The organism is Nitrosomonas communis, assembly GCF_900114745.1.
In the GTDB taxonomy this organism is placed as follows: domain Bacteria; phylum Pseudomonadota; class Gammaproteobacteria; order Burkholderiales; family Nitrosomonadaceae; genus Nitrosomonas; species Nitrosomonas communis_A.
In genome coordinates, this window is record NZ_FOUB01000027.1 from 1 (window position 1) to 50,486 (window position 50,486).

Consider the following 50,486-nt stretch of genomic DNA (forward strand, 5'->3'; position numbering starts at 1 on the left):
GCGTCAAACTCTGATAATCTCTCATTTGATTCTCCTAGCTCTTGATCAAGCTAAAAGAATCACGGTGACCGTATCACACGGTCAAACCTTTAATAGTCCCCCGGCATAGCCGGGGGATTACCTTATTTATTTATTAGTGCGGTTTAACAGGTGTTATAACTTTCTGTTTTTATTAACATAATACTCGTCAGTGCTCGCCAACACTCGCCCATAATCGTCAGATTTGTCACGTTCTATTCTTGGAGTTTTGTAAATAACTATACGTGAGAGGGATATTACTATTAGTTTGATCAACTGAAATATGCCAGAAGTAGTCAATTTATGTAACTCTCAAGAGAAAATATGATAATTGCAATAAATTTTGTAAACTTAAACTAACTTACATACTTTCTTTCTGAAGTCTTAAAATGGAAATTACCAGATCTAGTTTTACTATTAGCGAAATCAGGGATATGTGGCAACGACGTGAATTGATAGTAAATAAAAATTATCAACGATCATCGTCAGTTTGGCCAGATTCTGCTCGCACTTATTTTATTGATACGATTTTAAATCGGTATATTTTTCCAAAGGTATACTTTTATCAAGTATTCGACAAAACCCGTAAAAAAGTTATTCGAGAAATCGTAGACGGTCAGCAACGTTTGACCACTATTCTTTGTTTTTTGAATGATGATTTTCCTCTTACCAGTCGATCAGTTAAATATCAAGGCAAGCGTTTTAGCGATTTAGATGAAGATTTACAACAACAATTTTTAACATATAGCGTAGAAGTCGACATCATTTATTCTGCAGAACAGTCTGACTTGTTAGCCATGTTCACAAGAATGAATGCGTATACCGCACCTCTTAATCCTGCAGAAAAACGTCATGCAGAGTTTGAAGGACAGTTCAAGTGGTTCATCATCGAAGCCACGGGTGAGATAGGCCCCAGGCTTGTCAATTTTAATGTTTTAACATCAAAACAAGCAATTAGAATGCACGACGCAGAATTTTTAACTGAGCTGGCAATTGTGCTTGACCTTGGAATTATGAACAAGTCCGATACTTCTCTTACTCAAATATATAGAAAATATGACAAATCATTTCCTCGCGAGGCAGAATTTCGTGGCCGTATCTACGAATTTATGCAGTTGCTTGAGCAGGAATTTGCCCCATTAAAAAATACTTTTATTACAAAATCATACGTATGTCATTCATTGTTTTGCGCCTTAATGCAAAGAAAATATGGCATCCCCAACGGTAACGAATTTGGTACCCAGACGGATGGAGTGTTTTTCACAAATTTACAAAAAACTATTGACGCTTTAAGTGCTCTTGCCGGTGCACATGAATTGCAAGATATAAGTGGTCCTTATGGTCCTTATGTAGAAGCTTGTTTAAGCACAACTCATAGAGTAAAGCAGCGAAAAATTAGATCAATATGGTTATATAATGCGTTAATCTGAGATTTGCCATGACTCTTGCAAGATGCTATGTGCAGATAAATAGTCGACTGTCACGTAGACACAAACAAGCAACTTCAATTCTTGATGATCATGTGAATGGCAATCTCTCACCTTGGGAATTTAGGTTTCTTGCAGAGGCATTACTTTCGAATTTATGGATAGACTGGAATGTTTTCGTAAAACAAGTGCTATTGTTATCTTGTAGAGGAACTACAACTCGATCTGGCGTAATAGTGCCGGCAAGATTGGCTCCTAATAATACCGAAAGTCGTATAACGTATGAATTTATACAGTGTAGTAAAAATGCTACTGTTAACCCCACTAAAACTTATTCTGGATCAATAGAACCCACTTGGGCTCATCCTGATAGAATTATCGGTTGTATCAGCGGACTTGCAACTTCAAACACTACAGAACTTCAGAATGCATTTGGCTCTGCCGGATTGTTCGGCCCTAAAAGAATACATTTAGTGCGAAATGCATGTGCACATAAATCCAAGTTTAATCGTAACGAAGTAGCGCGTGCTTTGAGAGGCTTATACCTTACAAATCACTTTCTTGATCCAATAGATATTATCTGGGGAAATAATTCCTCAACCAATTCTATTGCAATTTTTGAATGGATTGCCGATCTCACTGATATTGCAGACCTTGCAACTCATTGAATTTATGCTTATTCAAGGATTCTTTAGGTGGCTTGCTGATCTCAACTACTAACTGCAATTAGCTGAAACCGGATTTCTGCCTCAATTTATTTAAATAAAATAGCGGTGACCTAACAAATTTTTTGATATTTTTATAACTTCTTGATTCCATGTCGCTGCTGAAAGAAATTGAACCTCCGACCTGCTGATTACGAAACGTAACCATGAGTATATAGTACATGTTAATCAATCACTTACAATGTTCACCAAGCATAAAAACAGTGTCACGCAACCACAAACAGTAGTACTTGCAGCGTACTTTGGCACAAATTTGCCACAATTTTATATTGTATTTTGTTTTGATTCCTCGGCACGAATTGTTTTATTGAAAATAAACTTGCAAGTACTCGCTAACAATCGTTAGATTTATCATGCTCTATTATTGAGCATTGGAATAGAAAATTAATTTAGGGAATGTGAATTTTTTAGTAGGAGTCGAATACTATGTGTGATTATCTACACGTTCTTGATAAAGAAGAGCTCTTTCATGAGCAATGGTAATACTTTTTTTAACATATTCTAAAAATTCATTTTCTGAATTACATCGTAATATTGTTGGTTTAAATGAACTTTCAGGATGATATATGAGCCCAAATTTCCCTGATTCGAAAAAAACAGGAAAAATCCCAAGACCAATACCTGTATATAATCCCACATGCTTAATGTCAGAGCCTTCAGCTGCTCCTCCAAAATATACTGGAGAATTAGGTTCATTTCTGATTGGAATTGGGTTTCCCCTAACTTGTAAATATTCTATATAGTAGAATTGGTTTTCTTCTGATATTACAACGGTGCGAATACCATCAATTGAAGAAATATTGGGATCATCTATAACTTGCATCATTGCATTCATTGATTTTGCTAAGTGAGCATGAAATTCTGGAATTTTATTTTTTCCTAATCTACTAATTTCAAAAGTAGGAACTGGGCTTTTATTTTCTTCAGAATGAAAAAAAGATTGAAATTTTGAATAGGCGTCTATATCACCGATGTGCGTTACCTGCTTTTCCCATTGCACTTTCCCATTTGCGATTTTGAATAGTTCTTTTTCAAAAAAAGCAGGGTTGTCGCGTTTTTCAACTATAACTCCCACAATAAAATCCGTTTGATGTTCGGCTCTGTTATGATGGTATAAGAAGTAGTCAATGACCTGGTTTTTATCGAACAGAAATAGCCCTTTATCGTAAATCCTCTCTATCGCTTGCCGGGCATATTCAATATTTCCCGCAAAAGCAACAAACAGTCCAGGTGCAAGAATAACTACTTTTAGACCTCCAATGTATTGTTCTGCTTGAGTTGTTGTGTCGGCTCCATTGACAGTAAATTTTGTATCTGCAATAACGAAAATTTCATCATTAATTTGTCGAGCAACAATTAAACTCAAAATTCAACCTCTCTAGTTATAAGAAGCAATTTATAAAATAACGATTTATTTTATAAAGCTTTTAAATAATGACTCGGTATTTACGAAAAGTAACTATAAATTCTAAATTAATATAAATCATTCACTTGTAATGCTTGCCAAGCATAAAATCAGTGTCAAACTGCTCCAACCAATGAAGTTTTTCGGGTAATTTGGTACAATTTTGACATAATTAATTTTGTAACCATTTGGCTCACCATGAAGTTAGGGGTGCCACAACTTCATTTTCATAAATTATCTGTAGATAAGAACTCATTTACTGATTCTTTCCATATATCCAGATTTGCAAATGGATGCCTAGATGGGTGATTTGGCCATAATACCAATCGTATGCGATGATTATTGCTATTGTACAAATCCCACAAGCTGAAACGATAGTTTATAAAAAATTTCTCTTTTTCTGGTTTATTCCAATCGATTTTCAGACCAGATTCATGATTCCACCATTGAGAAACCTCTTTATCCTTCATTATTTTCTTTAATCCAAATAAGACCACCAAGTCAGGATTATGAATATTGTTCAATAATCTAGATGCCCATTGAACGTATGGTTTCTCTACATCATATTTTGTTGCAGCTCCGGCAGAATCTGTACCTAAATTAATGTGAGTTGTTAATGATAATGCTTCGTCTATTGTTATGGTTGGACAGTTTTTCTGACAAAACGAATGAGATAAATATCTTAATTTCTCCCAGTAACCTCTTGCATCAGGGTAATAAAAGTAGCTATTCTTTGGTTTGATTACACATGGTTCACTATAAAAATCAAAACCATTCTTACGTGATTTCTCTGCTTCAGGATTAGGACTATTGCCATACGAAACTCCGATAAGCACAATTTTTGGATCAATGCTTGCTGGCATCCCATCAGGCCATAGTTTTTCTGGTGTTGTTTCTATAAGTTCATTTTTGCGCCTTTCTTTTTCTTCGAGTGGTAAAGAATCAAGTGAATACAGATGATTTAAGTAATTCATAGTAATAATAAAAATTAAGTACCTCTAAATAGAAAAGTATAAAGTCTAAAATTAGTGGTAATGCTGGCCTTTAATTATTATGCATAAGTCATTCTGCACCTAGAGTTTTACGTTTAAATTATTCAAATATAAATAAACAGGCTTCTACATTCTCTAAGAATGTTTTATCTAAATATTTTTGATTTTTTAAATTGTTTGGGATTGTAGAGAAAGGGCTTGTGAGAAGAATTAACAAGAATGCAGCTAATGATTGAGTGTAATCTAGCTGACTTCGCAGCTTCAGGGTGTATTCAAATTATTAAATATTAATTTTTATCTTGCTGCTGAAACAAGATTTTTGTGTGTGATAATAAGTCGAAAGATTTATTTTTTTATAGCATGCTTTTGTCAATTAATTTATAAAATTATCATAATATTTGACGTGATAGATAAAAATTAACCACTTAAGTTTCGCTTAAGTCTCAAGATTCTCTCAGAGTTATTTAACGATGCTCGTGCATATAAAATCTTTATCTTTGTGGGAAATTGCTCATTATTGGCATGACTATGATCCAAGAATGTCCAGCATTCACAATATACCGTTAAAAGTACGTGATACTCTTCTGGTACTCCTCAAGACTTCAGTCAATGCGAAATTTAATGTATACGTTGAAAAACACAGAGCTTATTTATTAAAGCTATTCCGTTATATTCAACAGATCACCACAGAATGCTTTTTGCAAAATTTACAGGAATCCATAGATAAGAAAGTATTTGATAAACGTCTATTTAACAGCATTATTGTGACTCGTAATGCATTAGCTCTCTGGTGTATTGAAAACAACGAACCATTACCTAAATTCTGGTTTCCGGATAATGATAAATATCCTTATGATTTGAACGATGAAAACCTAATAGAAGATGCTTATCGCTATGAATTCCTATTGTTGCATGATGGACCGGAAAAGACAGACCCCGGATCAGAAGTAAAGCAAGTGGTTTCCCCGTCGGTTAGTAGCAATGCTGCTAAAGCCGCAAATGCCAAGCATGCAGGAACAAATGCGATTAAAGATAGATTTATTAGCTTTTATCTTTCGGATGGTGGCAAACATCCTGATAAAACCGCTGCCGCAAAGCATTTCTTTGATTCTTTAGATAAGCGAGAGCAACTCCTTTTTAGTACCAGTAAAACAGCCACACGCGCTTTTTTAGAGGCTTTACGCAAGCACGAGAAATGAGTAAAGTCTTCTTAATACCAATATACGTTTGCATGCAAATGCATATTCAACCATAGATAATTTTTGTGGTTCTAAAATAGCGATTCTTGTGCAGACGTATTTACGTTTGCATGTAGCCGTAATTGTCAATAGAGCATAGAAGCTCGATAGTGCCTCCGTCATCAATAACTTATGGAGGTAGCAATGAAAGACTACGAGCAATTTGCACATAATGGAGCATCACAAGGTTCTTTAGCTGAGCAAATAGAAAATATACTATCCACTTCGCCAACGCATCGCACAACGAGCGAACGCGAGGCGATGCGATGCGTTGGCGAAGTGGACGATACTTCGATAGAAGTATCACAAGCGTCAAAATTATCCTCAGGGGGTACGACTCGTAGTAACACAGTACCCAATAACTGCAATAGTGACTACTTTAAGCTTTTAAGGTTTGGGGTGGATAGCCTTTATCTCTCCTATCCAGGTGAATTATTGCCTGATGTGGATGATGAACTAAAAGAACTGAAGAAGACCGCGCAATTACCCCAATCCTTTGAACAAATCAAAGCCCAGTATTCCGTCAATGACCATATTTTTGAGGTCAAGGACAAAGGCGCAAAATTATTCCCCTAGATCCTGGAAGATAATGCTTTTCGTATTCAGCTATCACGCAGTAAATCGGTTCCCTTAGCCTATGTAAAGATTTCCAGCGAGTATTTGACGCATATAAGTCCACTAGTAGCAGAAAAAGCGCTACGGGCTATCCTGGATCAATTTGGGGCTATTCATGAATCCGCTAATGTCAGCCGTATCGATTTATTTGTAGACTTCGTCAGCTCACAGAATATGGAAAGCTGGGATCGTCATGCCTGGGTAACGCGTGCTTCCGCGATTAACCAATATTCTAACGAGCGTGAATTCTCTGGCTGGACGATTGGCGCAGGGGGCGTCATCAGTTGCCGTTTGTATAACAAAACGTTGGAAATCCTCAAACAATCCAAAAAAACCTATTTATATGAACTCTGGTATCGCGCGGGATGGAATGGACTAGACCCGGTATGGCGGCTTGAATTTCAACTCAATCGGGAAGTCATCACGCAAAAGGGATTACAGAAGCTTTCAGACGTGTTAAATCATCTCAATGGCTTATGGAGCTATGCCACCGCAGAATGGCTACGTTTGACATTACCCAATCCAGAGGATCAAACACGCTCACGCTGGCCGATTCGTCCTTTATGGGGTTATTTTTCCTCAGTGGACTGGCAAACCAATGATAGCCCTCTCCTCCCTCGTTTTAATTCAGCCCGTATTCCTGGCGTTGATAGACTATGCAGCAGTTTATTAAGTTGCCTCACTTCTTACATGGCACGGGAAAGAATCTGGAATCTTGACCGAGGATTTGATGCTTTCAAGCTTGCCTTTTGCCAGCACTTTGATGAAATCAGCGCTCATCTGGGATTAGCTTTCGATAATTTTATCGAGGAAAAAGTGGCCATCAAAGCGTGGAAATTCAATACTATCTTGAACCGCGACATTGAAGCCGAGCAACAAGCCAAGCTGAACAAATCTGCGGCTGAGTATCGGAAGCAGTCAGACGGCGAATAACAATGGATAAAATTAGCCTGCCACTGCCTGCGATTCGATGTTTATCCAAAGAAGAAGCGGCATGTTACCTCGGTATCGGCGTAACCTTACTCACTGAATTGGAAATTCCTTTTATCAAACTGGGTCGCCGTTGCCTCTATGACAGGGTTGATTTGGATGCCTGGATAGAGGATTATAAGCAACGCGAGCACGGGCGGGCTAAGGAGGAAAATTTATGGCACAAACCCAAGAAGGCGTCTACCGAAGGCCAGATTCCCGCTTCTGGTGGATTGCAACCACGCTCCCAAACGACAAAAGAATACGCCAAAGTGCTGGGACTGAAAGCCGACAAGATGCCGAAGCGCTGCTAGCCAAAATCCGGCTGGAAGCCTTTCGAGAGCATCACTTCGGCATCAAACCCCAGCGCTCCTGGCAAGAAGCCGTAGTACGGCATCTCACGATTAAGGCAAATTTACGCAGTTACCGCGATGTGCAACGGATTTGCAGGATGCTTGATCCCTATTTGTGCAGCCTGACATTGAATCAAATCAACGGTGACGTGATTTGGTCAGTAGTGCAGGGGCAACTCAAAAAGGGCAATACGCCAGCAACGGTGAACCGTTATCTGGCCCTGATTCGCAATTTGCTGAAGATGGCACGCGATGAATGGCAATGGATCGATAGCATGCCCAAGATTCGTTTGCTGCCTGGTGAAGTAGAACGGGATCGCTGGTTAACGAGAGAGGAAGCAGACCGATTGATTGCAGCCGCTCCTGAACATCTAGCGGCCTTAATCCGGTTTGCTTTGGCGGCAGGTTGCCGGGCGCGTGAGATTACCGGACTGGAGTGGAACCGCGTCGATTTAAATCGACGCACAGCTTGGTTGAATAAAACCAAAAATGGCACACCGAGAGGTGTCCCGCTGAATAAGGATGCAGTTGCCGTATTACAGGAGCAAATAGGAAAACATCACCAGTTCTGCTTTACTTATCGCGGTCAGCCCATAGGCTGGGATTTAACCAACACGGCCTGGATAAACGCAATTAAAAAAGCAGGAATTGAAGATTTCCGGTTTCATGATTTACGCCATACCTGGGCTTCCTGGTATCGTCAGGCTGGCACCAGTTGCGATGAACTTAAAGATTTAGGCGGTTGGAAGTCACGTAATATGGTGGATCGTTATGCTAAGTTTGCTACTGAAAATCTGGTGTTTGCTGCATCCAGAATTGAATCGACACGAGACAGCACAGTAATTCCGTTGTCACGTTTCTGTCACGTTAAGAACGCGGTCAAAATGGACGAGTCCAGCAAAGCCCTAAAATAGATGGCTCCCCGACCAGGGCTCGAACCTGGGACCTGCGGATTAACAGTCCGTCGCTCTACCGACTGAGCTATCGGGGAATATGCGGCACAAGAAGCGCATATGTTAATGTTTTGCACGCTAACGGTCAACCTTCATGTTGCTAACATTTTTTATCGCTTCTTCATAGAGCCTAATTTTTAGGACATTTTCTTGCTTTTGTTAAAGTCTTCATGGTGTAAATTAAATGAAAATATTACTGAATGCGTAGTGCTGCATCCTCATTTACCACCCTTCTCTGCTCTGTATTAACACCCTTCATTCAAGTTACACCCATCATTTCATTCGCAGATGATCCTTTCCTCACTCATCTCCAGGAAAAAATTTGCTGATGGCACAAGCAGATGAGCAAAGTAATCAAAAGGAAAGCGGTTAAACTATAGTGACAAGCAGCTTGGCAACATTATCCGCTTACATAGGCAGGCAATTAAAAACATACAAAAAATGCACGAGGCACAAAAGCCTACAAGCTTTACGGAAAGCAAAAATACAGCCTGACACTAAAAATGAAACGCTACGTAAATAAACGAGATAGTTCCCCGACAAAGCCAGGGGATTACCTCGTCTATTAAATTATTAAAAAACCAATAACAGAAAAGTATCTCTTCTTTGATTTCAATAAATTTTTGTTAAAATATGGCCCAAAATAAAAAATATAATTTTTCTTAATCGCCAATAATTTGCGGCAGCATTGATTAATTAAAAAAATAAATGCCCGGGAGGGGTAACAAAATAATGTTTTCATCCAGTTCTTTTTGGGACATCAAATCGAAGTTCTGCTCTGAAGCAAGGATCAATTTATTAAAGCTATCTTTCAGTTTAGTTATCGCGACACTATCGTTTCAGACCCACTCAGCAGCGCCCACGGATTCGGCTAGTTCGGACTCGACTAGTCAAAAATTTAATTGGTCGCAGACGCCACCAGTAACACCCGGCCCTCGCCCAGGACTTTTTGTGATGCCCCCTACCGGAGCTGGTTACTATTCATTGCTGGATTTAATTACGGGGAATAAACGCGAAGCCCCACCAGTTGCGCCTTATGCTCCTTTTGCATTGCTTACTACGCCTGCGTTTGATATCGATTTTCGTTATCTCGAAAAACCAGAGCATGAAAAAGATGTTTTTGATCCACTCAAACGCATTTATCTGAATGATGACTGGCTGCTTTCATTTGGTGGTCAGTTCTGGTACCGGTTCATGAATGAAACGGATAGCCGTCTCAATGCAGCGGGTACTGACAATACACACCATCTTTTCCGTACACGTTTTCATGCTGACTTATGGTATCAAGATAGATTTAGGCTGTTCGCTGAATTTCTTGATGCGCGGACTTCCGGCCTGGATATGCCTGCCTTACCTACTGATACAAACCATACTGATATGCTGAATCTTTTCGCAGATATCAAATTAGGGCAGTTCCTCAATGGGCCTGCTTATTTGCGGGTAGGTAGGCAAGAATTACTTTATGGTTCTCAGCGGCTGATTTCCACTTTGGACTGGGTCAACACGCGTCGAACCTTTCAAGGGATCAAAGCTTTCTGGCGAACACCCACCTTCGATCTGGATGCCTTTTTTGTCAGACCTATGGTTACAGAAAAGAATCAGTTTGATAATTGGGATCAGGATCGGAATTTTTTTGGTTTATGGGGCACATACCGACCAATGAAGGGTCAACTGCTTGATCTGTATATACTCAGCTTGATCGATAACCGGACTGTTTCGCAAGCAAATATTCTGAGTGGAAATATCCTGCAAGGTGATTCTACCTTGGAAACTGTGGGTGGCCGTATAGCCGGCGATTACAACCGGTTCCTTTACGAGCTAGAAGGAATGTATCAGTTTGGCAGACGCTCCCATCAGGACATATCGGCCTTTTCTGTTGCCACAGGTGCTGGCTACCAGCTTCCCTTACCTATGAATCCCCAATTTTGGTTACGCTATGATTTTGCTTCCGGTGACAGCCGCACAAATGATGGAAACTCAAATACGTTTAACCAACTTTTTCCATTTGGAAACTATTATCTAGGCTGGATAGATCAGGTAGGTCGTCAGAATATTCATGATTTCAATGCTCAGTTTTCATTACATCCTCAACCATGGTTTACATTTCTCGCACAATACCACCGTTTCTATTTGGCAAACAAACGCGACTTTCTGTACAATGCAGGAGGGGTAGCCACACTGCATGATCCAACAGGGCAATCAGGTACTCATGTTGGTGATGAAATTGATTTTCGTGTCAATATCCATGTGGACCGCCATCAAGACATACTCGTGGGATATTCCAAACTATTCACAGGAAATTTCATTCAAAATCAGCGACCTGGGATTAATCCTGACCTCTTTTATGTTCAGTATAATTTTCGTTTCTGATGATCAAGAGGAATAAGACAATGAAAAAACTGCTATTAATTATAACTGTCGCCTTTACTGCTTTTTTACTGGAACCAGCACTTGCTTTTTCTGACCAGAATGTTACCTCAACCAAAACAGAGAAATTACCAGATGACGAAGGGATAGTCATCTCAGTGCTGGATACGACAGGTTATACCTATATGGAGCTAGAGAATGGTGGCAAGCGTTTCTGGATTGCAGCGCCTACTACCAAAGAAGTCAAGGTTGGCGACCATATACGCTTTGTTGAAAATATGAGGATGCACAACTTTACCAGTAAAACCCTGAATCGGACATTTGATCAACTTATCTTTGTGACATCAACCCAAGTAAAGGTTGCTCAATAAGTCATAACAAAGAATTCTCAGATTGTGCACTGATTACGGCTTTTTACTTGCTGTGACAATCCTGTGACAATCGCATCATCGTTTTTGATCAACAAACCCAATGAACAGCTTATTTTTTAGATTTTTTATATCATCACGATATTGAGCTGCCTTTTCAAATTCTAAATTTTTAGCTGATTCCAACATTTGTTTTTCCAACGACTTGATTTCCTTTGTTAGCTGAGATTCACTCATATGGTCATAGCGAGCCTGTACTTGGGCTATTCCAACTTTTCCCTGTACAGGCTCATTACTATAAATACCATCAATAAGATCTTTGATACGCTTACTGACACTTCGCGGCGTAATATTATTGGATTGATTAAATAAAATTTGCTTTTTACGCCGCCGTTCAGTTTCATCTATAGCCCGCCGCATTGAATTAGTAATACGGTCAGCATAAAGAATGGCCGTACCATTAATATGACGTGCTGCTCTTCCCATTGTTTGAATCAGCGAGCGCTCTGAGCGCAAAAAACCTTCCTTATCCGCATCTAGAATGCCTACTAACGATACTTCCGGGATATCCAACCCTTCCCGTAATAGATTGATTCCAACCAATACATCAAACTTGCCAAGGCGCAAATCGCGAATAATTTCGACTCGTTCAACAGTATCAATATCCGAATGAAGATAACGCACTCTAACCCCATGGTCTGAGAAATAATCGGTCAAATCCTCTGCCATACGTTTAGTAAGGGTGGTAATTAGCGTTCGCTCTGCCTTCGCCGTACGTAGGGTAACTTCCGACATCAGATCATCTACCTGCGTTGCTACCGGACGTATGATAATTTCCGGATCAACCAAACCAGTAGGTCGAACAACCTGCTCTGCAATTTGGCCACTTTTCCTTTGCTCATATTCTGCTGGCGTCGCTGAGATAAAAATGGTCTGGGGCATCAATTTTTCAAACTCATCAAATTTTAGCGGTCGATTATCTAATGCTGAAGGCAACCTGAAACCATAACTCACTAGATTCTCCTTACGAGACCGATCACCCCGATACATCCCTCCTAACTGAGGAACAGTTACATGACTCTCATCAATAATCATTAAAGCATTATTTGGCAGATAGTCGATTAATGTGGGTGGAGGCTCACCCGCTTTTCTACCTGAAAAATGACGTGAATAATTCTCGATACCTTTACAGAAACCCAACTCATTCAACATCTCCAAATCAAAGCGAGTGCGTTGCTCAATACGCTGAGCTTCCACCAGCTTGTTTTGTTGATGAAAGTACTCAATACGTTCCGCCAATTCAGACTTGATGGTCTCAATTGCCCGTAACGTAGTACTTCTCGGCGTCACATAATGACTTGAAGGATAAACGGTATATCGTGATATTTTTTGCAGAACTCGCCCTGTTAACGGATCAAAGGAAGAGATATATTCCACCATGTCATCAAACAACGATACTCGAATGGCTACTTCTGAGTTCTCTGCCGGGAAGATATCAAGTGTATCGCCCCTCACTCTGAAAGTACCGCGGCTAAACTCGAATTCATTTCGCTGATACTGCATGCCGGTAAGTCGTGCGATAATATCTCGTTGGGATATTTTTTCTTGTTCGCGCAGGTGCAGAATCATACTGTGATAATCAACCGGGTCACCAATACCATAAATACATGATACCGTTGCAACAATAATAGTATCTTTGCGTTCAAGCAGTGATTTTGTTGCAGAAAGGCGCATTTGTTCAATATGCTCATTAATACTGGAATCTTTTTCTATGTAAAGATCGCGGGAAGGAACATACGCTTCGGGTTGATAATAATCATAATAAGAAACGAAATACTCAATTGCATTCTCCGGAAAGAATTCCCGCATTTCTGCATATAATTGTGCCGCCAGTGTTTTATTGGGAGCAATGATGATGGCAGGACGTCCTAGTCGGGCAATGGTATTAGCTACCGTGTAGGTTTTACCTGAGCCTGTCACTCCCAGCAATGTTTGAAAAAGCAGACCGTCTTCTACCCCTTCAACAAGTTTGGTGATTGCCTCAGGCTGATCGCCAGCAGGCTCAAAAGATTGATAAAGTTTATAAGGGCTGTTGGGAAAGGTAATAATCACGGGTATAATTTCAATGCAAAAAACTTATTTAATTCTATCATGTTGGGTATCGACCATTTCAGGAGCACAGTAGTGGAACTCTCAAAACGCGCACGGGCTATTAAACCATCGCCTACTCTAACCGTTACTGCCAAAGCTGCAAAGCTTAAATCTGAGGGCAAAGATATTATTGCACTCGGGGCAGGTGAACCTGATTTTGACACACCACAACATATTAAAGATGCCGCCATTGCTGCAATTAATGCTGGCTTTACAAAATATACCCAAGTAGGGGGTACACCCGCGCTCAAAAATGCCATTATTGCAAAATTCAAACGTGACAATGATTTAAATTTTACTTCTAAGGAAATTCTCGTTTCCTGTGGTGGAAAACAAAGTTTTTTTAATCTTGTATTAGCCACGATTAATCCAGGGGATGAAGTGATTATTCCGGCTCCGTATTGGGTTTCTTATCCCGATATTGTGCTTATAGCTGAAGGGAAACCCGTTTTTATAGAAACAGGTATCGAAGACGGCTTTAAAATTACCGCGCAACAACTGGAAGAAGCGATCAACCCAAAGACAAAAATGTTTGTTATCAATAGCCCTAGCAATCCATCTGGCGCCGTTTATAGTCTGGATGAGCTTAAAGCATTAGGTGAGGTATTAAGAAAATATCCTAATATTTTAATTGCAACCGATGATATGTATGAACACATTCTTTTATCGGGTGATAAATTTATCAATATACTTAATGCCTGCCCGGATCTGCGCGCACGCACCATGGTGTTGAATGGTGTCTCCAAGGCGTACGCGATGACAGGTTGGCGCATCGGCTATTGTGGCGGACCTGAGCAGATCATCACAGGAATGGAGAATATTCAGTCACAAAGTACTTCTAATCCTACTTCTATCTCCCAGATCGCAGCTGAAGCCGCGCTTAATGGAGATCAATCCTGCATGATTCCGATGCAAGCAGCATTTAAGGAACGTAACCAATTTATTACTGATAGATTAAATAAAATCCCAGGCATTCGTTGTTTACTTTCTGGTGGTGCATTCTATGCATTTGCTGATGCCCGGCAAGCGATACAAAAACTGCAAAAAAATGGGCATATGAAAAATGATGATGATATCGATTTTAGCGAGGTACTATTAGAAAAAGCAGGCGTGGCTGTTGTACCGGGCTCGGTCTTTGGTTGCAAAGGCTATATACGCTTATCTTTTGCTACTTCAATGAAGAATCTGGAAGAAGCCGTTAAGCGTCTGGATAATCTGCTCAAATAAGAGAAATCTAGCTGAATCCGTTATGGGGAATTTTCTAAAAAATATAATTTTGTTTGATCATTAACTGATAAAAAAGTATTTATGCGTCCAGTTTCCGTTTCTAAATAGACTTGCTTTTGTTGACTCTCCTTCCTGTATTACTTACACAGTCTGTGGCACGCGTTCACGTCATGTTTACTTTGAAAGGATCATTCAAACAATCTAATTCCATTTCCAAATCAAAACTCACGCGAAGGCGAGCCTCAGACATTATAAATAATACGGCAAGGTGAAGCCGACAAAGTCAGTTTTGATTTAGAAATGGAATTACAACCCAATGGATCTAAGCGGTTAATGGCTAGTTATCAAAAAAATTCAAGCTGTATATTTTTGCTTTATTTTTTATTGCACTGCTTAGGCAACCTTCTTCTTGGTTTTACCTGCACGAGATGGAATATTACAGAGTCCACAAACATGATTAGAATGTATTTCTAAGCTATGAACTATAAAATTACCCTTACATTTGGTGCAAGGGATAACACGCAATACTTTGCTTTCAAGGAAACGTACCAACGTCCAGGCACGGGTTAAACTTAGCACGCGCTGAAGGCGGTTAATTTCAATATGCTCGAGATATAGTTTATAGCTTTTTATAATAGCATCAATAGGATATATATTAGTATGCTTAATAATAAAATTATAAATATTAATAAATAATGAAGAATGGACGTTGGGTTGCCAACTGGTAAACCAATCTTCAGAATAAGGCAACATTCCTTTGGGGGGAGATACACCTTTTATCTCCTTGTATAGCCTTACCAGCCTTTCACGGCTTAGTTCTGTATTTGCTTCTAAAACTTGCAATCTGGCGCCAAGTTTAATTAAATCTGTAGCAAGTTGAATTTGTTTTGCTTCTGATAAAAGACTTTTTTCTCGCATACAATTCTCTTTTTCCTAATATTCTGAATTAGGCAACAATTTCAGTTGATGACCCAGCCATTAATATAGCAGCATGAGATTGGGCCAAGGCGCGATCCCGACCATGATTAGATAAAATTTCAGCTAAGAGTTTGTCATCAAACCGGAAACGACATAGCAACATATTAGAATTAGCCATTTTTAACAATTGACTAGAGCTAAGGTTCTCCAGAATATTTGCGGCATCTTCACTAATACCGAGTCGATACATTGCTGTAACCTTGTCTTCACGCAACAATCGCTGAGCAAGTAACATATAGCCAAGATTGATTTCTCTTATCTCTTCATGAATCTGATTAGCTTCCATCTCAGTGCTCCTTATTTTCACTTTCATATTTAATTGATCACATCTTAAACTGGCAGCTAAGGAAGTAAATGGAATATAAGCCAAATGAAGAGTCAGTATTTTACTAACCTCTTTGTAAGGCTTCCCCTTATATTCCATAGATCCATTTATTAATCATATAGATACAATAAATTTTTTTTATTTAACTTATAGGCTGAGCAGACGATTACTAATATAATTTACTATGTGTTTGTTATTAGCTCCAAATTAGGTAAATTGGAGATAGAGCAATCATTAGAAAATTCATGAAAATCAATAAAAATTAGAAAATATTCAAGACAAACTATAATTTATTTTTCCAGATCTTAATCTATCAAGTAAAATTCAAGGTTAGCTTCCGCTCCAAAAAATAAGCAGCAGTGTTTTTATGCAACGAATACTCATTAATAGCCATGTTTATTCTGTAGTGATAAAAAAGAACTACTCGTAATATCCAAAGTCTCAATGAGTGCAGTTAAGAAAAATAATCATAAACAATTCGAGGGTATCGAATGAAATGCTGCAATGAGAAAATGAACTTTTTGATTGTTAATAAAACGAATCGAGTAGCTTTTGCCAAAATCCTGTATCGAGTAGATGAGCGAAGTCCCAGTATTGTTCACTGCAGCTATCTAAATGTATAGCAGATTCCCCACAAGCTCTCAGGATTTCCCTAGTTTCTATTCAAGAATTTTTTACCCCAATTTACACAAGGTTTGATTTATGTTCATCAGTGTTCTTGATCTCTTTAAAATCGGAATCGGTCCTTCGAGTTCTCATACTATGGGGCCGATGATGGCTGCAAATGATTTCCGCAGCCGCATTTATCAGCTTGTGGCAACATCTTCGAACAATAAAGCCATGCATGTTCGTTGCATACTGAAGGGTTCTCTGGCTTTTACCGGCAAAGGTCATGCAACAGACCGGGCCGTTGTATTGGGACTTCACGGCTATACTCCTGAAGCATTGTCTGAGCAGGATGTTAATGCATTAACTGCCAAACTATGGACTACCCATTTCTTCACAATCAACAAAGATACCGTGATCACATTCAACCCTGATATTGACATTATTTTTGATAAGAACGAAACATTACCTCAACATCCAAATGGGATGATTTATACGCTGCTTGATGAAAATGAGGAAGTTTTATTAAGTGAAACCTATTTTTCCATTGGAGGCGGATTTATTAATACGCTTGCTGAAATTAGTCAACTCAGTGCTCCCCTGAAAATGGAACCAGCCCAATCTTTTCCTTTCCCGTTTAATTCAGCACGTAGCATGTTAGAAATGTCTCAGCAAAGCAATAATTCAATAGCAGAGATGAAGCGCGCCAATGAATTGACGAAAATATCTGCCCATGAACTTGATGAGGGTTTAGATAAAATTTGGCATGCGATGCAACGTTGTATTGAAAATGGTTTAACAACAGAAGGACAACTACCTGGTGGCCTCAAGGTATCGCGTCGAGCTAAAAAGCTCTTTAATCAACTTCATGATGACTCTAATAAAAAGGCAACTTTAAACGATTGGCTATGCGCGTACGCGATGGCCGTAAATGAAGAAAATGCAGCAGGCCACATGGTCGTAACTGCGCCTACCAATGGAGCAGCAGGGGTTATTCCAGCCGTACTCTATTACATGGTAAAACACGAAAATGGTAGTATTGAAAATGTAAGGGATTTTTTATTAACTGCGGCAGCAATTGGTGGCATCATCAAACACCGCAGCTCTATATCTGGCGCTGAAGTGGGTTGCCAGGGTGAAGTAGGATCAGCTGCTGCAATGGCTGCAGCTGGTCTATGCGCAGCCCAGGGAGGGTCAGTAAAGCAAATTGAAAATGCAGCAGAAATTGCGCTCGAGCATCATTTGGGAATGACTTGTGATCCCGTGGGTGGTTTAGTACAAGTCCCCTGCATAGAACGGAATGGATTTGGTGCCATTAAAGCCCATACAGCCGCAGCACTGGCTCGCAGAGGAACAGGCGAGCATTTTATGCCGCTAGATAACTGTATTGAAGCGATGAGACAAACTGGCCTAGAAATGTCGCATAAATACAAAGAAACATCACTGGGTGGTTTGGCTGTAAGCATTACTGAATGCTGATTAACCCTAAAACAGGACTAACACTATTTAGACACTCATAAGATTGATCCTGTTAAGGGCGTAGCGGCGAATCAAGTCGTCTTAATTTAAAAAGTTGGCGGGGCACGGTCAAGTAACACGGATCATAGCAATACTTCGGCTTTCGCCAAGGGGATCTACCCTTCCAACTTATGTAGCTGGTTCCAGCATATTTGATCGAATTATCGATGATTAATACCTTTATAAAGCAATTACCTGGGCATCAGGTAACAACTTCAATATATTTTCTCGTTTTGTAACAGCATACTATATGCTTGGTTTCTTTGAGCGTCTAATCAATCCGTTCCCACCTGAACATCCGGCTGAACCGCCTAAGGGTTTGTACCAGTTCTGCCGCCACTATACCCGGGGAATCGAATTCTATCTGCTTTTGATGGCAATACTCACTATTTGTGTTGCCATCGGTGAAGCGATGCTTTATGGCATTTTAGGAAAGATTATCGATTGGCTGGCTGAAAAAGATCCCCAAAATTTCTTGCAAGAAGAAATGCTCTCATTGATTGGTTTCTCGTTATTTATACTGCTGCTGATACCCATTCTGGTTATATGCCATTCATTGATCATGTACCAAACGTTAATGGGTAACTTCCCAATGATAGTGCGCTGGCAAGCCCATCGCTATCTACTCAGTCAAAGCTATGCTTTTTTTCAGAATGAATTCAGCGGCCGCATTGCTACCAAAGTCATGCAGACAGCCTTGGCTGTACGTGAAACTGTCTTGAAAACCCTCGATGTGATGCTATTCATCGGTGTATATCTCATTACTACTTTGTTTCTCGTTGCCAATGCAGATCCTCATTTATGCATCCCACTGCTTAATCGGTGTATATCTCATTACTACTTTGTTTCTCGTTGCCAATGCAGATCCTCATTTATGCATCCCACTGCTTATCTGGTTGGTCATATATTCAATCATACTGTATTACTTCATTCCAAGATTAAAACAAATCTCTGAGGTACAGGCCGATGCACGCTCCAGCATGACTGGCCGTATTGTGGATAGCTATACCAATATTTTGACGCTTAAACTATTCTCCCACGCCCAGCGTGAAGCTGAATACGCAAAAACAGGCATGGAAAATTTCCTGTCAACGGTTCATCCGCAAATGCGACTGATTACTGGATTGCTTGGGTGTATATGGAGCAGTAATATGCTATTGGTATTCAGCATTGGTGCTCTGGGAATTTATTTATGGATCAACGGGAATATCACTACAGGAGCCATAGCCATTGCCATGACGCTTGCGATACGCCTAACCGGAATGTCTCATTGGATCATGTGGGAAGTCAGCTCACTATTTGAAAATATAGGAATTGTCCATGATGGCATAAACACATTATCAGAACCACCGACCGTAGTGGATGCGCCTGATGCGGTTCCTTTGCGAGTAGAATCTGGTACGATTGATTTTAGCCATGTCGGTTTTACCTATCATCGAGCAGATCAAAAGCAAAGCAAGCGGGTATTTGATGATCTTAATTTACACATCGCCGCTGGGGAGAAAGTCGGTATTGTCGGCCGTTCAGGCGCTGGCAAGTCTACCTTGGTTAGTCTATTATTACGCTTTTATGATGCTCAGCAAGGCATTATTCAAATCGATGGACAAGACATCCGCCAAGTTAGTCAAGAAAGTTTACGCGCTAATATCGCTATCGTTACTCAAGATACTTCATTGCTTCACCGATCCATTCGTGACAACATACTATTCGGTAAACCTGATGCTTCTGAAGCTCAGATGCTCGAAGCTGCAAAACTTGCTCATGCTCATGAGTTCATTCAAACCCTGATTGATAATAAAGGCCGCAAAGGCTATGATGCATTCGTCGGCGAACGCGGTGTTAATCTTTCAGGAGGGCAACGTCAACGTATTGCAATTGCGCGTGTATTATTAAAGAATGCGCCTATCCTGATTCTTGATGAAGCAACCTCTGCCCTTGATTCGGGTGTAGAAGCCAGCATTCAACAAAATCTGGATCAACTCATGCAAGGCAAAACCGTTATTGCAATTGCCCACCGGCTATCCACCATTGCTGCCATGGATCGGCTCATTGTCCTGGATAAAGGTCGTATCATTGAGCAAGGTAGCCACGCAGAACTACTTTCTCATAACCAACTGTATGCAATGCTTTGGAATCACCAATCAGGAGGATTTCTTGCCCCCCTACAAAATAGATAATTTTATATTTTATTCTATTGCTTAATCAAACGTGACGCGAAGGCAAGCTGCAAACAATATCAATAACACGGCAAGATGAAACCGACAAAGTCAGTTTTGATTTAGAAATGGAATTATAGTTGCAGTGTTGCTAATCAGGCGAGATAATTTTATCGATACCTTCTCAGTATGTTTAAATAGCACATTGCAAACCATTTTAATTTAATCATCAAGGTTAATATCCCATGAATTTTCCCGATTTTTATGAACTGTCACCTGTCGTACAAACCCGTGATCCATTTGCAGCCATGTTAGGTGCTGCGCGTGATGGTTTACTGGAATACCATTATGTCGACGCGGTACGTCTCGCCGGCCATTCATGTCCTACTGTCGCTGGCGCATATCTCATCGGGCGAGCTGCCCTGCGTGCACTTTATCCGGATGAGCCTGCTGCGCGAGGATCAATTGCTGTCCATATGCCCGCACCAGAAAATGAAGGCACCACAGGTGTGATGGCGCAAGTATTGACATTATTAACTGGCGCAGCTGCCGATAATGGTTTCCATGGTATTCAAGGGCGCTTCAGAAGGATGGGATTACTGAGTTTTGCAGACCAGCGAGAAGGAGAAGCTATCCTCTTCAAACGTCTTGATACCGGGGCGAGTGTGGCAGTGGAGCTCGATGTTTCTTTAGTACCTGGTGATCCGGCACAAAGTGGACGCTTGGCGGCTATCCTGCAAAATCGTGCTGATGAAATAATACGCAATGCTTTTGCAGATGCATGGCAGGCGCGTGTACGCCGATTGTTACTGGAATTCGCGGATGACCCGCGCGTAATACGTGTTACTCCCTTGTAACCCTGGCTAACCCGGTGTGAATATGGTTAAAAGCTAACTTTTTGATGCTAACTCGTTAAGGGCTTCTTATCCATTTTTGTACGACTATACTTCCAATCATATCTCCCTCAACATTGACCATCGTGCGAAACGCATCTAATAACCGATCGATAGGGAGTAAAATAGCTACTGCCTCAGCGGGTAAACCCACTGATTGAAGCACCATCACCATGGTCACCATGCCTGCACTTGGAATACCAGGTGCCCCAATAGAAGCCAACATGGCAGTGAAAAAGACAATAAGTTGTTGTGTGATATCAAGCTCGATTCCTACCAAGTTAGCGATGAACAAAGCGGCTATAGCTTCATACAATGCGGTGCCATCCATGTTGATAGTCGTTCCCAACGGAACGACAAAGCCCGCCACATCGGATTTAACATGTAGATGCTGCTCCACACAACGCATCGTTATAGGCATAGTGGCTGCACTGGAGCTGGTTGCAAAAGCAGTGATCAATGCTTCGCGCCCACCCTTCCAGAATCTAAAAGGGGTCACACCGGTCGTTAAATAAAGTATGAGTGGTAAGATAACTAAACCATGGAATAATGTTGTCCCAATAACAATGACAATAAATTTAAGCAGTGTAGTAAGCAGGGCCATATCCTGAGCAACAATCAATTGTAGTAGCAATGCCATGATACCGAGCGGAGCAAGACGCATGATCCAACTCACTAACATCAGGATTAGCTCCAGAAATTCTTTCATCAAAATGAGGATATTATGATAGCGCTCCCCGCCCACTACCATAGCAATTCCAAGCAATAATGCAAAGATTACGATAGCCAGGATATGACCCTCAGCAAGCGCTGTGATTGGATTTAGAAAAAGCGAATGTAGAAAGTGAGCAAAAAATTCGCCCAAGGACATTTGCTTAACATCGATATCTTGCATGGCATCTTTAAACATCGCAATCTCAAGCCCCTCACCCAGCCGAAAGAGATTGGCTACTGTCAGACCAAGTATCACCGCCAAAGCCATAGTAGATGCAAAAAAAACAAGCGTGATTTGCCATACTCGATTGATTTGGTGATGTGCACGTAAATTCGCAACACCGACCACAATGGAAGTAAACACCAATGGGACAAGTATCATTTTCAACAAATCAATGAATAAGGTACTTATCAAACTAGCAACATACAAACCATTTTGAGAGATAGGCGAATCCAGACCGACCATGACAAACCCCAAACCCAGCAAAATACCGCCTAATACCCCTAGCATGATTTGCATATTGAGAGATATTTTTATCATAAGAACTCCAGGCTTTATCAGCAGATGCGCTATGAGCAAAGTAATTCCATTTCTAAATCAAAATGACACGAAGACGAGCCGTAGACAGTATAATTAATACGGCAAGGTAAGCCGACAAAGTCAGTTTTGATTTAGAAAATGGGATAAGATTGAACTTCAATCTCAGTATTCTACTTTTACAATACGTGTTCCGGCGAGCCGATCATGCAGAAACTGGCGGTCACGATCGAATAATGCCCATATAATTCCAAAGCCAAAAAATGTGATGCCAATCACGGCAAGAAGGTAACGGGTAATAGCTTGCCGAGTACTGAGCTTATTACCATTAACGGTTACCACACGCATTTTCCAAGTTTGCATGGCCAAAGTCTGCCCGCCATGCGTCCAGAACCAGATAAAATAAATGCCAGCAACAGAAAGCAGATAAAATTGAAAGAGCGGCTTGAAATATATCGCTGTAGGATCACGAAACACTAAATGAAAAATAAAACTGGCAATAAACCAGACTCCAAGCAGCAACAAAAATTCGTAAAGCATACATAATGTGCGCCGCCAAAATCGAGGAATTGAGTTTGTCATGGAAAATTTTTTAGGCGATATGGTATAATTAAAAATCTGATTAGCCAAGTTAATAAAAATTTAAAAAGTGGTTTCTCTAATAGCACATTGTAAGGCATTCTAAAAGATTATTTCATATTTTCCCTTATAAACCAGATTGTTCAGTCTTTTTAATCAATGCAAAACTCTCAATTAACAGTTAATAATGATTGATAACTATTATCGTTTGCGTTATTGTTATTGTTAAACTTTACAATAAGTAATATTTTTATCACAACTTAAAGTTGTTCCGGATACGATAAGTTATCTAAATAAATGATCCCTACACAAGAATCGTCTTAATTAGTCAATATATTTCTGTTCTTGGAGGGCGTTAACTGTATGGTCCATACTAAGCGCGATTCGACCCCTTCCTCTATCTCTTTTATCGGTCTATTATTTGTACTCTTGGTACATGCTGCCCTACTTTATGGTATGTGGCATTACCGCTTGCCATCTACAAATACGCAAACAGTCACATTATTTGCTGAACTGATTGCACCACCACAACCTAAAATTGAAGCGCCAGAGCTTCCCAAAGCTGATATAAAAGCAGAACATATACCGCCCCCTCCGGAAAAACCTAAAGTGGTTAAAAAAGCACAACCACAACCTAAACAACGTCAATTAGCTTCTACTGCACCTGCTCTGCCTAAAGAGAAAGTAGTCGCTTCCCCTTCCCCTCCTGCGCCAGAACCAGTACACGAGGAATCTGAATCGACACAAAAGCAAGAAACGAAGGCTGTACCCGCTGCTCGTCCCGAGCAAATGCAAAGTGGTCCTGTGACCCTTACATCCGAGTTATCGGTATCTTGTCCGGAATTGAGCGCACCGGATTATCCTACTCTTTCACGTCGATTGGGTGAGGAAGGGAAACTCATGCTTCAAGTTGAACTTGATGAATCAGGCCGCATCAGCAATACCCGTATCGTCAATAGTAGCGGCTATTCCCGACTTGATAATGCCGCACTCGCTGCGGTTAAGAGCTGGCGCTGTAAACCTGCGGTGCGTGATGGCAAACCCGTACGGGCTATCGCATTGCAACCTTTTAATTTTGTAATCCAAGGAAACTAATGTAATGGAAGAAAATCTTGGTTTTTCTCATTTTCTAGCTCAGATAGACCATGTAGGAATGGTTGTATTCATTTTATTGCTTTCTCTTTCAGTGGCGAGCTGGTATTTGATTATCATGAAAAGCATCAGTAATTTTATCGCCTCTCGAAGGGCCAATGCTTTTCTGAATCATTTCTGGGAAGTTGATTCCTTACAAGAATTGAAAATAGAAATGAAAGGTTCTTCTACAGATAATGCGTTTGCCCATCTGGCTAAATTAGCGGTAGATGTAACGACAAATTCACAGAGGCATGGCATGGAAAAACTTGCAGCAGCTGGAGGGGTAAGCGAATTGTTAACTCGCACACTGCGCAATGGTATCGATCAAGAGGCTACCCGCATTGGAAATGGTCTCACCATAATCGCATCGGCTGGTTCTGTCGCTCCCTATATCGGACTATTTGGTACTGTTTGGGGCATTTATCATGCGCTAATTCAAATTGGCCTTACTGGACAAGGCACATTAGATAAAGTAGCTGGACCAGTTGGGGAGGCGCTCATTATGACAGCCTTAGGATTGGCTGTTGCCATTCCAGCCGTATTAGCCTATAACGCTTTTATTAGACGAAATAGAATATGGATGGCGCGGCTGGATGCGTTTGCGCATGATTTATTTACTATTGTTACAGTTGGCAATAAAAGCGGAGATAACACCACCAAGGCAGCAACTGAACAAAATCACAATCCTCAGTTTACGCCAACTGCAACCACTACTTCAGCGTTTGAAGGGAGACAATAATGGCTTTTGGCAGCTCAGATCGCTATCAGCAACAGACAACTATGTCTGAAATTAATGTAGTACCATTAGTGGATATCATGCTCGTTTTGTTGATCATTTTTATGATCACAGCGCCATTACTCACGCATTCTGTAAAAATTGATTTACCGAAAGCATCAAGCAACCCCAATACGGCCAAGCCAGAGCACATTGACTTTGCCATTCGAGCTGAAGGGATTTTTTTCTGGAATGGTGAGCCAGTCACGCTTGAGCAACTGGCGCCCCGTTTCACTCAATCAGCAGAAAACTCTCCTAATACTGAGCTCCATATCCGTGCAGATAAAAATACACATTATGAACATGTAGCGCGCATCATGAGTATGGCCGCAAAAGCTGGATTAACAAAAATTGGCTTTGTTACGGATCCAACTCTTGAATGAAGAACGATTTCAGCTCAAATTGTAACAATATGCGTATTATTGATACGCATCACTACCGGCCTATATGAAACAGCTGCTGAGAACATCCTGCCAAGGTTACCTCAGAAATTTCTGATGATTGGATGCAATTCTCTAGCCGTATAAAAAATGAGTTCATCCAAAGCCAGGTGGAACGGTAGATTGTTCCTCGAATCTAGGTGACTGATGCAGATAAACTGGTAAACTTTGATACCACCGGTATTATCAACAACGCTATAATAGCTATTTTAAATATTACACTGTAACAATTTAAAAAAATAATATTGCATCTATCCACATTTTTGATTTAGCGAATCAAAGGGCTTTAAGTTTAAATGTAAACAGAATCGCTCCTTATTTCATTTAGGTAAGAAAGCCTTACAATATTTCTGTTTCATCAGACCATTTATGCAATAGTGTTCCATCATGTTTGTAGAAATACCCAAACACACATATTTTTTCTCAATTGCTAAACAGTTTGCTTTCATGTCAGATTATTAATCTGGAACTATATGTTTATAGCTAGTTCATTTTTACTGAAATTGAAAACAGCTCTGAGTAATTGCTTTAAAACAGTCAATAGAAGTTGTGACCTATGGTTTCCATTATGTCCTTTTTGAGTTAACATTGCCCCCCATGACCAAGTATGTCTTTGTGACTGGCGGTGTAGTATCTTCGTTAGGTAAAGGTATTGCCGCAGCTTCATTAGCAGCCCTTCTGGAAAGTCGTGGCATTAAAGTAACGATGCTAAAACTGGATCCTTATATCAACGTAGATCCGGGCACGATGAATCCATTCCAGCACGGGGAAGTTTTTGTTACTGATGATGGTGCAGAAACCGACCTTGATCTAGGGCACTATGAGCGTTTCATCACTACAAAGATGACCAAACGTAATAATTTTACGACGGGTCAAATCTATGAAAGTGTTATTCGTAAAGAGCGACGAGGAGATTATCTTGGCGGCACAGTACAAGTTATTCCCCATATTACTGATGAAATAAAACTTTTTATCCGTAAGGGTGTAAATGAGGCCCAAGTTGCTATTGTAGAAATTGGGGGCACCGTTGGTGATATTGAGTCTTTGCCCTTTTTGGAAGCAATCAGACAAATGGCAGTGCAGCTTCCATCCCATGACACGTGCTTTATTCATTTGACCTTATTACCTTATATTGGGTCAGCCGGAGAATTAAAAACTAAGCCAACGCAACATTCAGTAAAAGAGCTAAGAGAAATTGGGATACAACCTGATGTATTGCTTTGTCGTGCCGATCGTATGCTTCCACAAGAGGAACGACGCAAAATTGCTATGTTCACCAATGTCAAGGAAGAAGCTGTCATTTCAGCGATTGATGTCGACAGCATTTACAAGATACCCGCATTGCTGCATGAACAAATGTTGGATGAAATCATCTGTCACAAACTGAATATACTTGCTAAATCAGCTGATCTCACCGTCTGGAAAAAACTGATTTATGCTCTAGAGCACCCTAAACACGAAGTAACGATTGCTTTAGTAGGAAAATATGTCGAGCTGACTGAATCCTATAAATCCTTATCCGAAGCGTTAATTCATGCTGGCATTCATACGTGCAGCAAGATAAACATATGCTATATCGATTCAGAAGATATTGAAAAAAATGGTACAGATTGTCTCGTTGGCAAGGATGCTATTCTGGTTCCTGGTGGATTTGGTAAACGTGGAGTTGAAGGAAAAATAGAAGCTATTCACTACGCCCGTGTTCAACGAATTCCTTATCTGGGTATATGTCTTGGTATGCAGCTAGCTGTCATTGAATATGCACGCAATGTGCTTAAACTGGAAGGCGCGCATAGCACGGAATTCAATCCTACCACTCCTTATCCCGTTCTAGGATTAATCACTGAATGGCGTACACGCGAGGGACACCTGGAGAAACGCACAGCAAAGACAGATCTAGGAGGAACCATGCGTCTAGGTGGACAGGAGTGCATACTTGAAGAAAATTCGCTAGCAAGAAAAATTTATGGAAAAAACAAAATCACTGAACGTCATCGCCATCGATACGAAGTCAATGCAGAATTTATTCCCCAATTGGAACAAGCAGGACTACACGTATGTGGTGTATCCACAGAAGAAAATTTATGTGAAATGATCGAATTATCACAAAGTGAGCATCCATGGTTTGTTGCCTGTCAGTTTCATCCTGAATTTACTTCTACACCTAGAATGGGACACCCTTTATTCAAAGCTTATGTTAAAGCTGCTATTGATTTTGTCCACAAACGCGGCAGCTCAGAAATGAAAAGTGGCGCTGAATTAGAGAATTCTATTTGAATCGTTGTAATGTGCTTTATATATTCCTGTTTATTCAATTTATTTACCCAACCTTTCACAAACAATCCAATTACAGAAAATGATTGGTTTGTTTAGACACAAATAATTTACCCATAATATTTAAGTGAAATAACCACAAGGAAAGTCGCATGAGTGCAATAGTGGATGTAATCGCCCGTGAAATTTTAGATTCCCGTGGCAACCCGACCATTGAAGCAGATGTATTACTTGAATCTGGTGTGCTGGGACGCGCATCGGTTCCTTCAGGTGCATCTGTTGGCACTAAAGAGGCAGTAGAATTACGTGATGAAGACTTACAACGATACTCAGGGAAAGGCGTATTAAAAGCGGTTGAAAATATTAATACCGAAATCTCAGAAGCTATTATGGGGCTTGATGCAGTAGAGCAATCTTTTATCGACCAGTCCCTGATAGATCTTGATGGCAGCGAGAATAAATCAAGGTTAGGTGCTAATGCTATTCTCGCTGTTTCATTAGCGGTTGCCAAAGCAGCGGCTGAGGAATCTGGTTTACCGCTATACCGTTATCTGGGAGGCATTGGTGCAAGGTCACTGCCCGTGCCTATGATGAATTTGATTAACGGTGGCGCACATGCTAATAATAATCTGAATATGCAGGAATTCATGATTATCCCATTAGGCATGCAAAGTTTTCGCGAGGCAGTACGATGTGGTGCTGAGATATTTAGTACACTCAAATCGCTCATAAATAAAAAAAATATGCCGACAACTGTCGGTGATGAAGGAGGGTTTGCCCCCAATCTCATGAGTAATGAAGAAGCACTCAAGCTTATCGTACAGGCTATTGATCAGGCGGGTTATCTACCTGGTTCTGATGTTGCAATTGGTATTGATTGCGCCAGTTCTGAGTTTTTTAAAGATGGAAAATATCATATCGATTCAGAAGGATTGAGTTTTACCTCAGCTCAATTTGTTGATTATCTTGCTAGCTGGGTAGACAAATATCCAATCCTCAGTATTGAAGATGGCATGAGCGAGCATGATTGGGAAGGTTGGGAGCTACTTACGAATAAACTAGGTAAATTAGTGCAGCTTGTTGGAGATGATATATTCGTTACTAATACAAGAATTCTAAAAGAAGGCATCGCACGCGGCGTGGCGAATTCAATTTTGATTAAAGTTAATCAAATCGGCACGCTTACGGAAACTTTGTCTGCCATTGAAATGGCTAAGTGTGCTGGTTACACTGCTGTGATATCTCATCGCTCGGGAGAAACTGAAGATACTACCATTGCTGATATTGCGGTCGCAACAAACGCATTGCAAATTAAAACGGGCTCGCTATCCCGTTCTGATCGTTTAGCAAAATATAACCAATTATTGCGTATTGAAGAGGATCTCAGCGATATGGCCAAATATCCAGGACGGAAAGCTTACTACCAGCTCAGGTAATGAAGAAACTGGCTGTTACGCTTATTGTACTGATTATTCTGGCGCAATATCCATTGTGGTATGGCAAAGGGAGTTGGTTAAACGTCTATGAAATAGACCAGCAACTTGCTAGCCAGCGCCAAACTAATCAGAAATTACAAAACCGTAATACCGTGCTGGAAGCAGAAGTTAATAATCTTAAGAGAGGGCTCGATGCCATTGAAGAACTCGCCCGCAATGAATTGGGAATGATACAGGCAGATGAGGTTTTTTTTCAAATCATGGAGAGCAATGAAGAAAATAATTCGCAAATAGAAAGACAATAAAGCGTAATTATTGGGATTATGACTGCCCATACAATTATGATGTCATCATATATTATAAAGCAATAAGCGCACTTTATCCTTGAATCAAAAGATGCAAAGTAAGCGCCACACGAACTAAATTATTAGATTACTGTTAATAAGTTCTTGCTTTAGGCGGAAATGAGCTTACTGTCAAAGGTTTCAGCCGAACAGGTTTGTAGTCAATACGACGATCTTCCTTGAAAAATAAAGTGTGCTTGAGCCATTTGTCATCATTTCTCTCAGGGAAATCATCCCTGGCATGCGCCCCACGACTTTCTCGACGAGCTTCAGCTGATACCATGGTTGCCATTGCCACTTCAATCAGATTATCGAGTTCTAATGCTTCAACCCGGGCAGTATTGAATATTTTACTTTTATCGTTAATTTCCGTTTGTGCAATGCGTTGAGCAACTTCACGGATTTCTTCTACCCCTTCCTTCAGCATGTCAGCAAAGCGAAAAACACCACAATATTTCTGCATGGTTTTTCGTAATATCTCCCCTATTTGGGCAACACTTTCTCCGTCTTTCTGGTTATCCAAACGTGCCAATCTTGCAAGTGATGTATCGGCGATGTCAGCAGGGAGTTGTTTATGGTGAGAATTTCGTTTCAAATCTTCAATAATTTGATTTCCTGCAGATCGTCCAAAGACGATAAGATCCAGTAACGAATTCGTACCCAAACGATTTGCTCCATGTACAGAAACGCAAGCGCACTCCCCTACTGCATAAAAGCCTGGCACAACTTCTTCTGGTCCTGTTTTATAAGGTGCAACAACTTGACCATGCAGATTGGTAGGAATCCCACCCATCATATAATGAGCCGTTGGAACAACAGGGATAGGTTGTTCAATAGGATCTACGTGCGCAAACTTAATTGCGATTTCACGTATACCAGGTAAGCGTGATTTAATGACCTCAGCTCCAAGATGATCCAGCTTCAGTAAAAGGTGATCAGCATTAGGGCCATAACCTCGACCCTCTTTGATTTCGGTAGTCAATGCCCGGGATACCACATCACGACTCGCCAGATCCTTAGCATGTGGAGCATAACGTTCCATGAAACGCTCACCATCCTTATTGATCAGATACCCCCCTTCTCCCCGCACAGCTTCACTAATCAACACACCCACACCATACACACCGGTTGGATGAAACTGCCAAAATTCCATATCTTGCAGCGGGATGCCGACACGCGCAGCCATACCCAGACCATCTCCCGTATTGATAAAGGCATTCGTACTGGCATGAAAGATACGGCCGGCTCCTCCTGTGGCAAATAATGTCGCTCTCGCTTGCAGAATCATGACATCACCCGTTTCCATTTCGAGCGCAGTGACACCCAGCACATCGCCTTGCTGATCCCGAATGAGGTCTAATGCCATCCACTCTACAAAAAACTGGGTATTTGCACTCACATTACGTTGATAAAGTGTATGCAGCATCGCATGGCCAGTACGATCAGCCACTGCGCAAGAACGTGTTGCCTGCGTATCGCCAAAATTCCGAGAATGCCCTCCGAAAGGGCGCTGATAAATTTTGCCATTCTCCAGTCGATCAAATGGCATGCCATAGTGTTCGAGCTCGTAAACAACCTCGGGAGCCTGCCGGCACATGAATTCAATTGCATCCTGATCACCAAGATAATCAGATCCTTTTACCGTATCATACATATGCCAATGCCAATTATCCTCGGTGACATTACCCAAAGAGGCAGCAATACCGCCTTGTGCAGCAACGGTGTGAGAACGGGTGGGGAACACTTTTGACAATACGGCTACTTTTAGGCCAGCCTCTGATAATTGTAGCGCAGCACGCATCCCCGCTCCGCCTGCACCAACAATGACGACATCAAATTTTCGTTTAGGGATATTCACGTTAACCCCACAGAATTTCAGCAAACCAGATAAGATAGAAAAATAAGGAAATGATGACGAATATATGCATCGTCAGACGAACACTTGTGGCATGAATATAATCCATCAATACATTACGCATCCCTACCCAGGCATGCCAACAAAGACTGATAAAAAATAAAAAAGAAGCTATTCTCATCCATTGACTGGCAAATAGCGATTTCAACGCAGCATAATCAGAAATTGGGTAGAAACTGAACAGGAATGCTAATAGCAATACGTAAACTATCATCAATACTGCTGTTACGCGCTGGATTAACCAATCCCGTAAGCCATAATGAGCGCCAGTTACGATACGGTTGATATCTTTTACCATAATAAAACTCCTATCAGCGCAGTCAGGGTAAAACCCATTATCAATACAAGCTTGCTACTTAAACGCGCATGCGGCAGGGAAATGCCATAATGCAAATCCAATGCCAGATAACGAATACCCGCACAAAAATGATGTATGAAAAACCATATTGGCAGTAACAAAGCGCCTTTCATAAATGGATTAGCCAATATCAGCTGTAACTCGGCAAAACCCTCGGGCGAACCTAATAACCTTTGCAAGCTGTAAAGCAATAATGGAATACCAGGAAAAAATAATAATACTCCACTTATACGATGCAGGATGGAAACCTGCGCTGGCAAGGGCTGCTTAATCTTTAAGAGATTGAGATACTTTGGCCGCTTTCTTTGAAATTTTGCTTCCATAGAATGAGTGAGGGACCCTATTATTTTTAGGTAATTGACAACACTAACCGATCTCTACCAAGCCTAGTTTAATCTGTTATCCCGTGTCATACAATGCAAAATCCTCATTCATAATCTATTTGATGGCTGTCTTAATAATGCTCGAATTCTGTGCGACCCTCACGTCTGATCATTTCATCAATCGTAAGGCCGATTGCTGGTTTGCCATTAAATACAGATCCTGCTCTTTTGTTGTTGAAGTGCTCCGACATGATTCGGTAGGCTGATGGTGGTAATGGAAAGAATTCAGCTTTTTTCGCCTGAAGAAGAGCATTTTTCATATAAAATTCAACAAACTCTCTCACTTCAGGCTTCTCTGCTGCGTTGATACTTACATAGATAAAAATGGGGCGAGACAAGGGCTGATAATTTCCGTTCTCTACTGTTTCAGCAGAAGGAAGAACACCTCCTTTGCCGTTATCTATCGCAACAGCTTTAACTTTATCCTGATTCTCGATGTAATAATGAAAACCAAAATAACCTAATCCATTTTTATCGTTTGCCACTCCCTTCATCAATACGTTGTCGTCCTCGGATTCAATATAATCGCCACGGCTTAATTTTGACTTGCCAACAATAGCCTTAGTAAAATAATCGAAAGTACCCGATGCTGAATCAGCTCCAAAAAGCTTGAAATCTTCATTTGGCCATGCCAAGTTTATCTGATTCCATTTGGTAATTCTGCCCTGTGCAATGGGTTCCCATATTTTTCTCAATTGTGCGATAGTCATGGTTGTACTCCAATTGTTATCCGGATGAATAGCCACAGTTATTGCATCAAAAGCAATGGGTATTTCCACAAATTTCACACGGGAATTCTTGCACTCTGCCATTTCATTTTTCAGAATAGGGCGGGATGCATTCACGATGTCTATCTCACCGTGGCAAAATTTATTGAAACCGCCACCACTACCAGAGATATTAACCATCACTTTCACAGCATCTTTTTTTGCTACCTGGAAATCTTTTGCTATCGCTTTGGTAAGGGGATAGACGGTACTGGAGCCATCTATTTTGATAATTGGTTGAGCACTCGCAATATCGGCAGAACCGATTAAGGCACTCATTAAGATAAACACACTCAGCACTTTAAGGTTGTGCACTTGTAACATTTTATCCTCCTTTTTTTAATTGAGATGCTGCTTTCGAGCAGCTTGCTTTAGAGCAGCTTCAGGACTATGGATATAAGAATATTAATAATTTTTTATAGACGTTGATCGTGTCCGTTTTCCGATCGTTCAAAACTTAAATTACATACTCTTTATGAATCAGAAACTAACACTTAAGCAAGCGCACTATAGTTGTAGAATCACTAGCTCACCGCACAAACAATTGCCGATTTAGATTTGGTGCACAACTACTCCTCATACCCAGCCGAGAATTCAAGTAATAATCTAATATTCTAGGCGTGTGAGAAACTTTAGCAGTGTGTTTTCTTTACCCCTGCTCAGAAATCAACTGTAATCTGTGACAGGAATGCAGCAAAATCACCATTATCCCATCCACGAGTACGTGCCCCGGCACCACCAGAATAACCTTGAGTATCGGTAGTGGGAGCTCCAGATGTGTCGATATCTAGCAAATAAACGATATTGTTCTGAAATTTGACGTTCGAATGAGGATACCAATTTAGACCAAACCTAAACATTGAAGCTCGCCCCCCTCTGATGACACCAGAGTTCATGTCAATATAATCATAACCAGCAGCAACCTCCCATGCACCAAAACCTGAGCCGTTCCAATTAAACGGTTTCTTGGGTTTAATCCGGTTTGCTGCACCATTTCTAACGTGATAAGCCTTAGATTCACCAGTCAGGAAGTAGCTTACAAAACCGTAGTAACCAGTCAAATGCTCATTGTCATAACCGACGCCATTGATATTGGTACGTAAAAACTCAGCTTGCGCTGAAAATGGCCCATAAACTAACCAGGATTCTGCCCCGTAACGATCAAAACTAGAAATCTGGCGACGATTCGGATCAGTTAATGCACCATTACTCAGGTTTCCGGTATTCAGAATATTGGTACGATCAACGTTTGTTCCAGGGAATGCTGTGAACGACATTCCGCCCCCTCCTCCGCCTGATCCCTCACCCACCATGGTGCCATCAGCTCGGTACTGAGTATTGACGTCAGTATGACCCGCAGAGATACCCACATGCAGGAATTTGGTCTCATCTTCCATCCACGGCCTGCCAGTGATACGACCGATCGCTGTCCAGCCAGTATCGCCAGAGCCGTTATTGCGACTCTGATTGCCGTTAGCGTTGACCGAGGTAGAAGCAGCTGACCATCCACCAACAGGTTCTGTTTGAAAGGCAATTCCAGTCTGCCAGCGTGGAACTGCATAATTGACACCTATACCTGTTTTGTAAGTATTAGGGTTGTCGACGAAAGAGTTAACTGCCATATGACGTTCAATAAAGGTTAGGAAACGGTTACTGGCCGCTTCTTCCAAGCTGAATGGTTCCTTGAACGAACCAATTTTGTAGGATAATGCATCAGTATGGTTCAGCCGCACAAAAGCATCGGTAATTCCAGAGGCTACCGTACCATTGCCACGACTAAAATCGAACTCAAATTTATAATCCCATATTTTGAAAAAAGTACCCTCCACGCCAAGACGTGCCCGGCGGATATTCGCGCCGCTATTCAGTTCATTGGGTGTACTATGACCAAAAGCCGGATTAGGATCATTGATGAAATTGTATTGTGCGGCTGGCTGGATACGTCCATTCACGGCAAACGAGAAATTACCGTCTTTGGTTTTAAAGTGCAAACCTCGATCATCAAACTCCATATGAACTTTCTCGGCTTCCTTGACGCGTTCTTCAAGCACTGAAACCTTGTCGGCAAGACTCTCATTCGCAACTTTATCTGCCACCTCCGTGGTTTGATCTTTACGGCTTGGAGTTAATTCAGCCGACTCAGTTTTTCTCGATGACTCTGTTGAAGTCTGTGACGGTGCGGATAGTACCTTTGGTGTTTCAGTTTTTGCAGGCGCATCTTCAGATTTTACAAACGTACCCAACAGTACTCGACCAGGCCCCGGTTCAGCAAAAATTTGCTTAGTCTTGGTATCGACGTAAAGCTCTAATGCATTAACGTATGAAACAGCTCCAGCACTCAAAGCCAAAGAAAATGCTAGCGCTTGCTTGAATATCCTCATGTTCTGTCCTAAATGAATTGTCATTAGGGACAGCATATTAGAGGATCAATATTACAGATTTATGACATTCATGACAAAACTTGGAAGAGAATTCAGCCGGAAGACCAACTATACTAGGGAAGGTCGAAATAAGTGAGTGAAATAAGAAATAGTGCAAAGCGCACGGAGGGGAACCGCTAAAAAACTTACTTTTATTGAATCAACAATTAAGAGGCCAATCAAGATAACCTCCGGCTTTGCCGGAGGCTTTCTATTTTATAATCGCCTTTCCAGTTTTACCACTTCATCGATTCTAAGATTTAATTTGCTCTCACCGCCAAAAACTGTCCCTACTTTTCTTTGCTTAAGGTGATCGAGGTTCAACTGATAAATCTCTGCCGGCAAAGGAAAGTATTTGACTTCTTTTACAAGGGTGGGTGCATTTTTCATGTAAAAATTGACGAATTCATTCACTTCTGGCTTATCTGCCGCTTTAGCATTTACATAGATAAAGATCGGGCGAGATAAAGGTTGATAACTTCCATTTTCTACTGTTTCTGCTGAAGGAATGACCCCACCCTTACCATTATCTATCGCAGCAGCATTGACTTTCTTCTTATTCTCAGTGTAATAGGCAAAGCCAAAGAAACCCAGACTATACTTATCCGTTGCGATCCCTTGTACCAGTACGTTATCATCTTCGGATGCAGTAAAATCACCGCGGCTCGATTTTGCCTTACCAACAATGGCTTCTGTAAAATAATCGAAAGTACCCGAATCTGCACCGGCACCAAATAGCTTGATTTTTTCATCAGGCCATGCTGGATTAACTTGATTCCATTTGGTTATTTTTCCCTGTGCTGACGGTTCCCATATTTTTTTCAACTCGGCAACACTTATCGTTCTGCTCCAGGTATTCTGGGGATTAATGGCGACAGTTAAGGCATCAAAAGCAATGGGCATTTCTATATATTGAACACCCGCTGCTTTGCATGCTTCCATTTCAGAATGCTGGATCGGTCTCGAGGCATTGACGATATCGATTTCTCCTCGACAAAACTTCTTAAACCCACCGCCTGTCCCCGATATTCCTACCGTTACCCTAACGCCACCTTTTTTAGCTATCTGAAAATCTTCTGCAACAGCTTCTGTGATCGGATAGACAGTACTAGAACCATCCATCGTTATGACTGGACCGGCGCTAGTTGGATTACTCATCATAATCGCCGTAGTCAAGACCATAACGAAAGGGATAATTTTGAGTATGTGTGATTTCAAAGTGAGTTCCTCCGTATGTGATTAGCACTGAAAGTTAATGATATCGCTTAGTAAAATGAGTCATTCCATTTCCAAATCAAAAATGACACGAAGGCGGGCCGCAGACAGTATCAATCATTGACAAGGTGAAGCCGACAAAGTCAGTTTTGATTGAGAAATGGACTAACGAATACTAGTGGATAAATATTACAAAATTGTGACAAGCCATTTTAAAGCTTACTATCCACAGATGCCCGTCTTTCAGGCACCCCTTCAATGTACCGCAGCAGTCATTTACTCGGAGCTTTCTTAAAAAAACAATCGCTCTAACTCCACTCCCGGATCGTCTGCGCGCATGAATGTTTCCCCTACCAAAAACGTATTGACCTGATGCGCCTGCATCAAAGCGACATCATCACGTGTCTTAATGCCGCTTTCAGTAACGACAATTTTCTCCTCTGGGATTTGTTCCAGCAACTGCAAAGTCGTATCCAGGCGCGTTTCAAAAGTACGTAAATTGCGATTGTTAATACCGATCAGTGGAGTAGCCAACTGCAAGGCAAGTTCAAGTTCATCTGCATCGTGCACTTCAACCAGTACCGCCATCCCGAGAGAGTGCGCCAGAAACTCGAGTTGATGCATACGTGCAAGGGGATCAGCAGCCTGCTTTTCATCGGGATAAGGAAACAGCAAAAAAGCGGAAACAATCAGCAGAATACAATCTGCCCCCATGGCACGGGACTCAAACACCTGATAATTATCCAAAATGAAATCCTTGCGCAACACCGGTAGCTCACAGGCTGCGCGCGCCTGTTTTAAGTAGTCTGCATTCCCCATGAAGAACTGTTTGTCTGTCAAAACAGATAGGCAAGCCGCACCATGTCTGGCATAACTTGCCGCAATCTCTGCCGGATCAAAGCCTTCAATTTCGGCACTAAGGGTATTCCCCATGGTCAAGTCAGAAGAAGCTGCTGATTTGACCCGCCCACGCAACAATCCCTTGCTTGGGCTCGCCTGTTTTATTTCAGCAATCACCGCAGGAAATCCCTGCTCAATCTTGCTGTGAATAGCGCCAACAAAATCACGCGAAGGATTTGCTGCTTCAGCTTCTGCTTGTATTACGGATAATGGCTTCAATGCTTTGGCGGCTGCCACTTCTTGCACTTTAACGGTGAGAATTTTATTCAGAATGTCAGACATGCTTGAATCCTAGCTACTTTTATGATGAGAAAATACAATTAAGTCCTGCATCTTTTTCCTGGCTGTCCCACCAGCAAGAACCTCTCGTGCTTTTTCGATCCCTTCGGCAAGCGATGCTGCGATTCCCGCCACGTAAATGGCTGCGCCTGCATTCAATAAAACAATGTCTCTCGCGGGGCCAGGTTGATTATCCAGCACAGCGAGCAGCATTTCTTTGGCATGGATTAGATCGGTTACTTTAATCGTTTCAATCGGTGCACTGGCAATACCAAAATCCTCTGGCTGGATGGTATATTCATAAATTTCACCTTGCTTAAGTTCACCCACCCTGGTTTCCCCGGTAATCGTGATCTCATCCAAGCCATCATAACCGTGGACAACCATGACATGATGGCTACCCAATCGTTGTAGCACGCGCGTAATAATGCTGACCAGCTTTGCATCAAAGACACCTAATAGCTGATTCTTGGCACCGGCAGGATTAGTCAGTGGCCCCAGAATATTGAATAAGGTACGTACCCCTAATTCACGCCGCACCGGAGCAGCATGCTTCATGGCATGATGAAAATTAGGCGCAAACATGAAACCGACACCGATGCGATCAATTGATCGGGCAATTTGCTGAGGGGTTTGATCCAGATTGACCCCAATCGCTTCGAGCACATCCGCACTGCCTGATTTGCTGGATACTGAGCGCCCACCGTGTTTTGCCACCTGTGCACCGGCGGCGGCAGCAACAAAAGCTGAGGCAGTGGAAACATTGAAGGTATGGGAAGTATCGCCACCCGTTCCACAAGTATCTACCAAATGGGTCAAATCCGACACATCAACCCGTGCAGCAAATTCACGCATCACCTGTGCGGCGGCAGCAATTTCTTCAATCGTCTCTTTTTTCACCCGCAGCCCGGTGATAATGGCAGCAATCAAGGCAGGGGACAACTCGCCTGCCATAATTTTCCGCATCAGCGCCAGCATGTCATCGTATGGAATTTCCCGCTGCTCGATCAGCCGAGTCAATATCGCTTGTGGGCTCACAGATTAAACAGCTTTACGAAAGGAGTTATTTTTTGATTCCGAACTACCCGTCAGAAAATTCTGGAGTAATTCGTGACCCTGTTCACTCAGAATTGACTCAGGATGAAACTGCACCCCCTCAATCGGCATTGTCTTATGGCGCACCCCCATGATTTCACCATCTTCCGTCCAGGCGGTGATTTCCAGGCAATCTGGCAAGCTTTCGCGCTCGATCACAAGAGAATGATAGCGCGTTGCCACAAACGGATTAGGCAGACCACGGAACACCCCGACATCATGATGAAAAATCTGCGAGGTTTTACCATGCATGAGCTGTTTGGCGTGAACGATGCGGCCACCGAATGCCTGGCCGATGCTCTGGTGACCCAGACATACACCCAGCGTAGGGACCTGTCCACCATAATCTTTAAGCAATGACAAAGAAATCCCGGCTTCATTGGGGGTGCAAGGACCTGGGGAAATGACGATTCTGTCAGGGTGAAGCTGTTTAATACGCTCCAGCGTTATTTCATCATTACGAAAAACTTCGACTTCTTCACCCAGCTCACCCAAATATTGCACCAGGTTATAAGTGAAGGAATCATAATTGTCGATCATCAGCAGCATATTTCAAATAACTTATTGTTATATATATATTTCACTTTTTTATACTCCATTACATACCCGCTAATCTATCCTCTTTTTATTTTGTCTATGATATCACAAGGTAAAAACGGGCTTCATAACGATCCTATTAATTAGTATACTCATTGCCGGCTATATCTACCTCTGAAAAAACTGCAACAGTTCAATGCGCCCCTAATATTTTTTACGGAAGGGATTTTTGATGAAAAATAGAAGGAGTAAGTAGTGGATCAAGTTGTTCTAGAAAACAAAAATAGTGTGCAAATCAGAGAAGATCATAAGTATGGCTGTCATTATACGGCTATCAACACTTTATGCTGTTGTGGAGATAAGTTAATTGTGGCCCCAGCCATATACAATCAAGCCCACATTAAAAGCGATCCTGTAATGGTATGCTCTGATTTTGTAGTAAGAGCTTATTGTTTCTCTGAACTAATCATTGGCAAGCAGAAGGAAAATAACTAATGCCCACCTGGAAAAAATTTACCGGAAGTGAGGAGCAGATAAGTGAGATTGTTGAAAGTGTTCATGGATTCAAGTGGCGCGATATTAATGGCAAGGAATCAAATATAGTTAACGGAAGCAGTGCATCTGCATTAATGATCCTGTATCGCAAAACTGGTAATACCAATGTGGTGCATGAATACCTGCTGTGCAATCCCCATCCACACGCCGAAATGATTATCGAATGGGCCAGGACTGGGAGAGAGGTCTATTTCTTTGATTCATATAACCAAAAATGGGTTGAATCGCCAGAACCATTGTGGAGAACAGACGCAAAGTACTCATTTAATCCCAATGGAGATTGATATGTATGAATTATTTTTAAAGATTGCACCGGTTCTTTGGTTTCTTTTGCCATTGTTGTGTTTGCTAACTATTGCGGCATAGATTGATAAGAAGCCTCGTAAATACCTTGTAAAACCAGCAGATAAGATTGAGGTTATTCACAACAAATGGTCTGATACTGAAAGAGATCAGGTATGATTACACGATAAAGCGTGTGATTGTTTCCACTACAACCCCCCACACTTTTGTATTCCTTGATGGCGTTCATTGCCTGCTTGATCGCTTGGGCGATGTCTTTCTCTTCCGGTAGATTGAGCAGATAGTCATAACGTGCGTGATCCAGCAAGTAGAAACCACATTGCTCAATGGCAATCTCGGAGAAGGTTTTTTCCCGGCGCGTGCCTTTGAGCGCGCAGTTTATTCAGCCAGAATTTTCTTCTCATATTGCCGGTATTCATTATCAGCGAACTTGAGAAAACTCAGCCCAAGTACCGGTGTGGAATATTCACTGGATTTGAGATCGGAATTGGTGCGCAGATTGTCAGCTGCGGTCCATAGGTCATTTTCAAGTTGTTTGAGCGCTGCAGGGGTCATGAATCAGCTATCTGATGGTTGTTTGAAAGAATGAAAAATACGCCAAGTATTCCATAAGGGATAGCGTTATTCAAACCCTTATAAGTTATTCTTAAGCCATTTCTCTCAATTAATCGCTAACCACTTAGCTAATTCTTGTGGCTAAATTTATCTCAGGTTGTTCAACCAAAGGAAATCACTTCATTTCAAGGATCTATCAGTAAAGTAAAATACACCCTACAAGCATCACGGCTCAAATCAATCGTAACTATTATCTACAGGAAAAAAAACATGAATTATCTTTTCAAGCATGCTGGCTGGTCGATATTAGCCATCGCAGGCGCCTTTGCTTTTGGCGTTATTGCCTTACAGCAAGGCGAAGCCATAAACGCGATCTGGATTGTGATCGCGGCAGTTTGTGTACACCTGATCGGCTATCGCTATTACAGCTTGTTTATCTCACGGCGCGTGTTGGGACTGGATTCCGAGCGCATCACACCTGCACATAAATTTAACGATGGGCTGGATTATGTGCCCACCAATAAGTATGTGTTGTTTGGTCATCATTTTGCTGCCATTGCCGGTGCTGGGCCGTTGGTTGGGCCGATTCTGGCTGCCCAGATGGGTTATTTACCTGGTTTGCTGTGGTTGCTGATCGGCGTGGTGGTGGCCGGTGCCGTGCAGGATTTCGTCGTGTTATTTATGTCGATGCGGCGCGATGGCCGCTCACTCGGCGATATGATCAAATCTGAGCTTGGGCCCGTCCCTGGCATGATTGCACTGGTGGGTACCTTCTTTATCATGCTGATTCTGCTGGCGGTATTGGCGTTGATTGTGGTCAAGGCATTAGCGGAATCACCTTGGGGGACCTTTACCGTGGCTGCGACCATTCCGATTGCATTCTTCATGGGTATTTATGCGCGCTATCTTCGCCCAGGACAGGTCGGTGAGGTTTCTTTGCTCGGCTTTATTCTGCTCATGCTCGCAATCGTGGGAGGGCAATCCATTCAGGAAAACCCTGAGCTGGCCGCTTTATTTACCTTTAATGGGGTCCAGCTTACTTTTATGTTGATTGCGTATGGCGCCATCGCTTCGGTGCTGCCTGTCTGGTTGTTGCTGGCACCGCGTGATTATCTGTCGACTTTCCTGAAGATCGGCACAATTGTCGGGCTAGCTGTGGGTGTGCTGGCTATTTCTCCCGAGCTTAAAATGCCGGCTTTCACCCAATTTGTCGATGGGACGGGCCCGGTTTGGTCTGGCAGCTTGTTTCCGTTCCTGTTTATCACGATCGCATGCGGTGCTGTCTCGGGTTTTCATTCGTTGATCTCATCGGGTACAACACCCAAAATGATTAAAAATGAGCAGGATGCGCGTTTTATTGGTTATGGCGCTATGCTGATGGAGTCGTTTGTCGCGATTATGGCACTGGTTGCGGCTTCCATCATCGAACCCGGGATCTATTTTGCCATGAATAGTCCTGCTGCTTTAATCGGCACCACTGCCGAGTCTGCTGCGCAAACCATTTTGCAATGGGGCTTTTATCTTACGCCGGAGATGTTGACTCAAACAGCCAAAGATGTGGGTGAAAATACTATCATCTCGCGTACCGGCGGCGCCCCTACTCTGGCTGTCGGTATGGCGCAAATCCTGTCCAATTTTATCGGCGGACAGGCAATGATGGCATTCTGGTATCACTTTGCGATTCTGTTCGAAGCCCTCTTCATCCTGACTGCAGTGGATGCGGGTACGCGTGCGGGACGATTTATGTTGCAGGATCTGCTTGGTACTTTTATCCCTGCGATGAAACGCACCGACTCCATTTCCGCCAATCTTATTGCTACCACGTTATGTGTCAGTGGCTGGGGATATTTTCTCTACCAGGGGGTGATCGATCCCTTAGGCGGTATCAATACCTTATGGCCGCTGTTCGGAATTACGAATCAGATGCTTGCTTGCATTGCGCTCATTTTGTGTACCTGCATCCTATTCAAAATGCAACGCGACCGCTACGCCTGGATCACTATTGTGCCAACCGTTTGGATTGCCTGCACCACCTTAACTGCCGCGTGGCATAAGATATTTGATGACAATCCCCGAATTGGTTTCCTCGCTCATGCGAACTCATATGAGGAAGCACTCAGTGTTGGAAATCTGCTTGCGCCCGCGAAATCAACTTCCCAGATGCAGCAGGTGATTTTCAACGATTATCTGGACGCTGGGCTCGCTGCTATGTTCATGTGCATATTGCTCAGCATGCTGTTTTTTGGTTTGAGAACGGTATTGCTTGCACGCAGAGCCGCGCGTGTCAAACTTTCTCCAGTCAATCCTTATTAATTAATTTAAAACTACTCAATAGAGGTTCTCATCATGCTAAACAAAATTATCCGCGCAGCGAGTTATTTAGGACAAAGCCTGCGCTTAATGATCGGTGTGCCTGAATACGACGTGTATGTTGCACATATGAAAGAAGCGCATCCTGATAAGGAAATCATGTCTTATGAAGCATTCTTTCGTGAGCGGCAGGAAGCGCGTTATGGCGGCAAAATCAGCCGCTGCTGTTAATCTCGCGACTAATGAAAACGGGGCGTCTTACCGAACTCAGGTATGAGATAGGTGAGACGCTTCTAAAACTTATCTGCTTCAAACATGAATAACAGTATTACCGGTTTTGTACTGAAGATACTTTGGCATACTGCTATCTGTGGCTTTGCAGCTTGTTCAACACATGATGGGTAATGTTATTGGCAAGCTCCTGCTCATCCAGAAATACCATCCCAGCATTTTCTTTTTGTAATCGTGCAGCATCTTCTGCATCATGCGTGCTGATCAGGATCTCAACCTGAGGATTCAGGATGTGCGTGGTTTCGACCATTTGTTGTACCCGCAATGCATCCGCAGCGGTGATGATCAATACACTGGCACGCGAAATATGCGCCTGGATCAGGACAGCCGGATCAGCAGCATTACCTGCCACAGCGTGAATACCATCCTTCCGTAAGCGTTCGACGATTTCCCGATTATGATCTGCTACCACAAAATGAATTTCTTTTTTGACCAGAATTTCACTTACGCGTTTTCCCACAGCCCCATAACCAACAATCACGACATGATTAGTCACGTAATTTGATGCAACCGCCATCGGCAGTTCTGCCAATGGATCAATTGCGCGCTCCAGTCTGCGGGCAAGGGAAGAACGAGCGCGGATCCAGTTCTGAATGGGCTCTGCTGTTTGAAATACCAATGGATTAAGCGTAATCGAAATAAAGGCACCCGCTAATATCAGGCTGTATCCTTCCGGTGGGAGTAGTCCTATCGTCAGACCGAGAGAAGCGAGAATAAAAGAAAGCTCTCCGATTTGCGCAAGGCTGACCGACACGGTAAGGGCTGTATTGAGCGGATAGCGAAAAAGGAGCACAAGTATGAAGGCGACCAGTGATTTTCCCAGCAAAATGATCCCAACTACAATTAACACGCGTAGCGGCTCTTCGATCAGAATATGCGGATCAAACAACATACCGACCGAGACGAAAAAAAGCACCGAGAAAGCGTCTCTGAGCGGTAAAGATTCCTGCGCTGCTCTATGACTTAAACTCGACTCTCGCATCACCATACCGGAGAAGAACGCACCTAACGCAAAGGACACATCAAACAGTATCGCCGCACCATACGCAATCCCAACTGCCACGGCGATAACACATAGCGTGAACAGCTCGTTCGATTTGGTGCTGGCAACATGCCAGAGCAGCCATGGAAATAGCCTTTTCCCTACGATGAGCATGAACGCTATGAATACTGACACTTTGCCCAAGGTGATCATCAATGTCATCAATAATTGTGTACCATCAACCGCACCGTTCTCACTGATTAACCCGGCAGAAAGCGGAGGTAGTAATACAAGAACCAGTACAACGACTAAATCTTCAACAATGAGCCAACCGACTGCTATTCTTCCATTAATCGATTTAAGCTGACCATGCTGCTCAAGCGCACGCAGTAGTACGACCGTGCTGGCTACCGAGAGTGCCAAACCAAATACAATACTCCCCCCTATGCTCCAATCCCAACTTATCGCAATCATAGCTCCCAGCACAGTTGCCATTGCTATCTGTGCAATTGCCCCTGGTAACGCAATGCGTCGAACTGCCAGTAAATCATCTAGCGAAAAATGCAAGCCAACGCCAAACATCAGCAGAATAATACCAATTTCTGCCAGTTGATTTGATAACTCGATATCTGCTACAAATCCAGGCGAATAGGGACCGATAATCATGCCCGCCAACAGATAGCCTACTAAAACAGGCAGCTTCAAGCGTTGGGCAATGATCCCCATGATCAAGGCAAGGCCTAAGCTGACAGCAATTGTTGTAATTAAAATTGTGCTGTGTGGCATTTCTTCAAAAATTGATCGTTGATGAAAAGTTAATTCAATTTATGAAAGCTGTCAGGGTGAAGTGACTTTGAAATGGATAGAAGCAACAGGTATAAATATGACAGGCAAAAAAGTCCCATGATCGGGCAAGGCCATGAAATTAGGCATTTAATTTTGATAAATTGTCTTATTCCAATTCCAAATCAAAAATGACGCGGAGGCGAGCCGCAGACAGTATAAATAATACGGCAAGGCCACAAACAAGGTTTAGCCGACAAAGTCAGTTTTGATTTAGAAATGGAATTAGCACCTCACACTATACTAATATTTACTGTTTAACTCATTCATTATAAGTTTTCCGAGATTGATATTTATAGAAAACAGTTCTTTATAATATTTTGTCTACTTCAGATAAGTACGATACTCTAAAAAAATCATTCTGGCAGTTTGCAGCGATATTTCAGGAATGATGCACCAGCCTGGCTCCGATTATCGCGCACAGAAGAAGGATGGCTTTAATCTTTCGCTGCTAGCTTTACCCAAATTTGAGGGTAGTCAAAATAATCAACTTGGATGAATATAATTAATATAAGTTGCTATCATCATGACAATAAAAAGCACCAAAGATAGCGCAATACGTATCGTTAATGATTTGACCATGCGCGTGCCCTCCCCGTTATCTTTCAGCATGTAATAAAGCGCAGATCCAAGACTGTAAAGTATTGCCAGTAATAGTAAAATAGCAAAGATCTTCAATTTTTATTCCTATAATGGTTGGAATTTAATTAAATGACCATCAAGCTTAAGCACTCGATGACTTTAAATGTTTCATATTGTTTTGTTGGCGACTCGGCTTATATATTGTAACTGATTACCATGACATATGATTGATTGAGTAATTTTTAGATAGTTTCCAGATATTTTGCTAATTCCTTCAACTTTTTTTCAGAATAACATGTTGAGCAAGCACAACATAGCAGAACTTGCGCCTGCTATTCTTCTGATGGGACCGACAGCTAGCGGAAAATCAAATGTAGCGATGGAAATTGCCCAATATTTTCCGGTTGAAATCATCAGCGTGGATTCAGCTCAGGTTTATCGAAAAATGAATATCGGCAGCGCTAAGCCTGATCAATATGATTTGGCAGCAGTACCCCATCATCTGATTGATTTAATTAATCCAGACGAGCATTATTCTGCCGCACAATTCTGCAAAGATGCACTCACAAAAATGGATGAAATCACGGCGAGAGGAAACATTCCATTATTAGTGGGTGGTACCATGCTTTATTTCAAAGCTTTGCAAGAAGGCCTCTCTAAGCTTCCTTCTGCTAATGAAAGTATTCGGAAGGAAATTGAAATAACTGCTGCACAAAAAGGCTGGCCAGAAATGCATCATATGTTAAAGCAGTTTGACCCAATCTCTGCAGAACGCATCCAACCTCATGATAGCCAACGCATTCAACGTGCACTGGAAGTATACTATCTCACAGGCAGACCCATGTCAGATATACTATCACAACAGAAAAGCACACCGCTTCCCTACCACTTGATCAGCATGGCGCTTCTGCCAGCTGATCGAAAAATTTTGCATGAGCGTATTCTTTTCCGTTTCGAAAAAATGATAGCAAGGGGATTGATTGATGAGGTCCACGCGATCCGTGATCAATTTTGTGTCAATGCAGAAACCCCTTCCATGCGTTGTGTCGGTTATCGGCAGGTATACATGTATCTGGACAATCTCATTAGTCGCACTACAATGATGGATATGGGAGTTGCAGCTACGCGACAATTAGCAAAACGTCAATTAACCTGGTTACGCGCAATGACAGGATTACAGGAATTCGACTGTCTTGCTGTAAATTTACCCCGGCAAGTGATCGTGTACTTGCAAACCAAAGAGTTTGCAATTAATTGACGCTCAAGATTTTCTTTCCACTTAATTAAATTTGGGCTAACTTTAACTTTGAGGAGACAATATGGAAATACGCCATAAATTATGGACTCTAATTGCAATATTTTTTAGCATTTTGACCCTATCAGGTTGTGGTAACTCAGAAAGAGTGCATGAATCCTGGGTGGTACCCGCTGAAGGACAGCAATACGATGATAATGCTATTCTTAACAATATTAAGGCAAGGCTATCCGCTCATGCAGATGTAAAAAATCTGGCTCTCAATATTGATGTAAGAAACGGAGAAGTATCTTTAAATGGCCTGGTTGATAATCAGGCCCAAGCTGATCAAGCCGTTATGCAAACATGGTTAGTGGAAGGGGTTAAAAAGGTTAATAATCAAATACGCACGAAGGATAGTCAATCAACAGCAAACCAATAAACTACCCAATAAACTCTAGCAATAAGAGATAACCAAAATGATACGGGTTACCCCGGGAAAATCCGGGGTCTATTTGATACTGCATGGATTACGATTAAGTTAAATTCCGCGCAACAATTCGTTGATTCCTGTTTTGGAGCGAGTTTTAGCATCAACCTGTTTTACAATCACCGCACAATAGAGGCTATATTGTTTGTTCTCTGAAGGCAGATTTCCTGATACTACGACTGAACCCGGCGGTATGCGGCCATAGGTGATCTCCCCTGTTTCACGGTTGTATATCTTGGTACTCTGGCCAATATAAACCCCCATTGAAATGACCGAATTTTCCCCAACTGTCACTCCTTCGACAATTTCAGAGCGTGCACCAATAAAACAATTATCTTCAATGATCGTAGGATTGGCCTGTACAGGTTCCAGCACACCACCAATACCCACTCCCCCCGATAAATGCACATTCTTACCAATCTGAGCACAAGAACCCACTGTCGCCCAGGTATCCACCATGGTGCCCTCATCCACATAAGCGCCAATATTGACATAAGAAGGCATCAGTACCACATTGTTGGCGATAAATGAACCTCTACGAACTGCCGCTGGTGGTACTACCCGGAAACCACCGTCACGAAAATCTCTAGAACTATAATCTGCAAATTTGGATGGAATTTTATCAAAGTAATTAGAAAAACCACCTTTTATGAAAGCGTTATCCTCTATCCGGAAAGATAATAATACTGCTTTTTTGATCCACTGGTGCGTCACCCACTCACCGCCTATTTTCTCAGCAACACGTAACTTACCGTTGTCCAGCAGATTTATGACTTGTGCAATTGACTCTTTGAGGTTGGCTTCGACATTACGTGGTGTAATCTCGGCACGCCTCTCGAAAGCTTCTTCAATTATGGCTTGCAATTGTTCCATGCTATTCCTTAAACGTTTATCAATTCAGATACAACAATCCTTTATTCTTTCCATTGCTTCCATACATTCAGCTAATGGTGCGACCAAGGCTATGCGTACGAAACTTTCGCCTGGATTAACACCATGGGCCTCACGTGCAAGGTAGCTGCCCGGCAAAATATTGACATTATAATCGCGATATAACTTTTGCGTGAATTCAACATCGCTGATAGGTGTTTTTAGCCATAGATAGAAAGCCGCATCGGGCATAGCGACCGGCAGATGTTCTGCCAGGATAATTATGGCCTGATTGAATTTTTCCCGATACATGCGGCGATTTTCGATCACATGCTGCTCATCAGCCCAGGCAACTTTACTGGCAGCCTGTACCGCTGGATTCATGGCGCTGCCATGATAAGTGCGATACAGCAGAAATTTTTTCAGAATAGCCGCATCTCCTGCCACAAAACCGGAGCGCATTCCAGGCACGTTGGAGCGCTTGGATAAGCTACTGAACACCACTAACCGGGGAAAGCCATCTCGGCCCAACTGGCGGGCTGCTTCCAAAGCGCCTAATGGGGGATGATCCTCATCAAAATAAATCTCAGAATAACATTCATCCGAGGCAATGACGAAGCCATAACGGTCAGATAGCGCAAACAACTGTCGCCATTCCTCCATGGTCATGACCCTACCGGTCGGATTATTTGGCGAACAAACATAGACAAGCTGCGTACGTGACCAGATGTCAGTCGTTAGTTGTGCAAAATCCAAGGCAAAATTATTCTTAGCCAGAGTATTGAGGAAATAAGGCGTTGCTCCTGCTAATAAGGCAGCCCCTTCGTAAATCTGGTAAAAAGGGTTTGAACACACAACCACCGGAGGTTGTGCGCTATGGACATTAATAACAGCTTGGGCAAATGAGAACAAAGCTTCACGACTGCCATTGACCGGAATCACTTCAGTATCCGGATCCAGAGCAGTTAATCGATAACGTTGCATCAGCCAGGTAGCAATGCTCGCACGTAGCCACTTGGCACCCAGGGTGGTGGGATAATGCGCCAATCCGTCAAGGTTATTAATGAGTTCCTGACAAATAAAATCAGGTGTGGGATGTTTAGGCTCACCAATATGCAAATGAATGGGCGTTAGCGAGGGATTAGGCGTGATTCCATCCAATAATTTTGAAAGTTTCTGGAAAGGATAAGGCTGCAGATTATTCAGCGTTGAATTCATTTTGCTAAGTTAATGGTAAAGCTAAAAGTAGGTGGTATAAGCGTACGCATGTTTCTCAAATGTTCTCCGCGCTTAAATCATCACAAATCTTTTTTAGCTAATTCTCTCTTTACAAGCTTTAATTTTTATTCCATTTCCAAATCAAAATTGACGCGAAGACGAGCCGCAGATAGTATTAATAATACGGCAAGGTGAAGCCGACAAAGTCAGTTTTGATTTAGAAATAGAATTAGTTATTTGATAAACACTAGTCATTATAAAGGGCAACCCTAATGTTGACCAAACAAAAAAATATCATACCGATCACCACTTTGCTCATTGGCGTGACTTTTTAGGAAACGGACGCCTGTACCCCTTTCGTTTTTGGAGCAGGCTGGAATCAAAGGAGAAGCTTCTGCTTCCCTCACCTATAGCCTAACCAGTTAAGAATGATTCAGAATGTATAGGATTTAAAAAGCATCTCAACGGTCTGGTTTTGTTGTTTACGCAGTGCTTTGGCCTGTGCCCATTTATGTTCGATGGGATTAAGATCAGGAGAATAAGCAGGTAAGTATTCAAGGGTGTGCCCAGCGTTTTGTATGGCCTCTTGCGTATCCTGCCTCTTATGGAAGGTAGCATTGTCCATCACAACGACCGCATGTGACGGCAATTTAGGCAACAGGTCCTGCATCGCCCATCCATGAAATACATCGGCGCTGATATTGACTGCAAACAGGCTGACGGTTATCAATAGCTTTCCGATCAGGGCGCCAATCGCGTTGATACGACCTTGCGCATGCCAGTCATGCGTGCCATGACATCTCTGGCCAGCAGGTGCATAACCGTGCGTGCGCGGCGCATCCTGTGCAAACCCACTTTCATCAATA

The 50,486-nt window shown here is 42.0% G+C and carries 49 protein-coding genes and 1 tRNA gene; 26 read left to right on the plus strand and 24 right to left on the minus strand.

Annotated elements, in window-relative coordinates; translation table 11 throughout:
- Nucleotides 1-407 precede the first annotated feature (407 nt).
- Nucleotides 408-1,448 (plus strand): DUF262 domain-containing protein, encoded by a 1,041-nt coding sequence (locus tag BM122_RS10990; protein WP_074905604.1) that lies wholly within the window; start codon nt 408-410, stop codon nt 1,446-1,448.
- A gap of 8 nt (nt 1,449-1,456) precedes the next feature.
- Nucleotides 1,457-2,113 carry a hypothetical protein gene (locus tag BM122_RS10995; protein ID WP_143083407.1) on the plus strand — a complete coding sequence of 219 codons (657 nt, stop codon included), beginning with the start codon at nt 1,457-1,459 and terminating at the stop codon, nt 2,111-2,113.
- 481 nt (nt 2,114-2,594) lie between these two features.
- Here BM122_RS10995 and BM122_RS11000 read toward each other — a convergent pair whose 3' ends face one another.
- A complete protein-coding gene (locus tag BM122_RS11000; protein ID WP_074905606.1) occupies nt 2,595-3,536 on the minus strand; it encodes a hypothetical protein in 942 nt (313 codons plus the stop codon).
- Between the two features lie 266 nt (nt 3,537-3,802).
- The gene (locus BM122_RS11005) at nt 3,803-4,549 is read right to left on the minus strand and encodes a hypothetical protein (protein WP_074905607.1); all 747 of its coding nucleotides are present in this window, start codon (nt 4,547-4,549) and stop codon (nt 3,803-3,805) included.
- A gap of 488 nt (nt 4,550-5,037) precedes the next feature.
- Here BM122_RS11005 and BM122_RS11010 point away from each other — a divergent pair, with 488 nt between their 5' ends.
- From BM122_RS11010 to BM122_RS11020, 5 genes are all read left to right on the plus strand, one after another.
- On the plus strand, nt 5,038-5,766 hold the full coding sequence (locus tag BM122_RS11010) for a hypothetical protein (protein WP_074905608.1): 729 nt from the start codon (nt 5,038-5,040) through the stop codon (nt 5,764-5,766).
- Between the two features lie 183 nt (nt 5,767-5,949).
- Nucleotides 5,950-6,381, plus strand: coding sequence for a hypothetical protein (locus BM122_RS22410; RefSeq protein WP_143083408.1), 432 nt, complete (start codon nt 5,950-5,952; stop codon nt 6,379-6,381).
- An 84-nt stretch (nt 6,382-6,465) separates the two neighbouring features.
- Entirely contained in the window at nt 6,466-7,353 is an 888-nt protein-coding gene (locus BM122_RS11015) for a hypothetical protein (RefSeq protein WP_143083409.1), read from the plus strand.
- A gap of 2 nt (nt 7,354-7,355) precedes the next feature.
- The gene (locus BM122_RS25120) at nt 7,356-7,703 is read left to right on the plus strand and encodes a helix-turn-helix domain-containing protein (protein WP_256212007.1); all 348 of its coding nucleotides are present in this window, start codon (nt 7,356-7,358) and stop codon (nt 7,701-7,703) included.
- Nucleotides 7,622-8,656 carry a site-specific integrase gene (locus tag BM122_RS11020; protein WP_256212012.1) on the plus strand — a complete coding sequence of 345 codons (1,035 nt, stop codon included), beginning with the start codon at nt 7,622-7,624 and terminating at the stop codon, nt 8,654-8,656. Before BM122_RS25120 ends, BM122_RS11020 begins: the two co-directional genes overlap by 82 nt.
- A gap of 1 nt (nt 8,657) precedes the next feature.
- Here the strand turns inward: BM122_RS11020 and BM122_RS11025 are convergent.
- Nucleotides 8,658-8,733, minus strand: a tRNA-Asn gene (locus BM122_RS11025).
- A 916-nt stretch (nt 8,734-9,649) separates the two neighbouring features.
- On the opposite strand from BM122_RS11025, the gene BM122_RS11030 reads away from it, so the two are divergent.
- Nucleotides 9,650-11,065, plus strand: coding sequence for an alginate export family protein (locus tag BM122_RS11030; RefSeq protein WP_256212008.1), 1,416 nt, complete (start codon nt 9,650-9,652; stop codon nt 11,063-11,065).
- Nucleotides 11,066-11,085: 20 nt separating this feature from the next.
- Entirely contained in the window at nt 11,086-11,433 is a 348-nt protein-coding gene (locus BM122_RS11035) for an NrfJ (RefSeq protein ID WP_074905611.1), read from the plus strand.
- A 75-nt stretch (nt 11,434-11,508) separates the two neighbouring features.
- On the opposite strand, the gene uvrB is transcribed toward BM122_RS11035, so the two are convergent.
- Entirely contained in the window at nt 11,509-13,542 is a 2,034-nt protein-coding gene (gene uvrB, locus BM122_RS11040; protein ID WP_074905612.1) for an excinuclease ABC subunit UvrB, read from the minus strand.
- Nucleotides 13,543-13,614: 72 nt separating this feature from the next.
- On the opposite strand from uvrB, the gene BM122_RS11045 reads away from it, so the two are divergent.
- Nucleotides 13,615-14,808, plus strand: a complete 1,194-nt coding sequence (locus BM122_RS11045; protein WP_074905613.1) for a pyridoxal phosphate-dependent aminotransferase — start codon at nt 13,615-13,617, stop codon at nt 14,806-14,808.
- Between the two features lie 393 nt (nt 14,809-15,201).
- Here BM122_RS11045 and flhC read toward each other — a convergent pair whose 3' ends face one another.
- Both flhC and flhD read right to left on the minus strand, forming a co-directional pair.
- On the minus strand, nt 15,202-15,726 hold the full coding sequence (gene flhC, locus BM122_RS11050) for a flagellar transcriptional regulator FlhC (RefSeq protein WP_074905614.1): 525 nt from the start codon (nt 15,724-15,726) through the stop codon (nt 15,202-15,204).
- Nucleotides 15,727-15,754: 28 nt separating this feature from the next.
- Nucleotides 15,755-16,072 (minus strand): flagellar transcriptional regulator FlhD, encoded by a 318-nt coding sequence (flhD, locus tag BM122_RS11055; RefSeq protein ID WP_074905615.1) that lies wholly within the window; start codon nt 16,070-16,072, stop codon nt 15,755-15,757.
- A gap of 741 nt (nt 16,073-16,813) precedes the next feature.
- Here flhD and BM122_RS11060 point away from each other — a divergent pair.
- From BM122_RS11060 to BM122_RS11070, 4 genes are all read left to right on the plus strand, one after another.
- Nucleotides 16,814-18,196, plus strand: a complete 1,383-nt coding sequence (locus tag BM122_RS11060; protein ID WP_074905616.1) for an L-serine ammonia-lyase — start codon at nt 16,814-16,816, stop codon at nt 18,194-18,196.
- Between the two features lie 289 nt (nt 18,197-18,485).
- On the plus strand, nt 18,486-19,190 hold the full coding sequence (locus BM122_RS26050) for an ABC transporter ATP-binding protein (protein ID WP_371264918.1): 705 nt from the start codon (nt 18,486-18,488) through the stop codon (nt 19,188-19,190).
- Nucleotides 19,078-20,412, plus strand: coding sequence for an ABC transporter ATP-binding protein (locus tag BM122_RS11065; protein ID WP_371264919.1), 1,335 nt, complete (start codon nt 19,078-19,080; stop codon nt 20,410-20,412). Before BM122_RS26050 ends, BM122_RS11065 begins: the two co-directional genes overlap by 113 nt.
- Before the next feature lie 224 nt (nt 20,413-20,636).
- Entirely contained in the window at nt 20,637-21,248 is a 612-nt protein-coding gene (locus BM122_RS11070; protein ID WP_074905617.1) for a hypothetical protein, read from the plus strand.
- 55 nt (nt 21,249-21,303) lie between these two features.
- Here BM122_RS11070 and BM122_RS11075 read toward each other — a convergent pair whose 3' ends face one another.
- Both BM122_RS11075 and BM122_RS11080 read right to left on the minus strand, forming a co-directional pair.
- Nucleotides 21,304-22,539, minus strand: coding sequence for a dicarboxylate/amino acid:cation symporter (locus tag BM122_RS11075; RefSeq protein ID WP_074905618.1), 1,236 nt, complete (start codon nt 22,537-22,539; stop codon nt 21,304-21,306).
- 162 nt (nt 22,540-22,701) lie between these two features.
- Nucleotides 22,702-23,118 carry an RDD family protein gene (locus BM122_RS11080; protein ID WP_074905642.1) on the minus strand — a complete coding sequence of 139 codons (417 nt, stop codon included), beginning with the start codon at nt 23,116-23,118 and terminating at the stop codon, nt 22,702-22,704.
- A 360-nt stretch (nt 23,119-23,478) separates the two neighbouring features.
- Between BM122_RS11080 and BM122_RS11085 the strand changes: the two genes are divergently transcribed.
- From BM122_RS11085 to ftsB, 6 genes are all read left to right on the plus strand, one after another.
- On the plus strand, nt 23,479-24,210 hold the full coding sequence (locus BM122_RS11085) for an energy transducer TonB (protein ID WP_074905619.1): 732 nt from the start codon (nt 23,479-23,481) through the stop codon (nt 24,208-24,210).
- Between the two features lie 4 nt (nt 24,211-24,214).
- Nucleotides 24,215-24,988, plus strand: a complete 774-nt coding sequence (locus tag BM122_RS11090) for a MotA/TolQ/ExbB proton channel family protein (RefSeq protein WP_083398455.1) — start codon at nt 24,215-24,217, stop codon at nt 24,986-24,988.
- Entirely contained in the window at nt 24,988-25,407 is a 420-nt protein-coding gene (locus tag BM122_RS11095) for an ExbD/TolR family protein (protein ID WP_074905620.1), read from the plus strand. Before BM122_RS11090 ends, BM122_RS11095 begins: the two co-directional genes overlap by 1 nt.
- 654 nt (nt 25,408-26,061) lie before the next feature.
- The gene (locus BM122_RS11100) at nt 26,062-27,741 is read left to right on the plus strand and encodes a CTP synthase (RefSeq protein WP_074905621.1); all 1,680 of its coding nucleotides are present in this window, start codon (nt 26,062-26,064) and stop codon (nt 27,739-27,741) included.
- Between the two features lie 149 nt (nt 27,742-27,890).
- A complete protein-coding gene (eno, locus tag BM122_RS11105) occupies nt 27,891-29,174 on the plus strand; it encodes a phosphopyruvate hydratase (RefSeq protein WP_074905622.1) in 1,284 nt (427 codons plus the stop codon).
- Nucleotides 29,174-29,479, plus strand: coding sequence for a cell division protein FtsB (ftsB, locus tag BM122_RS11110; RefSeq protein ID WP_074905623.1), 306 nt, complete (start codon nt 29,174-29,176; stop codon nt 29,477-29,479). The genes eno and ftsB overlap by 1 nt, the downstream gene beginning before the upstream one ends.
- Before the next feature lie 133 nt (nt 29,480-29,612).
- Here the strand turns inward: ftsB and sdhA are convergent, their stop codons facing one another.
- From sdhA to BM122_RS11155, 9 genes are all read right to left on the minus strand, one after another.
- Nucleotides 29,613-31,376: a succinate dehydrogenase flavoprotein subunit gene (gene sdhA, locus BM122_RS11115; protein ID WP_074905624.1), complete on the minus strand. Its 1,764-nt coding sequence runs from the start codon at nt 31,374-31,376 to the stop codon at nt 29,613-29,615.
- A 1-nt stretch (nt 31,377) separates the two neighbouring features.
- The gene (gene sdhD, locus BM122_RS11120) at nt 31,378-31,731 is read right to left on the minus strand and encodes a succinate dehydrogenase, hydrophobic membrane anchor protein (RefSeq protein ID WP_074905625.1); all 354 of its coding nucleotides are present in this window, start codon (nt 31,729-31,731) and stop codon (nt 31,378-31,380) included.
- Nucleotides 31,725-32,114: a succinate dehydrogenase, cytochrome b556 subunit gene (gene sdhC / locus BM122_RS11125; RefSeq protein WP_074905626.1), complete on the minus strand. Its 390-nt coding sequence runs from the start codon at nt 32,112-32,114 to the stop codon at nt 31,725-31,727. Before sdhC ends, sdhD begins: the two co-directional genes overlap by 7 nt.
- A gap of 131 nt (nt 32,115-32,245) precedes the next feature.
- Nucleotides 32,246-33,265 (minus strand): PstS family phosphate ABC transporter substrate-binding protein, encoded by a 1,020-nt coding sequence (locus tag BM122_RS11130; protein WP_074905627.1) that lies wholly within the window; start codon nt 33,263-33,265, stop codon nt 32,246-32,248.
- 335 nt (nt 33,266-33,600) lie between these two features.
- Nucleotides 33,601-35,322: an OprO/OprP family phosphate-selective porin gene (locus BM122_RS11135; protein WP_074905643.1), complete on the minus strand. Its 1,722-nt coding sequence runs from the start codon at nt 35,320-35,322 to the stop codon at nt 33,601-33,603.
- Between the two features lie 255 nt (nt 35,323-35,577).
- Nucleotides 35,578-36,543 (minus strand): PstS family phosphate ABC transporter substrate-binding protein, encoded by a 966-nt coding sequence (locus BM122_RS11140; RefSeq protein ID WP_074905628.1) that lies wholly within the window; start codon nt 36,541-36,543, stop codon nt 35,578-35,580.
- A gap of 324 nt (nt 36,544-36,867) precedes the next feature.
- The gene (locus BM122_RS11145; RefSeq protein WP_074905629.1) at nt 36,868-37,758 is read right to left on the minus strand and encodes an indole-3-glycerol phosphate synthase TrpC; all 891 of its coding nucleotides are present in this window, start codon (nt 37,756-37,758) and stop codon (nt 36,868-36,870) included.
- Nucleotides 37,759-37,767: 9 nt separating this feature from the next.
- Complete coding sequence (gene trpD, locus BM122_RS11150) at nt 37,768-38,793, minus strand: anthranilate phosphoribosyltransferase (protein ID WP_074905630.1); 1,026 nt, start codon at nt 38,791-38,793, stop codon at nt 37,768-37,770.
- A 3-nt stretch (nt 38,794-38,796) separates the two neighbouring features.
- A complete protein-coding gene (locus BM122_RS11155; protein ID WP_074905631.1) occupies nt 38,797-39,399 on the minus strand; it encodes an anthranilate synthase component II in 603 nt (200 codons plus the stop codon).
- 243 nt (nt 39,400-39,642) lie between these two features.
- On the opposite strand from BM122_RS11155, the gene BM122_RS11160 reads away from it, so the two are divergent.
- Together BM122_RS11160 and BM122_RS11165 are read left to right on the plus strand one after the other, a co-directional pair.
- Nucleotides 39,643-39,882: a hypothetical protein gene (locus BM122_RS11160; protein ID WP_074905632.1), complete on the plus strand. Its 240-nt coding sequence runs from the start codon at nt 39,643-39,645 to the stop codon at nt 39,880-39,882.
- Nucleotides 39,882-40,226: a hypothetical protein gene (locus tag BM122_RS11165; protein WP_074905633.1), complete on the plus strand. Its 345-nt coding sequence runs from the start codon at nt 39,882-39,884 to the stop codon at nt 40,224-40,226. Before BM122_RS11160 ends, BM122_RS11165 begins: the two co-directional genes overlap by 1 nt.
- Nucleotides 40,227-40,360: 134 nt before the next feature.
- Here BM122_RS11165 and BM122_RS25125 read toward each other — a convergent pair whose 3' ends face one another.
- Nucleotides 40,361-40,552, minus strand: a complete 192-nt coding sequence (locus BM122_RS25125) for a hypothetical protein (protein ID WP_256212010.1) — start codon at nt 40,550-40,552, stop codon at nt 40,361-40,363.
- 71 nt (nt 40,553-40,623) lie between these two features.
- Nucleotides 40,624-40,800 (minus strand): type I restriction-modification system subunit M N-terminal domain-containing protein, encoded by a 177-nt coding sequence (locus BM122_RS25130; protein WP_256212011.1) that lies wholly within the window; start codon nt 40,798-40,800, stop codon nt 40,624-40,626.
- 270 nt (nt 40,801-41,070) lie between these two features.
- Here BM122_RS25130 and BM122_RS11175 point away from each other — a divergent pair, with 270 nt between their 5' ends.
- Together BM122_RS11175 and BM122_RS11180 are read left to right on the plus strand one after the other, a co-directional pair.
- Nucleotides 41,071-43,113: a carbon starvation CstA family protein gene (locus BM122_RS11175; RefSeq protein ID WP_074905634.1), complete on the plus strand. Its 2,043-nt coding sequence runs from the start codon at nt 41,071-41,073 to the stop codon at nt 43,111-43,113.
- Nucleotides 43,114-43,146: 33 nt separating this feature from the next.
- On the plus strand, nt 43,147-43,341 hold the full coding sequence (locus tag BM122_RS11180) for a YbdD/YjiX family protein (protein ID WP_074905635.1): 195 nt from the start codon (nt 43,147-43,149) through the stop codon (nt 43,339-43,341).
- 133 nt (nt 43,342-43,474) lie between these two features.
- Here the strand turns inward: BM122_RS11180 and ybaL are convergent, their stop codons facing one another.
- A complete protein-coding gene (gene ybaL, locus BM122_RS11185) occupies nt 43,475-45,169 on the minus strand; it encodes a cation:proton antiporter domain-containing protein (protein WP_074905636.1) in 1,695 nt (564 codons plus the stop codon).
- A gap of 543 nt (nt 45,170-45,712) precedes the next feature.
- Nucleotides 45,713-45,904 (minus strand): twin transmembrane helix small protein, encoded by a 192-nt coding sequence (locus BM122_RS11190; protein WP_074905637.1) that lies wholly within the window; start codon nt 45,902-45,904, stop codon nt 45,713-45,715.
- Nucleotides 45,905-46,103: 199 nt separating this feature from the next.
- Between BM122_RS11190 and miaA the strand changes: the two genes are divergently transcribed.
- Both miaA and BM122_RS11200 read left to right on the plus strand, forming a co-directional pair.
- Nucleotides 46,104-47,066 (plus strand): tRNA (adenosine(37)-N6)-dimethylallyltransferase MiaA, encoded by a 963-nt coding sequence (gene miaA / locus BM122_RS11195; RefSeq protein WP_074905638.1) that lies wholly within the window; start codon nt 46,104-46,106, stop codon nt 47,064-47,066.
- Nucleotides 47,067-47,127: 61 nt separating this feature from the next.
- Nucleotides 47,128-47,484 carry a BON domain-containing protein gene (locus tag BM122_RS11200; protein ID WP_074905639.1) on the plus strand — a complete coding sequence of 119 codons (357 nt, stop codon included), beginning with the start codon at nt 47,128-47,130 and terminating at the stop codon, nt 47,482-47,484.
- A gap of 99 nt (nt 47,485-47,583) precedes the next feature.
- Here the strand turns inward: BM122_RS11200 and dapD are convergent, their stop codons facing one another.
- The 3 genes from dapD to BM122_RS11215 all read right to left on the minus strand — a co-directional run.
- Entirely contained in the window at nt 47,584-48,405 is an 822-nt protein-coding gene (dapD, locus tag BM122_RS11205; protein ID WP_074905640.1) for a 2,3,4,5-tetrahydropyridine-2,6-dicarboxylate N-succinyltransferase, read from the minus strand.
- Between the two features lie 24 nt (nt 48,406-48,429).
- Nucleotides 48,430-49,620, minus strand: a complete 1,191-nt coding sequence (gene dapC, locus BM122_RS11210; RefSeq protein WP_074905641.1) for a succinyldiaminopimelate transaminase — start codon at nt 49,618-49,620, stop codon at nt 48,430-48,432.
- Nucleotides 49,621-50,053: 433 nt separating this feature from the next.
- On the minus strand, nt 50,054-50,486 hold a 433-nt coding region (locus BM122_RS11215), incomplete at its 5' end, for a transposase (protein WP_305728202.1).

What these genes read in the sequence shown, in the direction of transcription:
- BM122_RS10990 (WP_074905604.1), top strand. Translation starts at nt 408, where the DNA reads ATGGAAATTACCAGATCTAGTTTTACTATTAGCGAAATCAGGGATATG.
- BM122_RS10995 (WP_143083407.1), top strand. Translation starts at nt 1,457, where the DNA reads ATGACTCTTGCAAGATGCTATGTGCAGATAAATAGTCGACTGTCACGT.
- BM122_RS11005 (WP_074905607.1), bottom strand. Translation starts at nt 4,549, where the DNA reads ATGAATTACTTAAATCATCTGTATTCACTTGATTCTTTACCACTCGAA.
- BM122_RS11010 (WP_074905608.1), top strand. Translation starts at nt 5,038, where the DNA reads ATGCTCGTGCATATAAAATCTTTATCTTTGTGGGAAATTGCTCATTAT.
- BM122_RS22410 (WP_143083408.1), top strand. Translation starts at nt 5,950, where the DNA reads ATGAAAGACTACGAGCAATTTGCACATAATGGAGCATCACAAGGTTCT.
- BM122_RS25120 (WP_256212007.1), top strand. Translation starts at nt 7,356, where the DNA reads ATGGATAAAATTAGCCTGCCACTGCCTGCGATTCGATGTTTATCCAAA.
- BM122_RS11030 (WP_256212008.1), top strand. Translation starts at nt 9,650, where the DNA reads ATGCCCCCTACCGGAGCTGGTTACTATTCATTGCTGGATTTAATTACG.
- BM122_RS11035 (WP_074905611.1), top strand. Translation starts at nt 11,086, where the DNA reads ATGAAAAAACTGCTATTAATTATAACTGTCGCCTTTACTGCTTTTTTA.
- flhC (WP_074905614.1), bottom strand. Translation starts at nt 15,726, where the DNA reads ATGCGAGAAAAAAGTCTTTTATCAGAAGCAAAACAAATTCAACTTGCT.
- flhD (WP_074905615.1), bottom strand. Translation starts at nt 16,072, where the DNA reads ATGGAAGCTAATCAGATTCATGAAGAGATAAGAGAAATCAATCTTGGC.
- BM122_RS11060 (WP_074905616.1), top strand. Translation starts at nt 16,814, where the DNA reads ATGTTCATCAGTGTTCTTGATCTCTTTAAAATCGGAATCGGTCCTTCG.
- BM122_RS26050 (WP_371264918.1), top strand. Translation starts at nt 18,486, where the DNA reads ATGCTTGGTTTCTTTGAGCGTCTAATCAATCCGTTCCCACCTGAACAT.
- BM122_RS11070 (WP_074905617.1), top strand. Translation starts at nt 20,637, where the DNA reads ATGAATTTTCCCGATTTTTATGAACTGTCACCTGTCGTACAAACCCGT.
- BM122_RS11075 (WP_074905618.1), bottom strand. Translation starts at nt 22,539, where the DNA reads ATGATAAAAATATCTCTCAATATGCAAATCATGCTAGGGGTATTAGGC.
- BM122_RS11080 (WP_074905642.1), bottom strand. Translation starts at nt 23,118, where the DNA reads ATGACAAACTCAATTCCTCGATTTTGGCGGCGCACATTATGTATGCTT.
- BM122_RS11085 (WP_074905619.1), top strand. Translation starts at nt 23,479, where the DNA reads ATGGTCCATACTAAGCGCGATTCGACCCCTTCCTCTATCTCTTTTATC.
- BM122_RS11090 (WP_083398455.1), top strand. Translation starts at nt 24,215, where the DNA reads ATGGAAGAAAATCTTGGTTTTTCTCATTTTCTAGCTCAGATAGACCAT.
- BM122_RS11095 (WP_074905620.1), top strand. Translation starts at nt 24,988, where the DNA reads ATGGCTTTTGGCAGCTCAGATCGCTATCAGCAACAGACAACTATGTCT.
- BM122_RS11100 (WP_074905621.1), top strand. Translation starts at nt 26,062, where the DNA reads ATGACCAAGTATGTCTTTGTGACTGGCGGTGTAGTATCTTCGTTAGGT.
- eno (WP_074905622.1), top strand. Translation starts at nt 27,891, where the DNA reads ATGAGTGCAATAGTGGATGTAATCGCCCGTGAAATTTTAGATTCCCGT.
- ftsB (WP_074905623.1), top strand. Translation starts at nt 29,174, where the DNA reads ATGAAGAAACTGGCTGTTACGCTTATTGTACTGATTATTCTGGCGCAA.
- sdhD (WP_074905625.1), bottom strand. Translation starts at nt 31,731, where the DNA reads ATGGTAAAAGATATCAACCGTATCGTAACTGGCGCTCATTATGGCTTA.
- sdhC (WP_074905626.1), bottom strand. Translation starts at nt 32,114, where the DNA reads ATGGAAGCAAAATTTCAAAGAAAGCGGCCAAAGTATCTCAATCTCTTA.
- BM122_RS11130 (WP_074905627.1), bottom strand. Translation starts at nt 33,265, where the DNA reads ATGTTACAAGTGCACAACCTTAAAGTGCTGAGTGTGTTTATCTTAATG.
- BM122_RS11135 (WP_074905643.1), bottom strand. Translation starts at nt 35,322, where the DNA reads ATGAGGATATTCAAGCAAGCGCTAGCATTTTCTTTGGCTTTGAGTGCT.
- BM122_RS11140 (WP_074905628.1), bottom strand. Translation starts at nt 36,543, where the DNA reads ATGGTCTTGACTACGGCGATTATGATGAGTAATCCAACTAGCGCCGGT.
- BM122_RS11145 (WP_074905629.1), bottom strand. Translation starts at nt 37,758, where the DNA reads ATGTCTGACATTCTGAATAAAATTCTCACCGTTAAAGTGCAAGAAGTG.
- BM122_RS11155 (WP_074905631.1), bottom strand. Translation starts at nt 39,399, where the DNA reads ATGCTGCTGATGATCGACAATTATGATTCCTTCACTTATAACCTGGTG.
- BM122_RS11165 (WP_074905633.1), top strand. Translation starts at nt 39,882, where the DNA reads ATGCCCACCTGGAAAAAATTTACCGGAAGTGAGGAGCAGATAAGTGAG.
- BM122_RS25130 (WP_256212011.1), bottom strand. Translation starts at nt 40,800, where the DNA reads ATGACCCCTGCAGCGCTCAAACAACTTGAAAATGACCTATGGACCGCA.
- BM122_RS11175 (WP_074905634.1), top strand. Translation starts at nt 41,071, where the DNA reads ATGAATTATCTTTTCAAGCATGCTGGCTGGTCGATATTAGCCATCGCA.
- BM122_RS11180 (WP_074905635.1), top strand. Translation starts at nt 43,147, where the DNA reads ATGCTAAACAAAATTATCCGCGCAGCGAGTTATTTAGGACAAAGCCTG.
- ybaL (WP_074905636.1), bottom strand. Translation starts at nt 45,169, where the DNA reads ATGCCACACAGCACAATTTTAATTACAACAATTGCTGTCAGCTTAGGC.
- miaA (WP_074905638.1), top strand. Translation starts at nt 46,104, where the DNA reads ATGTTGAGCAAGCACAACATAGCAGAACTTGCGCCTGCTATTCTTCTG.
- BM122_RS11200 (WP_074905639.1), top strand. Translation starts at nt 47,128, where the DNA reads ATGGAAATACGCCATAAATTATGGACTCTAATTGCAATATTTTTTAGC.
- dapD (WP_074905640.1), bottom strand. Translation starts at nt 48,405, where the DNA reads ATGGAACAATTGCAAGCCATAATTGAAGAAGCTTTCGAGAGGCGTGCC.
- dapC (WP_074905641.1), bottom strand. Translation starts at nt 49,620, where the DNA reads ATGAATTCAACGCTGAATAATCTGCAGCCTTATCCTTTCCAGAAACTT.